This is a genomic window from Actinomadura xylanilytica, assembly GCF_030283145.1.
In the GTDB taxonomy this organism is placed as follows: domain Bacteria; phylum Actinomycetota; class Actinomycetes; order Streptosporangiales; family Streptosporangiaceae; genus Spirillospora; species Spirillospora xylanilytica.
Map to the genome: position 1 here is coordinate 1 of NZ_JASNWE010000006.1, position 57278 is coordinate 57278.

The 57278-nt window shown below is 72.9% G+C and carries 54 protein-coding genes (1 of these 54 running past the window's edge); 10 read left to right on the top strand and 44 right to left on the bottom strand.

The window, feature by feature from the left end:
* Positions 1-519: 519 nt before the first annotated feature.
* The 20 genes from tyrS to infC form a co-directional block, all read right to left on the bottom strand.
* Positions 520-1803, bottom strand: coding sequence for a tyrosine--tRNA ligase (gene tyrS, locus QP090_RS34205; RefSeq protein WP_285943856.1), 1284 nt, complete (start codon positions 1801-1803; stop codon positions 520-522).
* A 78-nt stretch (positions 1804-1881) separates the two neighbouring features.
* Positions 1882-2358, bottom strand: a complete 477-nt coding sequence (locus QP090_RS34210) for a hypothetical protein (RefSeq protein ID WP_285943857.1) — start codon at positions 2356-2358, stop codon at positions 1882-1884.
* Positions 2351-2986, bottom strand: coding sequence for a DNA-3-methyladenine glycosylase (locus tag QP090_RS34215; protein WP_285943858.1), 636 nt, complete (start codon positions 2984-2986; stop codon positions 2351-2353). Before QP090_RS34215 ends, QP090_RS34210 begins: the two co-directional genes overlap by 8 nt.
* Positions 2987-3111: 125 nt before the next feature.
* On the bottom strand, positions 3112-4530 hold the full coding sequence (argH, locus tag QP090_RS34220) for an argininosuccinate lyase (protein ID WP_285943860.1): 1419 nt from the start codon (positions 4528-4530) through the stop codon (positions 3112-3114).
* A 186-nt stretch (positions 4531-4716) separates the two neighbouring features.
* A complete protein-coding gene (locus QP090_RS34225; protein ID WP_285943862.1) occupies positions 4717-5919 on the bottom strand; it encodes an argininosuccinate synthase in 1203 nt (400 codons plus the stop codon).
* Positions 5920-5998: 79 nt separating this feature from the next.
* Positions 5999-6514: an arginine repressor gene (locus tag QP090_RS34230; protein ID WP_285943863.1), complete on the bottom strand. Its 516-nt coding sequence runs from the start codon at positions 6512-6514 to the stop codon at positions 5999-6001.
* Positions 6511-7428 (bottom strand): ornithine carbamoyltransferase, encoded by a 918-nt coding sequence (argF, locus tag QP090_RS34235; protein WP_285943864.1) that lies wholly within the window; start codon positions 7426-7428, stop codon positions 6511-6513. The genes QP090_RS34230 and argF overlap by 4 nt, the downstream gene beginning before the upstream one ends.
* 3 nt (positions 7429-7431) lie before the next feature.
* Complete coding sequence (locus QP090_RS34240; RefSeq protein ID WP_432763106.1) at positions 7432-8655, bottom strand: acetylornithine transaminase; 1224 nt, start codon at positions 8653-8655, stop codon at positions 7432-7434.
* Positions 8652-9578, bottom strand: a complete 927-nt coding sequence (gene argB / locus QP090_RS34245; protein WP_432763109.1) for an acetylglutamate kinase — start codon at positions 9576-9578, stop codon at positions 8652-8654. The genes QP090_RS34240 and argB overlap by 4 nt, the downstream gene beginning before the upstream one ends.
* A 20-nt stretch (positions 9579-9598) precedes the next feature.
* Complete coding sequence (gene argJ / locus QP090_RS34250) at positions 9599-10756, bottom strand: bifunctional glutamate N-acetyltransferase/amino-acid acetyltransferase ArgJ (RefSeq protein WP_285943867.1); 1158 nt, start codon at positions 10754-10756, stop codon at positions 9599-9601.
* Positions 10753-11781: an N-acetyl-gamma-glutamyl-phosphate reductase gene (gene argC, locus QP090_RS34255; RefSeq protein WP_285944060.1), complete on the bottom strand. Its 1029-nt coding sequence runs from the start codon at positions 11779-11781 to the stop codon at positions 10753-10755. Before argC ends, argJ begins: the two co-directional genes overlap by 4 nt.
* 207 nt (positions 11782-11988) lie before the next feature.
* Complete coding sequence (locus QP090_RS34260; protein ID WP_285943868.1) at positions 11989-13605, bottom strand: ABC-F family ATP-binding cassette domain-containing protein; 1617 nt, start codon at positions 13603-13605, stop codon at positions 11989-11991.
* Between the two features lie 397 nt (positions 13606-14002).
* Positions 14003-16495, bottom strand: a complete 2493-nt coding sequence (gene pheT, locus QP090_RS34265; RefSeq protein ID WP_285943870.1) for a phenylalanine--tRNA ligase subunit beta — start codon at positions 16493-16495, stop codon at positions 14003-14005.
* Positions 16495-17604 carry a phenylalanine--tRNA ligase subunit alpha gene (gene pheS / locus QP090_RS34270; protein WP_285943871.1) on the bottom strand — a complete coding sequence of 370 codons (1110 nt, stop codon included), beginning with the start codon at positions 17602-17604 and terminating at the stop codon, positions 16495-16497. Before pheS ends, pheT begins: the two co-directional genes overlap by 1 nt.
* 139 nt (positions 17605-17743) lie before the next feature.
* A complete protein-coding gene (locus QP090_RS34275; protein ID WP_432763107.1) occupies positions 17744-18853 on the bottom strand; it encodes a PAS domain-containing sensor histidine kinase in 1110 nt (369 codons plus the stop codon).
* Between the two features lie 273 nt (positions 18854-19126).
* Positions 19127-19639, bottom strand: a complete 513-nt coding sequence (locus QP090_RS34280) for an STAS domain-containing protein (RefSeq protein WP_285944061.1) — start codon at positions 19637-19639, stop codon at positions 19127-19129.
* A 300-nt stretch (positions 19640-19939) separates the two neighbouring features.
* On the bottom strand, positions 19940-20773 hold the full coding sequence (locus QP090_RS34285) for a TrmH family RNA methyltransferase (protein ID WP_285943874.1): 834 nt from the start codon (positions 20771-20773) through the stop codon (positions 19940-19942).
* Between the two features lie 34 nt (positions 20774-20807).
* Complete coding sequence (gene rplT / locus QP090_RS34290; protein WP_285943875.1) at positions 20808-21185, bottom strand: 50S ribosomal protein L20; 378 nt, start codon at positions 21183-21185, stop codon at positions 20808-20810.
* 70 nt (positions 21186-21255) lie between these two features.
* Positions 21256-21450, bottom strand: coding sequence for a 50S ribosomal protein L35 (gene rpmI / locus QP090_RS34295; protein ID WP_285943877.1), 195 nt, complete (start codon positions 21448-21450; stop codon positions 21256-21258).
* 190 nt (positions 21451-21640) lie between these two features.
* Positions 21641-22225, bottom strand: coding sequence for a translation initiation factor IF-3 (gene infC / locus QP090_RS34300; RefSeq protein WP_285944062.1), 585 nt, complete (start codon positions 22223-22225; stop codon positions 21641-21643).
* A gap of 418 nt (positions 22226-22643) precedes the next feature.
* Between infC and QP090_RS34305 the strand changes: the two genes are divergently transcribed.
* On the top strand, positions 22644-23207 hold the full coding sequence (locus QP090_RS34305) for an NUDIX domain-containing protein (RefSeq protein ID WP_285943878.1): 564 nt from the start codon (positions 22644-22646) through the stop codon (positions 23205-23207).
* 7 nt (positions 23208-23214) lie between these two features.
* On the top strand, positions 23215-24165 hold the full coding sequence (locus tag QP090_RS34310) for a carbohydrate kinase family protein (protein WP_285943879.1): 951 nt from the start codon (positions 23215-23217) through the stop codon (positions 24163-24165).
* Here the strand turns inward: QP090_RS34310 and QP090_RS34315 are convergent.
* The gene (locus QP090_RS34315) at positions 24141-24890 is read right to left on the bottom strand and encodes an HIT family protein (RefSeq protein ID WP_285943881.1); all 750 of its coding nucleotides are present in this window, start codon (positions 24888-24890) and stop codon (positions 24141-24143) included. The two genes, QP090_RS34310 and QP090_RS34315, sit on opposite strands and share 25 nt — an antisense overlap.
* Before the next feature lie 122 nt (positions 24891-25012).
* On the opposite strand from QP090_RS34315, the gene QP090_RS34320 reads away from it, so the two are divergent.
* Positions 25013-26368: a prenyltransferase/squalene oxidase repeat-containing protein gene (locus QP090_RS34320; RefSeq protein WP_285943882.1), complete on the top strand. Its 1356-nt coding sequence runs from the start codon at positions 25013-25015 to the stop codon at positions 26366-26368.
* A 78-nt stretch (positions 26369-26446) separates the two neighbouring features.
* On the opposite strand, the gene QP090_RS34325 is transcribed toward QP090_RS34320, so the two are convergent.
* The 7 genes from QP090_RS34325 to QP090_RS34355 all read right to left on the bottom strand — a co-directional run bounded on the left by QP090_RS34325 (position 26447) and on the right by QP090_RS34355 (position 33990).
* Positions 26447-27268 (bottom strand): shikimate dehydrogenase, encoded by an 822-nt coding sequence (locus QP090_RS34325; RefSeq protein WP_285943884.1) that lies wholly within the window; start codon positions 27266-27268, stop codon positions 26447-26449.
* Complete coding sequence (gene mltG / locus QP090_RS34330) at positions 27268-28338, bottom strand: endolytic transglycosylase MltG (protein ID WP_285943885.1); 1071 nt, start codon at positions 28336-28338, stop codon at positions 27268-27270. Before mltG ends, QP090_RS34325 begins: the two co-directional genes overlap by 1 nt.
* An 83-nt stretch (positions 28339-28421) precedes the next feature.
* Positions 28422-28880 carry a Holliday junction resolvase RuvX gene (gene ruvX / locus QP090_RS34335; protein WP_285943887.1) on the bottom strand — a complete coding sequence of 153 codons (459 nt, stop codon included), beginning with the start codon at positions 28878-28880 and terminating at the stop codon, positions 28422-28424.
* 91 nt (positions 28881-28971) lie between these two features.
* Complete coding sequence (gene alaS / locus QP090_RS34340; protein WP_285943888.1) at positions 28972-31641, bottom strand: alanine--tRNA ligase; 2670 nt, start codon at positions 31639-31641, stop codon at positions 28972-28974.
* A 2-nt stretch (positions 31642-31643) separates the two neighbouring features.
* Positions 31644-31964, bottom strand: a complete 321-nt coding sequence (locus QP090_RS34345) for a DUF6167 family protein (RefSeq protein WP_285943889.1) — start codon at positions 31962-31964, stop codon at positions 31644-31646.
* Between the two features lie 100 nt (positions 31965-32064).
* Complete coding sequence (locus QP090_RS34350) at positions 32065-32484, bottom strand: DUF948 domain-containing protein (protein ID WP_285943890.1); 420 nt, start codon at positions 32482-32484, stop codon at positions 32065-32067.
* Positions 32485-32700: 216 nt separating this feature from the next.
* On the bottom strand, positions 32701-33990 hold the full coding sequence (locus tag QP090_RS34355; RefSeq protein ID WP_285944063.1) for a replication-associated recombination protein A: 1290 nt from the start codon (positions 33988-33990) through the stop codon (positions 32701-32703).
* Between the two features lie 291 nt (positions 33991-34281).
* On the opposite strand from QP090_RS34355, the gene QP090_RS34360 reads away from it, so the two are divergent.
* The 4 genes from QP090_RS34360 to QP090_RS34375 all read left to right on the top strand — a co-directional run bounded on the left by QP090_RS34360 (position 34282) and on the right by QP090_RS34375 (position 36774).
* Positions 34282-34734, top strand: a complete 453-nt coding sequence (locus QP090_RS34360) for a hypothetical protein (RefSeq protein WP_285943891.1) — start codon at positions 34282-34284, stop codon at positions 34732-34734.
* 102 nt (positions 34735-34836) lie between these two features.
* Positions 34837-35442 (top strand): thioredoxin-like domain-containing protein, encoded by a 606-nt coding sequence (locus QP090_RS34365; protein WP_285943893.1) that lies wholly within the window; start codon positions 34837-34839, stop codon positions 35440-35442.
* A complete protein-coding gene (locus QP090_RS34370) occupies positions 35439-36164 on the top strand; it encodes a DUF305 domain-containing protein (protein ID WP_285943894.1) in 726 nt (241 codons plus the stop codon). The genes QP090_RS34365 and QP090_RS34370 overlap by 4 nt, the downstream gene beginning before the upstream one ends.
* A gap of 46 nt (positions 36165-36210) precedes the next feature.
* Positions 36211-36774: a TIGR03086 family metal-binding protein gene (locus QP090_RS34375; protein ID WP_285943895.1), complete on the top strand. Its 564-nt coding sequence runs from the start codon at positions 36211-36213 to the stop codon at positions 36772-36774.
* A 43-nt stretch (positions 36775-36817) separates the two neighbouring features.
* Here QP090_RS34375 and QP090_RS34380 read toward each other — a convergent pair whose 3' ends face one another.
* Together QP090_RS34380 and QP090_RS34385 are read right to left on the bottom strand one after the other, a co-directional pair.
* On the bottom strand, positions 36818-38053 hold the full coding sequence (locus tag QP090_RS34380; RefSeq protein ID WP_285943897.1) for a DUF349 domain-containing protein: 1236 nt from the start codon (positions 38051-38053) through the stop codon (positions 36818-36820).
* A 73-nt stretch (positions 38054-38126) separates the two neighbouring features.
* Positions 38127-38927 (bottom strand): peptidylprolyl isomerase, encoded by an 801-nt coding sequence (locus QP090_RS34385; RefSeq protein WP_285943898.1) that lies wholly within the window; start codon positions 38925-38927, stop codon positions 38127-38129.
* A 289-nt stretch (positions 38928-39216) separates the two neighbouring features.
* Here QP090_RS34385 and QP090_RS34390 point away from each other — a divergent pair, with 289 nt between their 5' ends.
* The 3 genes from QP090_RS34390 to aspS are packed head-to-tail and all read left to right on the top strand — an operon-like array spanning position 39217 to position 42998.
* Entirely contained in the window at positions 39217-39945 is a 729-nt protein-coding gene (locus QP090_RS34390) for an MBL fold metallo-hydrolase (RefSeq protein ID WP_285943899.1), read from the top strand.
* 12 nt (positions 39946-39957) lie between these two features.
* A complete protein-coding gene (gene hisS / locus QP090_RS34395; protein WP_285943900.1) occupies positions 39958-41241 on the top strand; it encodes a histidine--tRNA ligase in 1284 nt (427 codons plus the stop codon).
* Entirely contained in the window at positions 41238-42998 is a 1761-nt protein-coding gene (aspS, locus tag QP090_RS34400; RefSeq protein WP_285943901.1) for an aspartate--tRNA ligase, read from the top strand. Before hisS ends, aspS begins: the two co-directional genes overlap by 4 nt.
* A 67-nt stretch (positions 42999-43065) precedes the next feature.
* Here the strand turns inward: aspS and QP090_RS34405 are convergent, their stop codons facing one another.
* The 14 genes from QP090_RS34405 to QP090_RS34470 all read right to left on the bottom strand — a co-directional run.
* Positions 43066-45240 carry a RelA/SpoT family protein gene (locus QP090_RS34405; RefSeq protein WP_285944064.1) on the bottom strand — a complete coding sequence of 725 codons (2175 nt, stop codon included), beginning with the start codon at positions 45238-45240 and terminating at the stop codon, positions 43066-43068.
* A 552-nt stretch (positions 45241-45792) separates the two neighbouring features.
* On the bottom strand, positions 45793-46317 hold the full coding sequence (locus QP090_RS34410) for an adenine phosphoribosyltransferase (RefSeq protein WP_285943903.1): 525 nt from the start codon (positions 46315-46317) through the stop codon (positions 45793-45795).
* A 108-nt stretch (positions 46318-46425) separates the two neighbouring features.
* Entirely contained in the window at positions 46426-47622 is a 1197-nt protein-coding gene (secF, locus tag QP090_RS34415; RefSeq protein ID WP_285943905.1) for a protein translocase subunit SecF, read from the bottom strand.
* Positions 47623-47624: 2 nt separating this feature from the next.
* Positions 47625-49430 carry a protein translocase subunit SecD gene (secD, locus tag QP090_RS34420; RefSeq protein WP_349666532.1) on the bottom strand — a complete coding sequence of 602 codons (1806 nt, stop codon included), beginning with the start codon at positions 49428-49430 and terminating at the stop codon, positions 47625-47627.
* A 42-nt stretch (positions 49431-49472) separates the two neighbouring features.
* Positions 49473-50027, bottom strand: a complete 555-nt coding sequence (yajC, locus tag QP090_RS34425) for a preprotein translocase subunit YajC (RefSeq protein ID WP_285943906.1) — start codon at positions 50025-50027, stop codon at positions 49473-49475.
* A 178-nt stretch (positions 50028-50205) separates the two neighbouring features.
* On the bottom strand, positions 50206-51273 hold the full coding sequence (gene ruvB / locus QP090_RS34430; RefSeq protein WP_285943908.1) for a Holliday junction branch migration DNA helicase RuvB: 1068 nt from the start codon (positions 51271-51273) through the stop codon (positions 50206-50208).
* A complete protein-coding gene (ruvA, locus tag QP090_RS34435) occupies positions 51270-51872 on the bottom strand; it encodes a Holliday junction branch migration protein RuvA (RefSeq protein WP_285943909.1) in 603 nt (200 codons plus the stop codon). Before ruvA ends, ruvB begins: the two co-directional genes overlap by 4 nt.
* On the bottom strand, positions 51869-52426 hold the full coding sequence (gene ruvC / locus QP090_RS34440; protein ID WP_285943910.1) for a crossover junction endodeoxyribonuclease RuvC: 558 nt from the start codon (positions 52424-52426) through the stop codon (positions 51869-51871). Before ruvC ends, ruvA begins: the two co-directional genes overlap by 4 nt.
* 113 nt (positions 52427-52539) lie before the next feature.
* Positions 52540-53700 carry a GNAT family N-acetyltransferase gene (locus QP090_RS34445; RefSeq protein ID WP_285943912.1) on the bottom strand — a complete coding sequence of 387 codons (1161 nt, stop codon included), beginning with the start codon at positions 53698-53700 and terminating at the stop codon, positions 52540-52542.
* A gap of 91 nt (positions 53701-53791) precedes the next feature.
* Positions 53792-54547: a YebC/PmpR family DNA-binding transcriptional regulator gene (locus QP090_RS34450; protein ID WP_285943913.1), complete on the bottom strand. Its 756-nt coding sequence runs from the start codon at positions 54545-54547 to the stop codon at positions 53792-53794.
* 3 nt (positions 54548-54550) lie between these two features.
* The gene (gene pdxT / locus QP090_RS34455; protein WP_285943915.1) at positions 54551-55171 is read right to left on the bottom strand and encodes a pyridoxal 5'-phosphate synthase glutaminase subunit PdxT; all 621 of its coding nucleotides are present in this window, start codon (positions 55169-55171) and stop codon (positions 54551-54553) included.
* Between the two features lie 178 nt (positions 55172-55349).
* On the bottom strand, positions 55350-55964 hold the full coding sequence (locus tag QP090_RS34460; RefSeq protein WP_285943916.1) for a DUF6928 family protein: 615 nt from the start codon (positions 55962-55964) through the stop codon (positions 55350-55352).
* 188 nt (positions 55965-56152) lie between these two features.
* Positions 56153-57094, bottom strand: coding sequence for a pyridoxal 5'-phosphate synthase lyase subunit PdxS (gene pdxS / locus QP090_RS34465; RefSeq protein ID WP_285943917.1), 942 nt, complete (start codon positions 57092-57094; stop codon positions 56153-56155).
* 159 nt (positions 57095-57253) lie between these two features.
* On the bottom strand, positions 57254-57278 hold the final stretch of the coding sequence (locus QP090_RS34470) for a DUF3048 domain-containing protein (protein ID WP_285943919.1). 1013 nt of this gene lie beyond the right edge of the window; 25 of the gene's 1038 nt are visible here — the last part of the coding sequence; its start codon lies beyond the right edge, outside the window — the gene reads right to left on this strand; its stop codon occupies positions 57254-57256.

Below are 57278 nucleotides of genomic sequence, written 5' to 3' on the forward strand. Positions count from 1 at the left end.
GACAGTGGCACGGGGTGGTCCAGCCAACTAATGACCGAACCGATTAAGGCACTGGCTTTTAACACGCTGTTGAGTTCTCAAGAAACGGACACCCACCGCGCTCCACCCACTCTCGCGGGCCTCGCTCCGGGGCAACCCTTAAACTCTATCCGATCCACCCGGTTTGTCAAACTTTCGGGTAGTTCGCCCCTCCTTGTTCCCTTTGGGCATGAAACATCCATGCCCTACAGGTTCGTGGAGGTTCCCCCGAGACAGGCCGTCTTAAACGTCGTCCTGGTCTCTCGTGGGGCAGGTAGAACACTAAGCCGGTCTCGCGGCACCGTCAAATCGGCGCCCATACCCCCCGAAAAGCCCGCCCCACCAGGGGTTCTCGGGGTTCGAAGCACCCTCTGGAGCCGCCGGCGGACCCTCCCCGTGACCGCACTGTGACATGGATCCCCCGAAGTTCTCCCGGAACGAGGGCGAGCGCCCGTCCGGACATCCGGACGGGCGCTCGCCCTCGCGCTGTTCCGCGTCCCGTCAGGAGGCCGGAACGGTGACCTCCACACCGCCCACGTTGCGCTTGCCCCGCCGCAGCACAAGGAAGCGGCCGTGGAGCAGGTCGGCGGCGGCCGGCGTCGCGTCCTCCGACTCGACCTTCGCGTTGTTCAGGTAGGCCCCGCCCTGAGCGACCGTCCTGCGCGCCTCGGACTTGCTCTTGCAGAGGCCGGACGCCGCGAGCAGGTCGACCACCGGCGGCAGCTCCCCCGGCGGTACCTCCGTGCGGGGCACCTCCGCCAGGGCCGACCTCAGCGTCCGCTCGTCCAGCTCCTCCAGGGCCCCCTGCCCGAACAGCGCACGCGAGGCCGCGACGACGCGCGCGGTCTCGTCCGCGCCGTGCACGAGGGTGGTCATCTCCTCCGCGAGCGCCCGCTGGGGGGCGCGGGCGGCGGGACGGTCGGCGCCCTGCTTGACCAGGTCTTCGATCTCCTCCCTCGGGCGGAAGCTGAAGACCTTCAGGAGCTTGTCCACGTCGCGGTCGTCGGCGTTGAACCAGAACTGGTAGAACGCGTACGGCGAGGTGAGGTCGGGGTCGAGCCAGTACGTCTCGCCGCCGGCGGTCTTCCCGAACTTGGAGCCGTCGGCCTTGGTCAGCAGCGGGGTGGTCAGCGCGTGCGCGCTCTCCCCTTCGGCGCGCCGGATCAGGTCGGCGCCGGCGGTGAGGTTGCCCCACTGGTCGCTGCCCCCGGTCTGCAACCGGCATCCGTACCGCCGGAACAGCTCGAGGTAGTCCATCGACTGGAGCAGCGCGTAGCTGAACTCGGTGTAGCTCATGCCGGTGGTGTCGAGGCGCTTCTTGACGGTCTCGCGCGCCAGCATGCGGTTCACCGGGAAGTGCTTGCCGATGTCGCGCAGGAACTCGATGGCGCTCATCCGGCCGGTCCAGTCGAGGTTGCTGACCATCAGCGCGCCCGTCGGGCCGTCACCGAAGTCCAGGTACCTGGACACCTGGCCGCGGATCCGCTCGACCCAGCCGGCGACGGTCTCCTCGGAGTTCAGCACCCGCTCGGCGCTCTTGCCGCTCGGGTCGCCGATGAGGCCGGTGGCGCCGCCGACCAGCCCGATCGGACGGTGCCCGGCGTGCTGGAACCGCCGCAGGGTGAGGATCTGGATGAGGTTGCCGAGGTGCAGCGAGGGCGCCGTCGGATCGAACCCGCAGTACAGCGTGACCGGCCCGGCGGCGAGCAGCGCCCGCAGCTCGTCCAGGTCGGTGGACTGCGCGATCATGTCGCGCCACGCGAGTTCGTCCAGGATGTCGGTCACGTTCTCCCTCGTCTCCGACGTGCCAAAAGGTACGCCCCATCAGGGTGCCCGATGGGGTGTGCATCACGCTAACGATATTCAGCGCCCGTTGAGGAAGTAGCGCGCGGGTACGAACACCTCGTGTCCCGAGGTGAAGCGCACCCGGACCCCGTCGCTGCCCCAGGCCGCTTCCCTCACCACGGGACGGTCGGTGCCGGTGAAGTCCAATCGGACATGGTGGCCGTACGACAGGGCGATGTCCCGTCCCGTGTACAGCTCGTACTTGCGGTGCCGCCCGAGGATCCAGCTCCGGGTGCGGACCACGCCCACGAAGTGGGCCGACCGGTCGGAGTAGGCCACGGACGCCGGCTGCCCGGACCGTTCGAGGACCTCCCGCCGCTCCAGCCGCCCGTCCAGGACGGCCAGGACGATCAAGAGGAGGAGCAGCGGCGCGATGATCCGCCACGTCCGCCTCCTGGGCCTCGCCGAGCCGGCGGACCGCGGTGGACCGCCCGCCCACGCGGGACCGGGCGCGCCTCCAGGACCGGGATCGGGATCGGCGGCGGATTCAGCCATCCGCGGCGGCCTTCCTCCGTCTGCGCGGGACGTGCGCACGGTAGGGCGAGACGCTCTGATCGCCGTCGATCCAGAAACGCCACGGCGTCTCTTTGGCGCCGTTCACGCCCGTGCGCGGCCCAGACCTGATCAGCGCGGGGTCCACCGGTTCTCCGGCGAGGACGCGCAGAGGACCGTCGTCCGTGCAGACGTCCAGGCCGTTCTGGCCGCGCGCGATGCCGAGGGCCTGGCACAGCCGGGCGGGGCCGCGGGCCAGGTCCCGCACGGTCGAGCGGGGCCGCCGCTCCCGGGCGGTCTCCCAGCCGCTGATCACCTCGCCCGCGCGCAGCAGGACGGCCGACGCCGTGCCCTCCGGCCCGCACACCAAGTTGACGCAGAAGTGCATGCCGTAGGTGAAGTAGACGTAGGCGTGGCCGGCCTCCCCGAACATCACCTCGTTGCGCGGGGTGCGGCTGCGGTAGGCGTGCGAGGCGGGGTCGAGCGGCCCCGCGTACGCCTCCACCTCGGTGAGCCGGACGGCGACCGGGCCACCGCCGGCGCGGTGCGTCAGAACCCGGCCCAGCAGTGCGGGGGCGATCTCTTCAACCGGCCGGTCGAAGAACGCCCTCGGCAGTGACGTCTCGCTCACTATCGCCTCACATGCTCACGTGTCCGGGTCTGGGCCGGGCCTTGCAGCCGGGGCCGGGGCCGCGTGGTGCCGGGCCCACGGCAAGGGGTGGACGGGCGGAGGCGCCGCCCGTCCACCGGCCGGGGTCAGCCCTCAGAGCCGGACGCCCACGCGGCGTGCTCGTTGGCCAGGGAGCGCAGCGCGGCGATCTGCTCGCCCACCCGCTCGGGGGCGGTGCCGCCGTACGCCTTGCGGGACGCCAGCGCGCCCTGGACGTTCAGCACCTCGCGCACGTCCGGGGTGAGGTGCGGGGAGACCTTGGCCAGCTCCTCGTCGGTCAGGTCGCCGAAGTCCTTGTCGTTGACCTGGCACCAGACGACCAGGTGGCCGACCACCTCGTGCGCGTCGCGGAAGGCCACGCCGCGCCGGACGAGCAGCTCGGCAAGGTCGGTGGCGAGCGCGAAGCCCGCGGGGGCCAGCGACTCCAGCCGCTCGGTGTTGACCCGCATGGTCGCGACCAGCCCGGACAGCGCGGGCAGCACCAGGAGCAGCGTCTCGACCGCGTCGAAGGCGCCCTCCTTGTCCTCCTGGAGGTCGCGGTTGTAGGTGAGCGGCAGGCCCTTGAGCGTGGTCAGCAGGGCGACCAGGTGCCCGATGAGCCGGCCGGCCTTGCCGCGGGCGAGCTCGGCGACGTCCGGGTTCTTCTTCTGCGGCATGATCGACGACCCGGTGGCGTAGGTGTCGTCCATCTCGATCCAGCGGAACTCCTGCGAGGCCCAGAGGCAGATCTCCTCGCCGAGCCGGGACAGGTGCACGCCGGTCATCGCCGCGGCGAACAGGAACTCGGCGACGAAGTCGCGGTCGGCGACGGCGTCCATCGAGTTGGGCGCGGCGGCGTCGAAGCCGAGCTCGGCGGCGGTCGCCTGCGGGTCCAGCGGCAGCGAGGACCCGGCGAGCGCGCCGGAGCCGAGCGGCGAGATCGCGGCGCGCTTGTCCCAGTCGCGCAGCCGGTCGATGTCGCGGGTCAGCGGCTGGACGTGCGCGAGCAGCTGGTGCGAGAACAGCACCGGCTGGGCGTGCTGGAGGTGGGTCATGCCGGGCGCGGCGACGCCGAGGTTGTGCTCGGCCTGCGCGATCAGCGCGGTCTCCAGCTCGACCAGCCGCGACACGACCTGGCGGGCGTGGTCGCGCAGGTACAGGCGCAGGTCGGTGGCGACCTGGTCGTTGCGGCTGCGGCCGGCGCGCAGCTTGCCTCCGAGCGCGCCGAGGCGCTCCAGCAGGCCGCGCTCGAGCGCGGTGTGCACGTCCTCGTCGGCGACGGTGGGCCGGAACTCGCCGGACTTGCACGCCTCCTCCAGGTCGTCGAGGGCGCCGAGCATGCGCTCGAGCTCCTCGGCCGTGAGCAGCCCGGCCCGGTTGAGCACCCGGGCGTGCGCGCGCGAGCCGAGCAGGTCGTACGGGGCGAGCCGCCAGTCGAACTGGACGCTCACCGAGAGCCGCGCGAGCGCGTCCGACGGGCCGCCCTCGAACCGGCCGCCCCACAGACGCGTCGGTGCCTTGGTCACGGAAATCCTCTTCTTCCCACCGCTGTGCGTGCGTTCGATCGATCGCCTCGGGGGCGCCGGCCGCGTCTCGCGCGGCCCGCGCCCGCCTCAGCGTACGGGCAAGGGGCCCGGTCCTTCAGCGTATGGCCACGTCGGCGCGCTGCGGTGCGTTGGAGCGCGCAGGCCGGACGGGCCGGTCCGGGCGGGTCAGGCGTTCTGGCCCCGGTCGCGCATGGCGGCGATCTTGCTGGGCAGGCTCCACAGCTCGACGAAGCCCTTGGCCAGGCTCTGGTCGAAGGTGTCGCCGGTGTCGTAGGTCGCCAGGTCGTAGCTGTAGAGCGAGGCGTCGCTGCGCCGGCCGGTGACCACCGCGCGCCCGCCGTGCAGGGTCATCCGGACGTCGCCGGACACGTGCCGCTGCGCGTCGGCGATGAACGCGTCGAGGGAGTCCTTGAGCGGCGAGAACCACAGGCCGTCGTAGACCAGCTCGCCCCACCGCTGGTCGACCGAGCGCTTGAACCGGGCCAGGTCCCGCTCGACGGTGACGTTCTCCAGCTCCATGTGCGCGGCGATCAGCGCGACGGCGGCGGGCGCCTCGTACACCTCGCGGCTCTTGATGCCGACCAGCCGGTCCTCGACCATGTCGATCCGGCCGACGCCCTGGGCGCCGGCGCGCCGGTTGAGCTCGGCGATGACCTGGTACGGGGTGAGGGCGCGGCCGTCCAGCGCGACGGGGACGCCGGCGCGGAAGGTGATGACGACCTCGTCGGCCTCGCGCGGCTCGGCGGGGTCGGCGGTGTAGTCGTAGACGTCCTCGATGGGCCCGTTCCAGATGTCCTCCAGGAACCCGGTCTCGACCGCGCGGCCCCACAGGTTCTGGTCGATGGAGTAGGGCGACTTGGCCGACACGTCGATCGGCAGGCCCTTCTCCTCGGCGAACGCGATGGCCTTGTCGCGGGTCCAGGCGTAGTCGCGGGCCGGGGCGATGACCTTCAGGTCGGGGTGCAGGGCCGACAGCCCGGCCTCGAACCGGACCTGGTCGTTGCCCTTACCGGTGCAGCCGTGCGAGACGGCGGTGCCGCCGAACTCCTTGGCGGCGGAGACCAGGTGCTTGACGATCAGCGGCCGGGACAGCGAGGACAGCAGCGGGTAGCGGTCCATGTAGAGGGCGTTGGCCTGGAGGGCCGGGACGCAGAAGTCGGCGGCGAACTCCTCCTTGGCGTCCACCACGACGGCCTCGGCGGCGCCGCAGTCGAGGGCCCGCTTGCGGATGGCGTCGAGGTCCTCGCCGTCCTGGCCGACGTCGACGGCCACCGCGATGATCTCTCCGCCGGTCTGCTCGGCGAGGAACGGGATGGCGACGGAGGTGTCCAGGCCGCCCGAGTATGCGAGAACGACGCGCTCGCTCATGCTGTGATCTCCTGTTTGAAGTGGTGCGCTGCGGTTGGGTGGATCGTGCGGGGTGCTGCGGGGCGGGGGCGCGCGGCCCCTAGCTTCGTCGTTCGCGCCCCGCGGCGAGCTTGAGCAGGGCCTGGGCCAGGTCCTGGCCGCCGGCCGGGTCGCGGGAGATGACCAGGATGGAGTCGTCGCCGGCGACCGTGCCGAGGACGGCGGGCAGCTCGGCGTGGTCGATGGCCGAGGCCAGGTACTGCGCGGCCCCGGGCGGGGTCCGCACCATGACCAGGTTGGCCGACGCCTCGGCGGAGACCAGCAGCTCGGCGGCCAGGCGGGTGAGCCGGCCGGCGAAGGTCTCCCCGGCGCCGGTGCGGGTGCGCCTGATCCGCTCGCCGCCCTCCCCCGGCACGGCGTAGATCAGGCTGCCGTCGTCGGCGCGGAGCTTCACCGCGCCGATCTCCACCAGGTCGCGCGAGAGCGTGGCCTGGGTGACCTCGACGCCGGCGTCGGCGAGGAGCTTGGCGAGCTCGCCCTGGGAGTGGACGGGGTGCCGGGTCAGCAGCTCGATCACCCGGGCGTGCCGGGCGGCCTTGGTCATCAGGGTCGTCATCCGGCGCGCTCCAGCAGCCAGATCAGCAGCGCCTTCTGGGCGTGCAGCCGATTCTCGGCCTCGTCCCAGACCAGGCTGCGCGGGCCGTCCAGGACGGACGCGGCGATCTCCTTGCCCCGGTAGGCGGGCAGGCAGTGCAGCACGACGGCGCCGGGGCCCGCGAGCGCGAGGAGCGCGTCGTCGATGGCGTACGGCTCGTACAGCGCGGTGTCCTTGCCCTCCTGCCCCATCGACACCCAGGTGTCGGTGGCGAGGACGTCGGCGCCGGCCGCGGCCTCCTTCGCGTCGGAGGTGACGGCGACCGAGCCGCCGGTCGCCGCGGCGAGCTCGGTGGCGCGGGCGGCGATCGCCGGGTCGGGCGGCTGTGCGACGGGGGCGGCGATCCGCACGTGCATCCCGGCGGTGGCGCAGCCGAGCAGGTAGGAGTGCGCCATGTTGTTGGCGCCGTCGCCGAAGTAGGCGAGGGTGCGGCCGGCGAGGCCGCCCTTGGCCTCCCGCACCGTTTGCAGGTCGGCGAGGATCTGGCAGGGGTGGAACTCGTCGGTGAGGGCGTTCACGACGGGCACCGCGGTGCCGGCGGCCATCTCCTCGATGCGCTCCTGGCCGCCGGTGCGCCACACGATCGCGGCGACCTGCCGCTCCAGCACCCGGGCGGTGTCGGCGATGCTCTCGCCGCGGCCGAGCTGGCTGCTGCCGGCGTCCATGACCAGGGCGTTCCCGCCGAGCTCGGCGATGCCGGCGGCGAAGGACAGCCGGGTGCGGGTGGAGGGCTTGTCGAACAGCACCGCGACCGACCGGGGGCCGTCCAGCGGGCGGCGGGCGAACCGGTCGCGCTTGACGGCGGCGGCGAGGTCGAGGATCTCGGCCTGCTCGGCGGGGGTGAGGTCGTCGTCGCGGAGGAAGTGCCGGACCATCGTTCAGCCCTCCTTGGGGGCGTCGGCGGAGGCGGCGTCCAGGATCGCCGGGAAGGCGTCCACGAACGAGCGGGCCTCGGCGGCGGTGAGCACGAGCGGCGGTGCGATCCGGATCGCGTCCGGCTGGACGGCGTTGACCAGGAAGCCGGCGGCGCGGGACGCGGCCTCGACGGCGGGGGCGGCGGGCGCGGTCAGCACCGCGGCCCGCCACAGGCCGCGGCCTCGGACGCCCGCCAGCAGCGGGTGGTCGATCGCGGCCAGGCCCGCGGCGAGGGCGTCGCCGACCTCGGTGACGTGGTCGAGCAGGCCGCCGTCCTCGATGGCGTCGATCACGGCGAGGGCGGCGGCGGCGCTGACCGGGTTGCCGCCGAAGGTGCTGCCGTGGTCGCCCTTGGCGAAGATCTCGCCGTGCGGGCCGAACGCGATGCACGCGCCGACGGGCATGCCGCCGCCGAGCCCCTTGGCCAGCGTCAGCACGTCGGGCCGGGCGTTCTCGTGCTGGAAGGCGAACCAGGCCCCGGTGCGGCCGATGGCCGACTGGATCTCGTCGGCGACGAACAGGGCGCCGGTCGCGTCGCAGATGTCCCGTACGGCGGTGAAGTACCCGTGCGGCGGGGGAACGACGCCGGCCTCGCCCTGCGTCGGTTCCAAAAAGACCGCGGCGCAGTCCCCGGTCACCGCGGCCTTGAGCGCGTCGGCGTCACCGTAGGGGACGAACCGGACGTCGAGCGCGTACGGGCCGAACGGCTCGCGGATGGACCGCTTGCCGGTGAGGGACAGCGCGCCCATCGACCGTCCGTGGAAGCCGTTCTCGGCCGCGACGAAGTAGGAGCGGCCGTGCGTCCGGCCGTACTTGAGGGCCAGCTTGAGCGCGCACTCATTGGCCTCGGTGCCGCTGTTGGCGAGGAAGACCCGGCCGTCGCCGCCGAGCAGCTCGCGCAGCTTCTCGGCGAGCAGCACCTCGGGCTCGTTCACGAACAGGTTGGAGGTGTGCGCCAGCCGCGCGGCCTGTGCCGCGACCGCCTCGGCCAGGGCCGGGTGGCCGTGGCCGAGCGAGGTGACCGCGATGCCCGCGATCAGGTCGAGGTACTCGCGGCCGTCGTGGTCGCGGACGCGGCAGCCCGCGCCGGACGCGAGCGCGAGCGGCGGGACGCCGTAGTTGGGCATGAACGCGGCCTCGTATCGCTTCCTGAGGTCGGCGCCGCTCACGCCGTTCTCCCCGTTCACGCGAGGTCTCCCGTCAGCTCGTCATCGGCGGGCGAGCCCAGGGGGCTGGGCAGCACCATCGTTCCGATCCCCTCCTCGGTGAAGATCTCCAGCAGCAGCGAGTGCAGCACCCGCCCGTCCAGCACGTGCGCCTGCGGGACCCCGCCGCGCACCGCCTGGAGGCAGGCGTCCATCTTCGGCACCATGCCCGCCGACAGCTCGGGCAGCAGCACGGCCAGCTCGTCGGTGGTGAGGCTGTCGATGACGTCGTCGCTGCCCGGCCAGTCGGCGTACAGGCCCTCGACGTCGGTGAGCACGACCAGCTTGGCGGCGTCGAGCGCGACCGCGAGCGCGGCGGCGGCGGTGTCGGCGTTGACGTTGTAGACCTCGCCGTCGTCGCCGCGCGCGATGCTGGACACGACCGGGATCCGGCCGTCGGCCAGCAGCGCCCGGACCGCGCCGACCTCGATCTCGACGATCTCGCCGACCTGGCCGATGTCGACCCGCTCGCCGTCCACCACGGCGTGCTTGCGCTCGGCGGTGAACAGGTTGGCGTCCTCGCCGGACATGCCGAGCGCGAACGCGCCGTGCCGGTTGATCAGCCCGACCACGTCCCGCTGCACCTGCCCGGTCAGCACCATCCGGACGACCTCCATGGCCTCCGGGGTGGTGACCCGCAGCCCGGCGGTGAAGGTCGAGTCGATGCCGTTGGCGGCGAGCGCCGCGTTGATCTGCGGGCCGCCGCCGTGCACGATGACCGGCCGCAGCCCCGCGTAGCGCAGGAACACCACGTCCTCGGCGAACGAGTGCCGCAGCGTCTCGTCGGTCATCGCGTGCCCGCCGTACTTGATCACCACGGTGGCGCCGCGGAACCGCTCCAGCCACGGCAGCGCGCTGATCAGCGTCACCGCCTTGGCGGTCGCGCCCTCGCGCCGCTTGCGCATCCGCGCGCCCGACACCACGCTCATGATGAGTACGCCGAGTTCTCGTGGACGTACTCGGCGGTGAGGTCGGTGGTCCAGACGGTCGCGCTGTGCGAGCCGGCCGCCAGGTCGACGGTGATCGTCACGTCGCGGGGGCGCAGGTCGACCTTGCCGCGGTCGTCGCCGACCGAGCCGTTGCGGCAGACCCAGACGCCGTTGATCGCGACGTTGAGCCGGTCGGGCTCGAAGACCGCCGCGGTGGTGCCGACGGCCGACAGCACCCGGCCCCAGTTGGGGTCCTCGCCGTGGATGGCGCACTTGAGCAGGTTGTTGCGGGCGATGGAGCGGCCCACGGTGACCGCGTCGTCGTCGCTGGCGGCGCCGACCACCTCGATCGCGATGGCCTTGGACGCGCCCTCGGCGTCGACGAGGAGCTGCCGGGTCAGGTCGGCGCAGACCTCGGTGAGCAGCGCGGTGAACTCGGCCTCCGCCGGGGTGACGGCGGCGGCGCCGGACGCCATCAGCAGCACGGTGTCGTTGGTGGACATGCAGCCGTCGGCGTCGAGCCGGTCGAGGGTGGCGGAGGTGGCCGCGCGCAGCGCCCGGTCCAGCGCGGCGGCGTCCAGGTCGGCGTCGGTGGTGAGCACGCACAGCATGGTGGCCAGGGACGGCGCGAGCATCCCGGCGCCCTTGGCCATGCCGCCGATCATGTAGCCGCCGGGGCCCTGCCGGAACGAGATCTTGGCGACGGTGTCGGTGGTGCGGATCGCGTCGGCGGCGGCCAGGCCGCCGTCGCCGCGGGACAGCTCGGCGGCGGCCCGGTCGACGCCGGGCAGCAGCGCGTCCATGTCGAGCCGCAGGCCGATCAGGCCGGTGGAGCAGACCGCGATCTCGCCGGACGAGTCGTCCAGCAGGGCGGCGGTCCGCTCGGCGGTGGCGTGGGCGTCCTGGAAGCCGGGCGCGCCGGTGCAGGCGTTGGCGCCACCGGCGTTGAGCACCACGGCGCGCACCAGGCCGCCCTTGAGGACCTGCTCCGACCAGAGCACGGGGGCGGCCTTCACCCGGTTGCGGGTGAAGACGCCGGCCGCCGCGCGGGACGGTCCGTCGTTGACGACCAGGGCCACGTCGCGGGCCCCGCTGTCCTTGAGGCCGGCGACGACGCCGGCGGCGCGGAATCCCTGGGGGGCGGTGACGCTCAAGGGGACACTCCGATCGTGGTGAGCCCGAGTTCTTCGGGCAGGCCGAGGGCGAGGTTGGCGCTCTGCACGGCGCCGCCGCCGGTGCCCTTGGTGAGGTTGTCGATGGCGGCGACCACGACGACGCGGCCGGCGGCCTCGTCGAGGGCAACCTGGATCAGGGCGGTGTTGGCGCCGAGCGTCATCGAGGTGGCGGGCCAGGTGCCCTCGGGGAGCAGCTCGGCGAACGGCTCGTCCGCGAAGGCGCTCCCGTAGGCCGCGCGGAGCGTCGCGGCGGTGACTCCGGGCCTCGCCTTGGCGGTGCAGGTGGCCAGGATGCCCCGGCTCATCGGCGCGAGCGTCGGGGTGAACGAGACGGTGACCGGCTCGCCCGCGATCCGGCCGAGGTTCTGGATCATCTCGGGGGTGTGCCGGTGCGTGCCGCCGACGCCGTAGGCGCTGACCGAGCCCATGACCTCGCTGCCCAGCAGGTGCGGCTTGAGCGCCCGGCCCGCGCCGGACGCGCCGGACGCGGCGACCACGACGACGTCGGGCTCGGCGAGCCCGGCGGCGAACGCGGGGAACAGCGCGAGGGTCACCGCGGTCGGGTAGCAGCCGGGGACGGCGATGCGGCGGGTGGCGCGGAGCACCTCGCGCTGGCCGGGCAGCTCGGGCAGCCCGTACGGCCAGGTGCCCGCGTGGGGCGTGCCGTAGAACCTGGTCCAGTCGGCGGGGTCGTCCAGCCGGAAGTCGGCGCCGCAGTCGACCACGAGCACGTCGTCGCCGAGCTGCTCGGCGAGAGGCCCGGACCGGCCGTGCGGCAGGGCGAGGAAGACCACGTCGTGGCCCGCGAGGGTCTGCGGGGTGGTCTCCTCCAGCACCCGGCCGGCCAGGGATCGCAGGTGCGGCTGGTGGGCACCCAGCTCGGTGCCCGCGTTGGAGCCCGCGGTGAGCGCGCCGATCTCGAGTTCGGGGTGCCCCGCCAGGATGCGCAGCACCTCGCCGCCCGCGTAACCGCTGGCGCCGGCGACCGCCGTCCGGATTCCCATGTCCACCCTGCCCTTCTGGAAGCGACCAGCAAGATTATGCACGAGTATGGATGAGTATTCAACGCGACGGCCCGCGTCTCTCACTCCGTGAGACTGCTCAGCCCCCTGGTCAAGCGCGTCCTCACCTGGCCGGGCGGCGGAGAGCGTCCCTCGGCCCGTGCGCGCCCCCGGCCCGTGCGAGCGCGCACGGGCCGGGGACGGCCGGGGTCACAGCGGGTCCGACTCCGCCAGCCCGGTCTCCCGGTCCAGCCGGAGCCAGCGGGTGATCCCGATGGTCCGCAGGAACGGCACGTCGTGGCTGACCACGATCAACGCGCCCCGGTAGGCGTCCAGGGCCTGGGCGAGCTGCCGCGCGCTGGCCATGTCGAGGTTGTTGGTCGGCTCGTCCAGCAGCAGCAGCCGCGGCGCGGGCTCGGCCAGCAGCAGCGACGCCAGCACCGCCCGGAACCGTTCGCCGCCCGACAGCGAGCCCGCGAGCCGGTCGGCGCGGGCGCCCCGGAACAGGAACCGCGCCAGCCCCGCCCGCACCGCGCTGACCGGCGCGGACGGCGCGAACGCGCGCACGTTGCCGACGACGCTCAGGTCGTCGTCCAGGACGTCCAGCCGCTGCGGCAGGTACCGGGCGCCCTCCACCCCGATCTTGACCGACACGCCCTCCGGCGTCCGCTCCCCCGCCAGCGCGCGCAGGAGCGTGGTCTTGCCGGACCCGTTCGGCCCGGTCAGTGCGATCCGCTCGGGGCCTCGCACGATCAGCTCCGACAGGGTCGCCGGGACGGGCTCGGGCGCGGTGAGCCCGGTCACGGTCAGCACCGTCCGGCCCGCCGGGACCTCGGTCGACGGCAGCGCGACCTTGATCTCGGCGTCGTCGCGGACCGCCCCCTCGGCGTCGGTGAGCCGGTCGCGCGCGTCGGCGAGCCGGTCCTCGTGCATGATGCGGTGCTTGCCCGCCGAGACCTGGGCCTGCCGCTTGCGCAGCCCCATCACGATCTTCGGCTCGCGCTTCTGCTCGTTCATCTTCTTGCCGTAGCGGGCCCGCCGGGCCAGCTTGATCTGCGCCTCCTCCAGCTCGCGTTTCTGCTTGCGCAGGTCGGTCTCGGCGGCGCGGACGGTCCGTTCGGCGGCCTCCCGCTCGACCTCCAGTAGCTCCTCGTAGCCTGAGAGGTTGCCGCCGAACGACCGGACCGCGCCGTCCCGCAGGTCGGCGATCTCGTCGACCAGGTCGAGCAGCTCGCGGTCATGGCTGACCACGACCAGCACGCCCGGCCAGGCCGCGACCGCCTCGTGCAGGCGCCGGCGCGCGTCCAGGTCCAGGTTGTTGGTCGGCTCGTCCAGCAGCAGCACGCCGGGGCGGGCCAGGAACAGCGCGGCCAGCCCGACCATCACCGTCTCGCCGCCGGACAGGGTGCCCACCGTCCGGTCCAGGCCGAGACGGTCGAGCCCGAGCCGGTCGAGCTCGGCGCGGGCCCGCTCCTCCACGTCCCAGTCGTCGCCCACCGCGGTGAAGTTCGCCTCGGTGGCCTCGCCGCGCTCGATGGCGTGCAGCGCGGCGCGGGCCGCGCCGATGCCGAGCAGGTCGGCGACAGTGCGGGCGGTGCCGAGCGGGAGGTTCTGCGGCAGGTAGCCGATCTCCCCCGCGACGCTGATCGTCCCGGATCCGGGCGCGAGCTCGCCGGCGACCAGCTTTAGCAGGGTGGACTTGCCGGAACCGTTCACGCCGATCAGCCCGGTGCGGCCGGTGCCGAACGAGGCGTCGAGCCCGTCGAGCACGACCGTCCCGTCCGACCAGGCGAACGAGACGTCCGAGCACACGATCGCGAATGACATCAGGGCCTCCATGGCACATCGGAATTCAGCGGATGCTTGGAGACACCGCGGAAACGCGCGACGCGCCGAAGAAGCCCAGGGAAAGACGAGGGCCGACGGGACGAGGGGTCCACTGAGGTCACGTGCGCGAGCCGGAAACGGCTACAGCGCGGCGTCTCGACCTCAGTTCCTCAATGGACTCCCCTACCGGACGGCGATAAGACCCGCTCATCCTACCCGACCGAAGCGGCCCGGCTCCAGGACCATCTGGAGCCGGGCCGCCACAAGACCTTCCGGAGGGGCCAGGTGCTGTCTCAAACAGCCCCAGCCGTCCCCCGAGCGCGATGTCGCGCTCGCCCAAGCTCGGTCGACGTCCGAGCCGCCAGGCGAGGACGTCGGGCCGGGCCTGGAGACACGACTAGGTCCCGCGGACCGTCGCGCCGGTACGGTCGGCGGCCACCGTCACGGCCGCGGCGCGCGCGGCGGACGCCTCGTCCGCGGTGAGCGTCCGGTCCGGCGCCCGGAACCGCAGCGTGTAGGCCAGGGACTTGCGCCCCTCTCCCGCCTGCTCGCCGGTATAGAGGTCGAACAGCCGGATCGACTCCAGCAGCGCGCCGGCCCCCTCCCGCAGCGCGGACTCGACGTCGGCCGCCGGGACGCCCGCATCGACGATCAGCGCCACGTCCTGGGTGGCGACCGGGTAGGTCGGGACCCGCGCGGAACGGGGCGTCCGCGGCTCGCCGAGGCGGGCGAGCTCCAGCTCCATCGCGCAGCTGCGCGCGGGCAGCCCGTACGCCTTGATCGTCCGCGGGTGGAGCTCGCCGGCATGGCCGACCAGGGCCTCGCCCGCGTACAGCGCGGCACACCGGCCCGGATGCCACGGCTCGTGCCGGTCGGCCCGGACGGTCAGCTCGACGCCGACCTCGCGGGCCACCACGCGGGCGGCCTCGATCGCGTCGGCCCAGCCGCCCGGCCGCCCGTCGCCCCACCAGCCGGACCGGGCGCGCTCGCCGGCCAGCACCACGCCGACCCGCAGCGGCTGGTCGGGCAGCGCCGCGTCCACCGAGGCGATCTCCTCGGCCGTCGGGCCGCGGTCGACCGGCAGGCGCGGCGCCCGCTCGGGCGCCCCCTCCTTGGGCCGGAACACCAGGCCGAGCTCGTACAGGCCCACGTCGCCGAAGCCCCGGCCGGTGTTGCGGGCCAGCGCCCGCAGCAGGCCGGGCAGCAGCGTGGTGCGCAGCAGCGGCTCGTCCTCCGACAGCGGGTTGGCCAGGCGCAGCGCCACGCGGCGGGCGTCGCCGGCGGGGAGCTGGAGGGCATCCCAGTCGCGCTCGGACGCGAACGGGAAGGCCGGCGTCTCCACGTACCCCGCCCCGGCCAGCGCGCGGCCCACCCGGCGGCGCAGCCGCTGCTGGCCGGTGAGGCCCCGGCCCGCGACCGGACGCGGCGCCCGCGCCGGGATGTTCTCGTAGCCCTCCAGCCGGATGACCTCTTCGGCCAGGTCGTTCGGGTCGGTGAGGTCGGGCCGCCACGACGGCGGCGTCACCGTCAGCACGTCGCCGCCCGCCACCGTGCAGCCCACCTGCTCCAGGCGGCGCACGACGGTGTCGCGCCCGTAGGTCACGCCCGCGACCCGGCCCGGATGCCCGGCGGGCATCTCGACCGTGACCGGCGCGACCGGCGCCTGCGCGTGGGATGCCCCCGGGACGATCTCGGCACCGCCCAGCTCGGCCAGCAGCGACGCGGCGCGGTAGGAGGCGTACAGCGGCAGCTCGCGGTCGACGCCGCGCTCGAAGCGGTAGGACGCCTCGCTGTGCAGCCGGTGCCGCCGCGCCATCCGCGCGATGCCGATGTCGTCGAAGTGCGCGGCCTCGATCACCATGGCGGACGAGGCGCCGTCGATCTCGGTGGCCAGCCCGCCCATCGTCCCGGCCATCGAGATCGGCCCGGACGCGTCGGTGATCAGGATGTCCTCGGGGTCCAGCGCCCGCTCGACGTGGTCGAGGGTCTCCAGGCTCTCGCCCGCCACCGCGCGGCGCACCTCGATCGGGCCGGTGAGCTTGCCGTGGTCGAAGGCGTGCAGCGGCTGCCCGAGCTCGAGCATCAGGTAGTTGGTGACGTCGACGGCCAGCGACACCGGCCGCATCCCGGCGCGGAACAGCCGCACCGCCATCCACATCGGGGTCGGCGCGTCCGGGTCGAAGCCGCGCACCTCGCGCAGCACGATCCGGTCGCAGCCGGACGGGTCGGCGATGCGCACCGGGTGGGCCTCGCCGTCCCCGGCGGGCAGGTCCACCCCGGCCGGATCGGTGAACGGCACGCCGTAGGCGATCGCGGCCTCGCGGGCGATGCCGCGGATCGACAGGCAGTAGCCCCGGTCGGGGGTGATCGCGATGTCGAGGACGTCGTCGCGCAGGCCGAACAGCCCGATGACGTCCGTCCCGGGCGCGGTACCCGGCGGCAGCACCAGGATGCCGTCGTGGTCGTCGCCGATGCCGAGCTCGCGGACCGAGCAGATCATGCCCTCGGACACGTGCCCGTAGGTCTTGCGGGCGGCGATCCGGAACGGCTCGCCGGGACGGTCCCCAGGCAGCGCGCCGCCCGGCAGGATCACCACGACGTCGTCGCCGGCCGCGAAGTTGGTGGCGCCGCAGACGATGTTCTGCGGCTCGCCGGTGCCGTTGGCCTGCCCGACGTCCACCTGGCAGTAGCGGATCGGCTTCTTGAAGCCGGCCAGCTCCTCGACGGCCAGGACGGTGCCGGTCACGATCGGGCCGGCCAGGTCGGCGCCGGCCTGCTCGACGGTCTCGACCTCGAGGCCGGCGTCGATCAGCTTGGCGGCCAGCTCGCGGCCGGTGACGCCGGAGGGGAGCTCGACGTGCTCCCGCAGCCAGGAAAGCGGGGCCCGCATCAGATCTCCATCCCGAACGGGAGGGTGAACCGGACGTCGCCCTCCACCATGTCGTGCATGTCCTCGACGCCGTGCCGGAACATCAGCGTCCGCTCCACGCCCAGGCCGAACGCCCAGCCGCTGTAGCGGTCCGGGTCGATCCCGCAGGCGACCAGCACCCGCGGGTTGACCATGCCGCAGCCGCCCAGTTCGATCCAGCCCTCCGAGCCGCAGGTGCGGCACGGCGGCGCGCCCCGCTCCACCGAGGCGCCCCGGCACACGAAGCACTGCATGTCGACCTCGGCCGACGGCTCGGTGAACGGGAAGTAGGACGGGCGCATCCGCACCCGCAGCCCCTCGCCGAACATGCCGGCCACGAACGCGTCGATGCCGCCGCGCAGGTCGGCCATGGTCAGGCCCTCGTCGACCGCCAGGCCCTCGAGCTGGTGGAACACCGGGCTGTGCGTGGCGTCGAGCTCGTCGGTGCGGTAGGTGCGGCCGGGCGCCACCACGTACACCGGCAGGGGCCGCGACAGCAGCGACCTGATCTGCACCGGCGAGGTGTGGGTGCGCAGGACCAGCCCGGTGTCCTCCGACTCCACGAAGAACGTGTCCTGCATGGTGCGGGCCGGGTGGTCGGGCTTGAAGTTGAGGGCGTCGAAGTTGAACCACTCGGCCTCGACCTCGGGCCCCTCGGCGACCTCGAAGCCCATCGAGACGAAGACGTCGGCCATCCGCTCCTGGACCGTGGTCAGCGGGTGCCGGGCGCCGCGCGGGTCGCGGTCCCAGGGCAGGGTGACGTCGACGGCCTCGTCGGCGAGGACGCGCTGGTCGCGTTCCTCCTCCAGTTCGGCCTGGCGGGCCTTGAGCGCCTGCGCGACGGCGCCGCGGGCGGCGCCGATGCGCTTGCCCGCCTCGGCGCGGCCCTGCGGCGGCAGGGCCCCGATCTCGCGGTTGGCCAGGGCCAGCGGGGAACGGTCGCCGGCGTGCGCCAGGCGGACCTGCTTGAGCGCGTCGAGGTCGGCCGCGGCCGCGATGGCCTCCAGGGCCTCGGCACGGGCCCGATCCAGCGCTTCGGGCTGCAACGCGGACACCTCGACAGGGTCGTAGGACTTGTTGGGTGCAGACATGGTGGTGTGATGACTCCGGTCGGCGTGGGACGCCCGCAGTCTAGTGGGCGGGCGGGAAGGATCCGGAAAAGCGTGCGCAGGTCGCGCCGCCCGCGCGGGGCCCGTGACGCCGGGATCGGAACGCGGTGCGAGCGCGCGATCAGGTGGCGTAGTCGGGGGCCCCGGCGGGCACGGTAAATCGGAACTCGGCGCCGCCGCCGGGGGCGCGCCGCACGGTGATGGTGCCCCCGTGCGCCTCGACCAGGCCCTTGACGATGTAGAGCCCGAGCCCGGTGCCGCCGCGGCGGTTGCCGCCGGGACCGCGCCAGAACTGCCGGAAGATGCGCTGGGCGGCCTCGGGCGGAATGCCCTCGCCCTCGTCGCGCACCGACACGGCGGCCCCCTCCTTATGCGCGTCCGGCTCCACCATGATGGTGACAGTACCAGCGCCGTGCCGCACGGCGTTTTCGACCAGGTTGCCGAGGATCTGGTCGACCTTGTCGGGGTCGAGCCACATCTCCGGCAGGACGCCGCGGGCCTCGAACCGGAACCGGTCCTCGGCGTCGCCCGCCGCCACCCGTCCGGCCAGGACCTTGCGGATCTCGCCGGGCAGGTCGACCACCTGCCGGTGCATCTCCAGCCGGCCCGCCTCGATCCGCGAGACGTCGAGCAGCTCGGTGATCAGGCGGGTGACCCGGTCGGCGTCGGCGTTGACCGTCTCCAGCATCACCCGCTTCTGGTCGTCGTTGAAGCGGTGCCATTTGGCCAGCAGCGTCGCGGTGAAGCCCTTCACGCTGGTCAGCGGGGAGCGCAGCTCGTGGGCGACGGTGGACACCAGGTCGGCGCGGTCGCGCTCCAGCCGGGCCCGGTGCAGGGCGTCGCGCAGGGAGATCGTGAACCGTTCCACCCGGCCGCCCCGGCCGCGCCGGTAGCCCGCCGTCACCAGCAGCTCGGTGCCGCCGGGCAGGTACAGCGGCCGCTCGGGGTGGCGGGTGCGGGTGCCGAGCCCGTCGTAGGGGGCCAGGCATTTCCACCAGTCGCGGCCCTCGGCGTCGTGCAGCGGCAGGACGTCGCGGAAGTCGCGGCCGAGGGCGGCGCCGGAGGCGATGCCGGTCATCCGCGAGGCCGCCGCGTTGAACACCACGACGCGGGCGTCCCGGTCGGCCACCAGCAGGCCGTCGGGAAGATCGTCCAGGGTCGGCGCGCCGCAGGGCAGGGCGTCCGCCGCGTCCTCCGGCGGAACGTCCACATCGCCTCCAGCAGCGGGCATGGGTCGGGCCAGGTGCGGGGAGTCCTCTCCGCCCACAACGGCCTCCAGAACACCGGTGAGAACGCGGCCTGTCGAAAGGAGACTCTATCCGGAGACGGGGACCTAACGGGACCCGGAGAAGCCCCTACGGACAGGCATTGTGGCCGTCACGGGCACTCTGCCGCCCCTCCCGCACCACCCCGCGCACCGGCGACCGAAACGGGCACCGGCACGGGCGGCCGGCACAGGTGCCGGTACGAGTGGCGGCACGGACACCGGCACGGGCGGCGGGCGTCAGCAGCGCGGGGCCGCGGACGACCCGGCCTCGGCGATCGCGCCGGCGATGTCGTCGTACAGGGTGAACAGCCGGTACAGCCCGGTGATGCGCAGCAGCCGAACCTGGGCGGGCCGCACCCGGGCGAGTCTGATCTCTCCCCCGGCCCCGGAGATCTGGTTGTGCGCGGCGACCAGGGCGCCGAGCCCGGTGGCGTCGCAGAACGGGACCCCGGCGAAGTCGACGACCAGGCGGCGGAAGCCCGCCTCGTGCAGCTCGACCAGGTGGACGCGGAGCGTGTCGGCGGTGTGCAGGTCGATCTCGCCGGTCACTGCGGCGACGACGGTCTCACCGTGCACCTGCGCGACCGAGACGTCCAGACCGGCCACCGGGCCCTGCTCACGCGGCCCCCCGGCCGCGGGGCCGTCCAGCGCGGTGCCCGGCCCGCCGGCGGGCCGGGCACCCGCCCGGCACCTGACCTCGGGTCCGCGCCTGCCGGGACGCCTGGCCGCCGCCCTGCCCTCGTCGATCATCACGTTTGCCCCCACTCTGCACGGCCCCATCGCCGCCCTCGTCATCACCGTAGGCACCCGGGTGCGACGCGTGGATCCATCGCCGGGTTGGTTCCCGCTCCTACCTGGGAATGAGTCGCCGCCGGACGCGAGCCCCCCGCCCACCGTCCAGCGATAGTTCATCCTCCCAGGTCAAGGGAGGAGAAAAGCCGCACGACGCGACCGCTTGCGGCCAGCCGAACGCACAGAATCGCCCTTACCAAGACGAACCCTCACACCCTCACAACGTCGTCGCGGGCCCTCCACGGCCCGCGCGCGCCCTCACGGCGCCGGGCGCGGGTCCCCATTGCGTTGCGCGCGGGCCGAGGCGTAGAGGCAGACGGCCGCGGCCGTCGCCAGATTGAGGCTCTCGGCCCGACCGTAGATCGGCACCCGCACGACCTCGTCGACATGCTGGAGGATCTCGTCGGGCAGTCCCCACGCCTCGTTGCCGAACACCCAGGCGGTGGGGCCCGCGAGCAGGCCGTCGTCGATGCCGTCGTCGAGGGTCCGGTCGCCCGCGCCGTCGGCGGCGAGCACCTTCAGCCCGGCCGCCTTGAGCTCGGGGATCAGGTCGCCGAACCGGGGCCCGACGACGACGGGGAGGTGGAACAGGCTGCCCGCCGACGCGCGGACGCACTTGCCGTTGTACGGGTCGACCGACGCGTCGGTGAAGACGACCGCCTCCGACCCGGCGGCATCGGCGGTGCGCAGGACCGTTCCGGCGTTGCCGGGGTCGCGGACGTGGGCGAGCACGGTCACCAGCCTGGGGCCGGAGTCCAGCGCGCCGCCCAGCGGGACGTCGACGAACTGGCAGACCGCGAGCAGCCCCTGGGGCGTGACGGTCTGCGCCAGCTCGGCCATGACCTCGCCGCTGACCCGCAGCACCGGGACGCCCGCCTTCTCGGCGGCCGTCACCAGCTCGGGATGGCGGGCCTCGGCCTCGGCGGTGGTGAACAGCTCGGCGAGGCCGCCGGGGATCTCCAGCGCCTCCCGCACCGCCTGCGGGCCTTCGGCGAGGAAGCGCCGTTCGCGGCGCCGGAACGCACGTTTGGCGAGCCGGCGAGCGGCCTTCACCCGTGGTGATCGGAGGGAGGTCAGCTCGCGGCCCGCCATGACGTTCGTGATCGCCTGTCTGCCGGGAACCGGTTCAGGCCGCCTCGCTGCCCTCGGCGGGCAGCGCGTTCTTGGCCACCGTCACCAGGGCGGTGAACGCGGCGGCGTCGTTGACGGCCAGTTCGGCGAGCATGCGGCGGTCGACCTCGATCTCGGCCGCCTTCAGGCCCTGGATGAACCGGTTGTAGGTGATGCCGTTGGCGCGGGCCGCAGCGTTGATCCGCTGGATCCACAGGCGGCGGAACTGGCCCTTGCGGTCCTTGCGGTCCCGGAAGGCGTAGGTCATGGAGTGGAGCTGCTGCTCCTTGGCCTTGCGGTACAGGCGCGACCGCTGGCCGCGGTAGCCGCTCGACCGCTCCAGGACGACCCGACGCTTCTTGGCGGCGTTGACCGCCCGCTTCACGCGTGCCACGTTTCGAACTCCTTCGTGGGGGCCGGGGCCGTGCTGACCTCGGCCGGTCGTACGGGTTTCTGGTCGTGGGCTACTTGCGCAGCAGCTTCTTGATGTTCTTGGCGTCGGCGTCGGCCACCACGGCCGGGCCGTCCAGGCGGCGGGTCCGCTTGGTCGGCTTGTGCTCGAGCAGGTGGTTGCGGTTGGCGCGGCGGCGCATCACCTTGCCGGTGCCGGTCAGCTTGAAGCGCTTCTTGGCACCGCTGTGGGTCTTGGTCTTCGGCATGGCGCCGTCGTCTCCCTCACTCCCGGCCCCCGCGCACTGGCACGGGGGCGCGCCTGATCGGGCGCATCCCACGGAACTCCGTGTGACGCGCCTGGTCAGGCTTCAATGTACGTGCGTCACGACCTCGCGAGAACGCGAGACCACGTGGGGACCGCCGCTGGGCGGCCCCGGTACGACCCGGCCGGGGCCGTCAGACGGAGTCGGCCTCCGCCTCATGGTCACGGGTGGCCCGCTCGGCCTTGGCCTCGGCCTTGGCCTCGGCCTTCTTCTTGTGCGGACCGAGCACCATGATCATGTTTCGGCCGTCCTGCTTGGCCCGCGACTCGACGAAGCCGAGGTCCTCGACGTCGTCGGCCAGCCGCTGCAACAGCCGGAAACCGAGCTCGGGACGGGACTGCTCACGACCGCGGAACATGATCGTGACCTTCACCTTGTCCCCCGCCTTGAGGAACCGCACCACGTGACCCTTCTTGGTCGCGTAGTCGTGCGGGTCGATCTTCGGGCGGAGCTTGATCTCCTTGATGACCGTGTGCGCCTGGTTCTTCCGCGCCTCACGCGCCTTCATCGCGGACTCGTACTTGAACTTGCCGTAGTCCATGAGCTTGGCGACGGGCGGGCGCGCGGTGGGCGCCACCTCGACCAGGTCGAGGTCCGACTCACGCGCGAGTTCAAGGGCCTTGGCGATGGGCACGATGCCCACCTGTTCGCCGTTCGGGCCGACGAGCCGGACCTCGGGCACGCGAATGCGGTCGTTGATACGCGGTTCGGCGCTGATGGGACCTCCTTGGGGCCGTTACTCAAGTTCCAGGACCGGTCGTACCCCAGGGCCTTCACGCAAAAAGCCCCGCACGACTCGCATGCGGGGCCACCTTCGGTCTTCCCGCCGACAGTGCCGACGGGAACTACGGCGTCGCGGGCGTGTACCGCCCGTTCGCCGGACCGAAACCCACCGGCTTGACGGCCGGTCAGGTGGGAGATGGCCTCCGCTTGAGCGCCCGGTACGGTCGATCACGATGTCGTCATCGTCCGCACAGGGCCGGTCGAGTTCCAAGGCTATCACTTGCCAGGCCCTGTCGCGCCGCCCCTCCGGGGCACCGATCCACCACTTCACAACCACGGGGGACGGGCGTCCATTCCCCAGGCCCAGGACGGCGCCCTTCTGGGCCCTGGCGGAATTCGTGTGGCTTGTTACCGTGGAGCGACGACGGCCCACCGGGGTCGGCTCCACGGAGGGGTTCTCCGCGATGCCCTCGGTCAACACAGCCACGGCCGGCCCGTCCGGCGCCGCCCGGATGATCAGGCTGGAGTTCGCGCAGAAGGCGTTCATCCTCGACGCGGACCGGCTGCTGCTGGTCCGCAAGGCGGCGTCCGATCCGTTCCACCCGGGGCGGTGGGAGGTGCCGGGCGGGCGGCTGGAGGTCGCCGCCGACCTCGACCTCGACGACCACATCCGGCGCGAGGTGTGGGAAGAGGTCGGCATCAAGGTCGACCCGGGCCCGCCGTTCCACCTGTGGCAGTGGTTCATGCCCGATCTCGGTCCCCCCGCAGGGGAGCGGGGCGGGCAGGTGCGGGTGGTCGCCGCGGCGCGGCACTGCCGGCCCGCGAGCCTGGACGTGAGCCTGGAGCACCAGACCGACGGCGACCATCTCGCCGACTGCGCCTGGGTGCCGCTGGGCGATCTCGGCGGGTTCGAGCTGATCCCGAGCCTGCGCCCGGTGATGCGCGTGTTCCTCCGGCTGCATCCGCCGGCGGGCTGAGGCGATCATGGACATCGCGGCGGCGTCCGCGCGCCCCCCGGTCCAGTGGCCCGGCCTGGACGGCGTCGCCGAGCGGCGCTTCACGATGGTCGTCGTGGGCGACGTGCGGATCGAGGTCAGGGCGGAGCTGCCCGCCGTCCGCTTCGCGGAGCTGACCGCCGACCGGCTCGCCTACGCGCCCGCGCGGGCGATCGTGGCGGGCACCGCGGTCAACCTGGCGCGGCGGGCGGCCGGCTACTTCGGCCACGTCGCCGTCCTGGGCCGGGTCGGGGACGACGATTTCACCCCGGTGATCCGGCGGGAGCTGAGGCGGCTGGGCGTCCGCGACCTGCTCCGCGTCGAGCACGGCGCCGCTAACGGGGTGGCGGTGATGCTCCGTGACCGCGCGGCCGGCGGCGAACCGGGCGTCCGGCTGCTCATCGCGGAGGAGGACGCCCCCGACCGGCGGCTGTCGGCGTCCGACGTGCGGCACGTCTCCGCCGCGATCGGGCACGCGGACGTGCTGTGCGTCGACGGGTACGCCCTGCTGTCCCCCGTCTCCCGGGCGGCCCTGCGGGAGGCGGCGGCGATCGCCCGCCAGGCCGGCGCGCAGGTGGTCTTCGACGTGGTCCCGCACGACATCGACGCGCGGCTGCCGGTCGCGGAGGTCCTGCCGATGCTCTCGCTGGCCGACGTCGTCATCTCCGAGGCGCCCACACTGGCCAGGCTGCTCGGCCAGGTACCTCCGGTAGGGGCGGACGCTGTACGGGAACTGCTCCCCTCACTGGATCGGCTCGTTCCGGGACGTCCGCTGTGGCTGCTGCGCTTCGGTGAGAGCTCGCTGGAGTGTGCACTGGCCCACCAGCGGGACGGGCTGCTCCTGGAATACCCGACCGGATACGGCGACGGGGTGGAACGCGCTGGGTTCGGTGACCGGCTCGCTGTGGCCGAGCTCTACTGGTGGCTGTCGGTCCGCTGATCCTCCCTGAGGGCCGAGCGGAGCGCATCCAGCGTTCGCTGGAAGGACCGCTTGCTCTCGGGTAGTCCGAACGTCTCTTGCCAGCGCCAAGCCCTAACGGAACCGTCCTTGTGCGCCACTGAGCCGTCTAGGAGCGCGGTCGCCGCCGCCCAGCGAAGAAACTGGCTCGGCACACCCTCTCCCGGGTGGAGCGTGACCGTCTCGCCCTCCTCCAGCAGAAGGTACGAGCGGCCCTCCCGGACCCGGTCGCGTACGGAGTCGTGGTCAGCGGGGACACCGTGCGGCCCGCTGCGTTCCACCACGGCCCGTACACCCGGGCTGCCCGGCAGGAAGTGCCAGTGCGCGTGGTCGATGCACGCCCCGCCGCCCTGGGGGCTCGCCGGACCGTGCTCGAACATCACCAGCTCGCCGGTCCCGTACGCCTCGCGGTAGATGCGGGCGATCCGGCCGCGCCACACGCAGGCGCGCGCCCACATCCGGCCGCCGAACGTCCCGGCGCTCGGGTGGTGCGCCTCTGTGACCAGCAGCAGGTGCCCGTCCGCCAAGGGGGCCAGGTCGGGCATGAGGAAGAAGTCGGCGTCCGCCGCGAGGACGGCCGCACCGCCCGGCAGGCCCGCCATGTCGTTGAACCGGAACCGCAGCGGCGGGCACAGCACGCAGTCCGCGGCGGGGCCGTCCCGTTCGGATGGCTCGGTCAACGCGTCCTCCAGCACCACGGGCCGCACGAGCGCTCATCACCCAGCGTGCCCGCTCCCCGGCCCCGATGCTCCGGGCGGGCGGGCACAGCCCCGGAACCCGCAGGGTACAAAGCCTGGCCGAACGGGAACAAAGGACATAGAGGCACACTGTGAACCCACCGCTCCCCCGGCCCCCGGCCCCCGCACCTCGCAACGCACCCGCCCGCCGCCCCGCACCAGGGCCGCCCCCCGCGATCGACCTCGCCGTGCTCGACCGCCGGCTGAACGAGTCGCTCGACGCCCTGCGCGACGCCTACTCGCCCGCCCCCGACGCCGGCGGCGGCTGGTACCACGAGCTGACCAGGCCGGAGCCGGGGGCGACCGCCACCGCGATCGGGCTGCTGGCCTTCGTCGAGACCGCCCGGCCGTTCGAGCACTTCGACGAGGGCCTGGCGTTCCTGGCGTCCCGCCAGGCCGCCTCCGCCGACCCGCTCGGGGACGGCGGCTGGGCCACCCGGACCAGCCTCGGCCTGCCGGTCGTGGAGGCCACCGCCTGGATCGCCCGCTTCCTCGCCCGCGCCCGCTGCGACCTGCGCGAGGACGCCCCCGATCTCAGGCGGGCCTACCGGTGGCTGCTGCGCAACCAGAACCCCGACGGCGGCTGGGGGTCCCTGCTCGGCTGCCCGTCCCGGGTCTGGCTGACCTGCCTGGCGCTGCGCGCCCTCACCCAGCTCAACCCCTACGACGAGGCCGTGGAGCGGGGCGTGGAGTGGCTGACGGCGGGCCGGACCGCGAGCCGTCCCGCGTGGGGTCCCACCCCGACGTCCGGGCCGACCGTCACGCACACCGCGTTCGCGCTGGTCACGCTGGCCGAGGCGCGTCCCGCGCTGTGCACCGAGCGGCTGCTGGACGCCTACGACTGGCTGCTGGCGAACCTGGACCCTGAGGACGACCACACCTGGATCGAGACCTACGACGTCTCCCCGCACGGCACGGCGTCCAGCCCCGTCTGGCGACTGGCCCTCTGGCACTACGGGCTGCCCCTGGCCCTGTCGGCGCTGCTGCGGGACCCGCGCGGCCCGCACGGGCCGACGGTCGCCCGCGCGTTCCGGACGCTGGCCCGCGCCGAGATCACCGCCCCGCGCCGCACCGGCTACCCCGGCAGCGGGCGCACCTCGCTCTGGAAGCTGTGGTGGCGGCTGGAGATCCTGATCGACCTCACCCGCGTCCCGCTGGCCGGCACCGGCGACGTCCTGCACTGGCTACCGGACGCGACGGTGGTGCAGCGCGCGCACGCGCGGGACCGGCCGCTGGCCGCGCTGCTCCCCCACCGCCGGCGCCTCGAACCGGTACGGCTGGTGCGGCGGCACTGGTCGGCGGTGCTGCTCACCCTGATCGGCGCGGGCAGCCTCACGGGAGTCGCTTCCGGGACGTGGGGCTGGCGCGACTTCTGGCTGAGCGTGATCCTGCCGATGATGCTCGCGGCGGCGGACGAGTCGTTGAAGCGGCGCCGCACCCCGCGCTGACGTCGCGTCGAGCGCGGGGCGGGGACGGGAGCCGGGAACGGGAGGCGGGGGCGCGAGGCGGGAACGGGAGGCGGGGCGTCAGGCCCGCCGGGCGAGTTCCGCTTCCCCGGCGGCGCGCATCGCCTCGACCGGGACGTCCTCGCGTCCGGTCATCAGCGTCACCTGCCGCACCGCCTGGTGCAGCAGCATCTCGAAGCCGCCGACGACCGTGCCGCCCGCGCCGCCGACCGCCGCGGCGAGCGCCGTCGGCCACGGCGCGTACACCACGTCGAACAGCGCGGCGCCCGACGCGGCGACCGGCTCGGCGAACGCGTCGCCCGACCGTCCCGGCAGGGTGGAGACCACCAAGCCGGCGGGAAGCAGCTCGGGCAGCCGGTCGAGGGCGGCGACCCGCACCGTCAGCCCGAACCGCTCGCCCACCTCCGCCGCCCCGGCCGCCCGCTCCGGGCTGCGCGCGGCCAGCACCGCCTCGTCCAGCCCGAGGCCCGCCAGCGCGGCCAGCACCGACGCCGCGGTCGCGCCGCCGCCGAGCACCACCGCGCGGCCCGGATCGCCGAGCCCCGCGCCGGTCAGCGCGGTCACGACGCCGTGCACGTCGGTGTTGTCGCCGAACCGGCGCCCGTCCCGCAGCACGATCGTGTTGGCCCCGCCGACCTTCACCGCCAGCTCCGACACCTCGTCGACCAGCTTCAGCGCGGTCCGTTTGAGCGGCATCGTCAGCGACAGCCCCGCCCACGCCGGGCCGAGCCCGTCGAGCAGGCCCGCCAGGCCGTCCTCACCGCACTCGATCGCCTCGTAGGACCAGTCGTCCAGGCCCATCGCCGCGTACGCCGCCCGGTGCAGCACCGGCGACAGCGAGTGCCCGATCGGCGAGCCGAGGACCGCCGCCCTGTGTCCCATCAGTTCCCCGGATTCTGCTGCTGCCACCTGTTGAACTGCTTCTTCAGCCTCAGGAACTCCTGGTAGTCCGCGGTGAACTCGGTCCGCTTGTTCGTCGGGTCGACCGCGATGAAGTACAGCCACGTCCCGTTCTTCGGCGACGCCGCGGCCTCGATCGAATCCGCCCCGGGACTGGAGATCGGCCCGGGGGGCAGGCCCTTGTGCAGATAGGTGTTGTAGGGCGAGGGGTACTGGGTGTCGTGGTTCCGTACGTTCAGCGTGCGCTTCTTCAGCGCGTAAAGGACCGAGGAGTCGAACTGTAGGGGGATGCCCTGTTCCATCCGGTTGCGGATCACCCTGGAGATCTTGGCCAGGTCTCCCGGCTTGCCGCCCTCGGACTGGATCAGGCTGGCCATGGTGATCAGCTCCGCCGGCCGCATGTTCCCCTGCTTCGCCTTGCCCTCCAGGTCGATCTTCTCGGCCTCCTGGTTGAACCGGTCGACCATCTGCTTGAGGATCTCCCGCGCGCTCCCGTTCGGGTTCAGGTCGTACCGCCCCGGGAACAGGTACCCCTCCAGGCCCTTGGCGTACGCCGGCAGCCCCAGCCCCTGCGGCTTGGCCTCCGCCGCCTGGAAGTTCCTCAGCGGAATACCGGTCTTCTTCGACAGCTTGTCGAAGATCTCGCTCGTCCGGAGGCCCTCGAAGATCGTGATCTGGTTGTCCGCCCGCGACTTGGTGTCCAGCAGCAGCGCCATCGCCGACGACGACGACATCTTCAGCCGCATCCGGTAGAAGCCCGGCTGGATGCTGCCGGCCTTGGTCTCCTTGCCGTACACCTTGATGAAGGCCCGGCTGCTCTTGACCACGTCGTGCTGCTCCAGCGCGGCGGCGATGACGTACCCGCCGTCGCCGTCCTTGATCTGCACCGTGACGTTCCCGCCGCCCCCACCGGAGTAGTCCGGCGGATGCATCCGGCTGTCGAGCCACGCGACCCCGAGCACGCCGCCGGTGCCGAAGATCGCCACGATGAAGGCCATCGCGAACAGCGCCGCGGCCCGCCCGTTCCGGCGCCGCCGCTGCCTCTTCCGCACCCGGCGCCGGTCACGCCGGACGGGCCGTTCGCCCCGCGAACGGCCACCGCCACCGGACGGATCTGAGAAAAGGTCCAAATCGCTCATGCGCTTCCCCGGACGATCTCGCCTGGGGGGCGTCCAGTCAAACGTTCCCCGTCCAGGGCCGCCTGAAGCAGCACCGCCGCCGCCGCCTGGTCGACGACCTTGCGCCGGGCCTGCCCGTGCACACCGCCCGCGCGCAGGCCGCTCTCGGCCGTGACGGTGGTGAGCCGCTCGTCGTACAGCCGGACGGTCCCGGTGGCGAGCCGGCCCGCCAGCATGCCCGCGAACCTGCGTGCCGACGCCGCCGCCGGGCCCTCACGCCCCGACAGCGACGTCGGCAGCCCGACTACGACCTCGACCGCCTCATGCTCCGAGACCAGCTCGGCCAGCCGGTCGAGGTCGCCCTTCCCACTCCGCACCGTCTCGAGCGGGGAGGCGAGGATCCCACCGGGATCGCTCCGCGCCACGCCGATGCGCACGCTCCCCACGTCCACCCCGAGCCGAACGCCCTGTCTCATGGCTTCGCTCCGCTCAGCGACTCGAGGCGCCGTGTCCGCAATTCCGGGCGCCATGCTGGGTCTTTCGCGGGCCCCATGGTCCGCACGTCGGTCACACGGCCCCTACGGCTCGTTCCACGGCGGCCAGGGCGTCGCCCAGCGCACCGGCGTTGGCGCCGCCGCCCTGGGCCAGGTCGTCCTTGCCGCCACCGCCGCCGCCCAGCGCCTTGGCGGCCAGGCCGACCAGCGCGCCGGCCTTGAGGCCGCGCTCGCGGGCGCCCTCGGTGACGGCGACGACCACGACCGGACGGTCCTTGGGCACGCCGACGACCATCACGACGGCGGGACGCGCGGCCAGCCGGCCGCGGACGTCCACGGCGAGCTTGCGCAGGTCGTCGGCGCCGGTGCCGGCGGGGGCCTGGTGGCCCACGTAGGCGACCCCGCCGATGTCCCGGGCGCCGTCCGCCAGCGAGCCGGCGATCGCCAGGACCTGCTGGGAACGGAGCTTGTCGAGCTCCTTCTCGGCGTCGCGGAGCCGGGTGACCACCCCGGAGATCCGCTCGGGGAGCTCGTCCTTGCGGGTCTTCATCTGCTCGGCGAGCTGTGCGACCAGCACGCTCTCGCGGGCCAGGAAGCGGAAGGCGTCGATGCCGACCAGGGCCTCGACACGGCGGACGCCGGCGCCGATGGACGCCTCGCCGAGCACCTTGATCAGGCCGAGCTGCCCGGAGCGGGCCACGTGGGTGCCGCCGCACAGCTCGCGGGAGTAGTCGCCGACCTCGACGACCCGCACCCGGTCGCCGTACTTCTCGCCGAACAGGGCGAGCGCGCCCATCGAGCGGGCCTCGTCGATGGAGGTGTGGAACGCGCGCACGTCCATGTCGTTGATCAGGACGTCGTTGACCTCGTCCTCCACGTCGCGCAGCACGCTGACCGGCACGGCGCCCGAGGCGGTGAAGTCGAACCGGAACCGGCCGGGCGAGTTCTCCGAGCCGGCCTGCGCGGCGGACTCGCCGAGGGCGCGGCGGAACCCGGCGTGCACCATGTGGGTCGCGGTGTGCGAGCGGGAGATCGCCCGGCGCCGCGACACGTCGATCTCGGCGTAGGCGGTGTCGCCGGTCTGCGCCTCGCCGCTGCGGACCCGGCCGCGGTGCACGACCAGGCCGGCGAGCGGGGTCTGCACATCGTCGATCTCGACGACGGCGCCGTTGCCGAGCCGGATGACGCCGTGGTCGGCGAGCTGGCCGCCGCCCTCGGCGTAGAACGGGGTACGGTCCAGGACGACCTCGACCTCGGCGCCCTCGCCGGCGGCGCGCACGTTGCCGCCGTTGACCAGCAGCCCGACCAGGCGGGCCTCGCCGATCACGTTGTCGTAGCCGATGAAGTCGACGCTGCCGCCCGAGCGGGTGAGCAGGTCGTCCAGGACCGACACGTCGAGGTTGCCGGTCTTCTTGTCGCGTGCGTCCTTCTTGGCGCGGTCGCGCTGCTCGGCCATGAGCCGGCGGAAGCCGGCCTCGTCGACCTGGAGGCCCTGCTCGGAGGCCATCTCCAGGGTCAGCTCGATCGGGAAGCCGTAGGTGTCGTGCAGCTTGAACGCCTGCTCGCCGGCGAGCGCGGGGCTGCCGGACCGCCGGGTCTCGGCCACCGCGGTGTCGAAGATCGTGGTGCCGGTGCGCAGCGTCTGGAGGAAGGAGTCCTCCTCGGCGTCGATCACCGTGTGGATGCCGGCGGCGGTGCGGACCAGCTCGGGGTACTGCTCTCCCATGGCCGCGACCGCGACGGCGGTGAGCTCGTGCATGAGCCCGGCGGAGTCGCCGCCGAGCAGCCGCAGGTTGCGGATGGAGCGGCGCAGGATGCGGCGCAGCACGTAACCGCGGCCCTCGTTGCCGGGACGGATGCCGTCGGCGACCATCATCGTGCCGCTGCGCACGTGGTCGGCGATGACCCGCAGCGACACGTCGGCGCGGTGGTCGCGGCCGTACCCGGCGCCGGTCAGCTCGGCCGCCCGGTCGAGGACCTTCCAGAGCGTGTCGGTCTCGTAGATGTTGTCGACCCCCTGGAGGATCGCCGCCATCCGCTCCAGGCCCATGCCGGTGTCGATGTTCTTGGACGGCAGGTCGCCGAGGATCGGGAAGTCGTCCTTGCCGCTGCCGGGTCCGCGCTCGAACTGCATAAAGACCAGGTTCCACACCTCGAGGTAGCGGTCCTCGTCGGCGACGGGGCCGCCCTCGCGGCCGTACTCGGGGCCCCGGTCGTAGTAGATCTCCGAGCAGGGTCCGCACGGGCCGGGCACGCCCATCGACCAGAAGTTGTCCTCCATGCCGCGGCGCTGGATCCGGTCCAGCGGGACCCCGACCTTGTCGTGCCAGATGCCGCGGGCCTCGTCGTCATCCTGGAAGACGGTGACCCACAGCTTCTCCTCGGGGAAACCGAAGCCGCCCTCGCCCTCCGGCCGGGTCAGCAGGTCCCAGGCGAACGGGATCGCCTGCTCCTTGAAGTAGTCCCCGATGGAGAAGTTCCCCAGCATCTGGAAGAACGTGGCGTGCCGGGTGGTCTTCCCGACCTCCTCGATGTCCGGCGTCCGGACGCACTTCTGGGCGCTGGTCATCCGCTGCGACGGCGGCGTGCGCTGGCCGAGGAAGTACGGCTTGAACGGGACCATGCCGGCGTTGACCAGCAACAGGGTCGGGTCCTCGGCGATCAGGCTGGCCGAGGGCACCACGGCGTGCCCGCGCTCTTCGTAGAACTTGAGGAAGCGGCGCGCCACCTCTGCCGACTCCATGATCAGTGGCCATCCTTGTCGTCGTCGATGATCGTGTAACGCGCTTTGAGGACCCGGCGGCGCCGGGGACCCTCGAGTTCGGGCGGAGCCTGGTCGATCTCGATCGCCTCGCGCAACTCCGCCTCGCGGGCCTGCATCTCGGTGCGCACGTCAGAGGCGAAGTACCGGAGCCGCCGCCCGGCGCCCTGCCCGGCGCCGACCGCGCGGACCGCGACGCCCTCCGGGGACCAGGTGCGCGCGAACCGCTCCACCTTGCGCTTGACCCGGTGGGTCGCGTAGACGCCGGCGCCGGCGCCCACCGAGAGCCAGAACAGCCGTTTCATCGCGCACCGCCCCGTCTCGCGGCGCGGTGCCGCGGGAGCGTGTCCGCGCGGTGCCGGGGGTGTGCGCCCTCGCGGCGCCGCGGGTAGGCGTCGGCGCGGGTCATTTGCGGACCTTGCCGGACGGGCGGGCGGGCAGCTGCGGGCGGTCGCCGCCGTGCTCGCGGCCGGCGCCGTCGCGGTTACCGAGGGCCTTGCGGACCCCGTAGGAGAAGGCCGCGGCCTTGACCAGCGGGCCGCCGACCACGGAGGTCATGACGGTGGTGACCGCCGAGACGTTCTGGGTGACGCCGGCGACCTGCTTGGTGATCACGTCGGTGCGGCCGAGCTGCTCGTTGGCGCGCCGGACGGTGCGGGTCATGTCCTCCATGAGGGGCCCGGCCTGGTCGCCGAACTCGGAGACGACCTTTCCGGCCTCGCGGAGCAGGCGGGCGAGTTTGAGCAGGGTGAAAGCGAGGAAGGACACGAGGACCGCCCAGAACACGGCCACGATGAGGCCGGCCAGCTGTCCACCAGTAAGCATCAGGGCCTCCGTTCGCTGTGTTTCGGCTCAGGGCCGGGCCCGGCCTGACAGACCATACCGTGGGCACCGGTCCCGGCCGTGCGGAGCGGAAGGCCCCGTCCGGCCCGGCCGCGCCGCTGCGGCGGCGGGGGCCCGGCACCCCAGGTTGTCCCGGCAGGCTACCGGGCGGCGGCGCCGGATGGCGGGATCATGGCCCCGGAATGATCATCGGCGCGGTCAGCCGCCCTGCCCCCCGCCGCGGCCCCGGCCACCGCCGGCGGAACCGCGCAGCACCGAGCGGATGCGCGCCAGGACCTCGGTGAAGCGGCCCTCGGCGCCGTGCTTGGTCGGACGGTAATACTCGCGCCCGTGCACCGGGTCGGGCGCGTACTGCTGCGCGACCACCCCGCCCGGATGATCATGGGCGTACTTGTAGCCCTGGCCGTGCCCGACCTTCGCCGCGCCCTTGTAATGCGCGTAGCGCAGGTGCATGGGGACCGATCCGACCAGGCCCTTGCGGACGTCGCCGAGCGCCCCGTCCACCGCCGTGATCACCGCGTTGGACTTGGGCGCCAGGGAGAGGTGGATCACCGCCTGGGCCAGGTTGATGCGGGCCTCGGGCAGGCCGACGAACTCGACCGCCTGCGCCGCGGCGACCGCGGTCTGGAGCGCGGTCGGGTCGGCCATCCCGACGTCCTCGCTCGCGTGCACGATCAGCCGCCGGGCGATGAAGCGGGGGTCCTCGCCCGCCTCGATCATGCGGGCCAGGTAGTGCAGCGCGGCGTCGACGTCGCTGCCGCGGATGCTCTTGACGAACGCGCTGATCACGTCGTAGTGCTGGTCGCCCTCGCGGTCGTAGCGGACCGCGGCCCGGTCGACCGCGCGCTCCAGCACGTCGGCGTCGATCGGCCGCCCGTCCTCGACCACCAGCGCGGCGGCCTCCAGGTAGGTGAGGGTGCGGCGGGCGTCGCCGCCGGCCAGCCGGATCAGGTGGTCCTCGGCGGCCGGGTCGAGCTCGACCGCGCCGTCCAGCCCCCGCTCGTCGGCGAGCGCCCGCCGGACCACCTCGCGCAGCGCGTCGTCGCCGAGCGGCTCGAGCGTGAGCAGCAGCGACCGGGACAGCAGCGGGCTGATCACCGAGAAGAACGGATTCTCGGTGGTGGCGCCGATGAACGACACCCAGCGGTTCTCCACGGCCGGCAGCAGCGCGTCCTGCTGGGCCTTGTTGAAGCGGTGCACCTCGTCGACGAACAGGACGGTCTGCCGGCCGGTCATGCCGAGCTCGCGGCGGGCCAGCTCGATCTCGGCGCGGACCCGCTTGACCCCGTCGCTGACCGCGGAGACCTCGACGAAGCGGCGCTGGGTGGCGTGGCTCACGACGGTGGCGAGGGTGGTCTTGCCGGTGCCGGGCGGACCCCACAGCACCAGCGACATCGGGACGTCCCGGTCGACGAGCTGCCGGATCGGCGTGCCGGGGCCGAGCAGGTGCGCCTGCCCGACCACCTCGTCCAGGCCGCGCGGGCGCATCCGGACGGCGAGCGGCTGCTCCGCCCCGCCGCGTCCGCCGGACGACCCGGCCGCGGGCACGCTCCCGGCGAAGGCGGAGGGGGCGGTCGCCTCCCCCGCCGGATCGTCGAAGAGGCCCTCCGGCTGGCCCGGTTCCACCCTGCTGGTCACTTGCCGAGACTATCCCGCCCCGCGGACATCCCGGGCAGAGCGCCGCCGTCCCGGCGGGCGCGCGGTGCGGCGGCCGTCCCGGGAACCCCGCGCGGGGCTGCGGCGTTGGTATCGCGCGAAGGTGAAAACAGGAGCGTGACGGTGGCCGGTACGGCTTTGCGGCGGCGGCACGGGCAGGCGGGCCTGCTCGTGGCGCTCCTCGTCGTGGCCGGGCTGGTCTTCAGCTACGGGCTGGGCCACGCGCCGCCGATGCGGGTGTGCACCGAGCACTACGTCACCGTGCCGTCCGGCGTCGCCGAGGCGCTGTCGCACCATGGCGACGAGGCGGGCCCGGCGGCGGTCGCCGCTCCGGACGGCGGCCCGGCCGCGATCCGGGGGGCCTGGGCGGCCCCGTCCGACTCACCGCTGTCCGGCCCGCTGTACGCCTGCCTCTCGATGGCCGTCCTGCTCACCCTCATGGTGCTCGCGCTGGCCGCCGCCCCGCGCCGCTCGGGCCTGCGGTTCCCGGCGCGGCGCGGCCGGGCCCCCGCCCCCCGGACGGGCGGAGCACCGCCGCTTCCTTCGCTGAGCTCCCTTCAGGTGCTGCGGCTGTGACGGACGGGCCGTGAGGCCCGCGGATGGCGCCATGCCCACGGCGGCACGGCGGCTCCGCACGTCCCGTCTTCGCGAGTACAGCAGCCTTGAGAGGTTCGTCCCGTGTCCAAGAACGCCCGGAACCGCGCGCAGCGCAACGTCCTGACCCAGCGCCAGGTGCCCTGGGGCGGCATCGCCTTCTTCGCCGTGATCGGCGTGGTGGCGATCGTCGCGATCTCCTACGCCTTCATGCAGAGCAGACCGTCGTCGGCCTCCGGCTCCGGCGGCGCGATCGCCGGGCTGGTCCAGAAGGACGGCCTCAGCCGCGACCACACCTCCGACCCGGTCAAGTACGACACCAGCCCGCCGATGGGCGGCGCCCACGACCCGATGTGGCAGAACTGCGACGCCCACGTCTACGACCGGCAGCTCCGCAACGAGAACGCGGTGCACTCGCTGGAGCACGGCGCCGTATGGATCTCCTACCGGCCCGACCTGCCCGCCGACCAGGTCAAGCTCCTCCAGGACAAGGTCAGCGCGACCGACTACACCCTGATGAGCCCCTACCCGGGGTTGGACGCCCCCCTCGCCCTCACCGCGTGGGGCAAGCAGGTCAAGGTGCAGAACGCCGACGACGGGCGGATCGACGCGTTCCTCCGCGCCTTCGTGAAGGGCCCGCAGACCCAGGAGCCCGGCGCGGCCTGCGACGGGGCCAAGGACACCCCGTGACCTCGGCGAACGAGCCCGCCGAGTCCGCCTCCGCCCCCGCCGCCGCCACTCCGGCGCGGGGGCGGGGGCGGGGGCGGCGGGCGACCGTCGTCCTCGCCGTGGCCGTCGTCCTGATCGCGGCCGTCCTGACCGGCCTGGCGACGCTGCGTTCGGAGCGGCCCGGGACCGACGGGCCCGAGGCCGGGTTCGCGCGCGACATGAGCGCCCACCACGCCCAGGCGGTACGGATGTCGTTCATCGTCCGGGACCGTACCGGGGACGCGGCCGTACGGCTACTGGCCTACGACATCATCAACACCCAGTCGGCACAGATCGGCATGATGACGGCCTGGCTGGACGAGTGGGACCTCCCGAAGAGCGACCCGGCCGGGCCCATGCGCTGGATGTCCGGCCACGGCGGCCACGGCGGGGCGTCCCGGGCGGCACCCCCGACCGTGTCCCCGGCGCTCCAGGCGGGGGCCGGCGCGGCCAGGATGCCGGGGATGGCGACGCGCGAGCAGCTGGGCGAGCTGGAGCACGCCTCGGGCCGTGCCGCCGAGATCCTCTTCCTGCGGCTGATGGTCGCCCACCACCGCGCCGGCGTCGCCATGGCCGAGGCGGTCCTGGACCGCACCGGGCACGCGCGGGTGCGGGCGCTGGCGCGCAGCATGGTGAACGGGCAGCAGGCCGAGATCGATCTGATGAACCGGATGCTGAGGGAGCGCGGGTCGGAGGCCGTCTGAGCCGTTGTGCTTGACAGCGAACGCCGATCGCGGGTCACTGACCACCATGGCTCAGACACTCACCGGCTACCACCGGGCACTGGATCTCTTCGAGGGCGTGGTCGGCGGGGTCGCCCGCGACGGCTGGGAGGCGCCGTCACCGTGCGCGGGATGGACCGCGCGGGACGTCGCCGGGCACGTCACCGGCGGTCAGCGCATGATCCAGGCGCTGGCCGCCGGGGCACCCCCGCCGGACCTGTGGGCCGCCCCCGCCGCGTTCAGCCCCGGGGACGCGCTGATGGCCTGGCGCACCGCCCGCAAGGAGTGCGCCGCGGCGCTCACCCCGGAGGCGCTGGCCCGCCCGATCCCCTTCGCCGGGCTCGGCGAACTGCCGCTGGGCGACTTCTTGGAGGGCTACATCCTGGAGCCGCTGGTGCACGCCTGGGACCTGGCACGGGCCACCGGGCAGCCGGCCCGGCTCGACCCCGACCTGGTGCACCACGCGTTCGCGACCGCCCAGGTGCTCGCCGCCACGCTGCGCGAGACCGGGAGGCTCGGCCCGGCCCGGCCGGCCCCGCGCGGCGCCGACGAGCAGACCAGGCTGCTGAGCTTCCTCGGCCGCGCCGTCTGAGCCGGAGGCCGAGCGGACCCAGGGGCCGCGGGGGGACGGGCGGTCAGGAGAACTCGGCCAGGGTGCGCTCGGCCTCTTCGAGCCAGGCACGGCGGGCCGCCAGCGCCTCCTCGGCGTCCTTGGCGTCCTTGGCGCGGCCGGCGTCGCGGGCCTTGCCGAGCCGCTTCTCCAGCTGCTCGATGGTGGTGCGCAGCTGGGTCACCGTGGCCTCGGCGCGGGCGCGGGCCTCGGGGTTGGTGCGCCGCCACTCCGACTCCTCGGCGGAGCGGATCGTCTCCTCGATCTTGCGGAGCCGCCCCTCCAGCCGGTCGCGCTGGTCGCGCGGCACCATCCCGGCCGCCTCCCAGCGCTCCTGGAGGGTGCGCAGCGCCTGCCGCGCCTGCCGGACGTCGCGGACGGGCAGCAGCCGCTCGGCCTCGGCGAGGATCCGCTCCTTCTCCTCGGCGTTCACCTGGAACTCGGCGTCACGCTCGGCGAAGACCGCGGTGCGGGCGGCGAAGAAGGTGTCCTGGGCGCCCTTGAAGCGGGCCCACAGGTCCTCCTCGGCGTCCCGCCCGGCGCGGCCGGCCGCCTTCCAGCGGCGCATCAGCTCGCGGTAGGCGGCCGCCGTGTCGCCCCAGTCGGTGGAGCCGGTCATCGTCTCGGCCTCGGCGACCAGCCGCTCCTTCTCGCGGCGGGCCTCCTCGCGCTGGTCGTCCAGGGTCGCGAAGTAGACCTTGCGGCGCTTGGTGAAGGCGTTGCGGGCCGAGGACAGCCGCTTCCACAGCGCCGTCTCGGTGGGCCGGTCGATGCGCTCGGCGGCCTTCCACTCCTCGACCAGCAGCCGGAGCCGCTCACCGCCGTTCTTCCAGTGCGTCTCCTCGACCGCGATGCGCTCGGCCTCGGCGACGATGCGCTCCTTGGTCTCGCGCGCCTCGTGCCGGGCGTGCTCGCGCTGCGCCTTGACCTCCTCGCGGCGCCGGCCGACCTGCTCGGTGAGGCCGTCGAGCCGCCGCGCCAGCGCCTCGAGGTCGCCCACGGCGTGCGCGTCGGTCACGGCCTCGCGCAGCCGCTGGACGCTCTGCTGGGCCTGGGCCGGTTGCAGGTCGGTGGTGCGGACCCGCTGCTCCAGGAGGCCGATCTCGGTGGCCAGCGAGTCGTACTTGCGCTTGAAGTAGGCCAGCGCCTCCTCGGGGGCCCCTGCCTGCCAGGACCCCACGACGCGTTCGCCGTCCGACGTCCTGACATAGACGGTGCCGTCCTCGTCAACCCGGCCCCAGGGATCGGTCGCGCTGGACACCCTTGCCTCCTGAATCGCAGGTCCGATCGTGCTCACACTCACCGGACCCTCCACACCTTAGTATCCCGTTCGCCTATTTCCCGGCGATCGTGACGTCCTGGATCGTGACCTTCTTCTTCGGCTCGCCGGTGCCGTCCTGTCCCGCCTTCTCGACGCCGGCCTTGGCGACCTTCTCCAGCTCGTCCAGACCCGAGGTGATCTCGCCGAACACCGTGTAGTCGGGTGACAGCTGCGAATCGCCGTACACCAGGAAGAACTGGCTGCCGTTGGTGTCGGCGCCGGAATTGGCCATGGCGAGCGTGCCCTTGGTGTACTTGGCGCCCTCGGTGTTCTCGTTGGCGAACTGGTAGCCGGGACCGCCGGAGCCGCTGCCCGTGGGGTCGCCGCACTGGAGCATCTTCAGCCCCTCGCTCGCCGACAACCGGTGGCAGTGACTCTTCTTCCAGAAGCCCTTGTCGGCCAGGAAGGCGAAGGAGTTCACCGCGCACGGCGCCTTCTTGGCGTCCAGCTTCAGCCCGATGTCGCCCTGGCTGGTCTTGATCTCGGCCTTGACCGTGCCGGTGCGGGCCGGCTTGACCGGCGGCGTGCCGAGGTCCTTGGGCGCCCCCTCGCTCTGTGCCGGGGTGTAGGCGCACTCCCCGGGCTTGACCTTGGCCTGCGGCGACGCGGTGGGCGCCGCGGCGTCGGCCTTGGACGGGTCGTCCTTGCCGAGCATCACCGCGATCCCGGCGGCGCCGCCGGCGATCACCGCCACCGCCACCACCGCGCCGATGACGCGGATCCGGCGGGCGCGGGCGGCCTCGGCCAGCCGGCGCTGCTCCTGACGCTCGTAGCGCTGCCGCGCGAGCTGCTTCTTGCGGTCCTTCCCCGCCACGTGCCTGCCCCTCCGCTGTGATCAGGTGAACGTGCAGCGCATAGTAGCGGTACCGGCGGCCGGACGCGCCGCCCGTCCGGTGCCCGCTACGCCGCGCCGACACGGCGATCTGCTATCTCGTTCGCGATGGCCACGGCCGCGCCGGTACCCTCGGAGCCACCGCGCGCGCCCGGAGCCCGTCCTCGGGCCGCGGAGCATGAGGAACACGGCTCCGCGGAAACGTTCAGGAAAGACACAGGGACGCCCGCTCACACGGCCCGGCCGAAACGGCCCAAAAGGAAGGACGATCGTGCTCGTCGCAGGGTTCCCAGCTGGATCGTTCGCCGCGAACTGCTATGTCGTGGCGCCCGCCGCGGGCGAGGAGTGCGTGATCGTCGACCCCGGCGAGGACGCCCAGGGCGGCATCGACGATCTCCTGCGCGAGCACCGGCTCAAGCCGGTGGCGGTCCTGCTCACCCACGGCCACATCGACCACGTCTGGTCGGTCGCCCCGGTGTGCGGCGCCAAGGACGTCCCCGCCTACATCCATCCGGACGACCGCGACCTGCTCACCGACCCGGCCAAGGGCCTGTCGCTGAACGCGGGGCAGCAGTTCTTCGGCGGGCTGACGCTGACCGAGCCCGACGACGTCAAGGAGCTGGCCGACGGCGACGCGCTCGAGCTGGCCGGGCTGAGCTTCACCGTGGGCCACGCCCCGGGCCATACGCCCGGGTCGGTGACCTTCCGGACGCCTCCGGCGGGCGACGTCCCCGACGTGGTGTTCACCGGCGACCTGCTGTTCGCCGGGTCGATCGGGCGCACCGACCTGCCGGGCGGCTCGTACGAGGAGATCCTCGCGAGCCTGTCGCGGGTGTGCCTCAGCCTGCCCGACGAGGCCGCCGTGCTGCCCGGCCACGGGCCGCAGACCACCATCGGCCGTGAGCGCGCGACCAATCCGTTCCTTAAGGACCTCCCGCGGGGGGACTCCCCAGGAAACCCGGATCTGGTGCCCTCCGACGGTCCTGACAAGGGATTCTGAGCCTAAAAGATCATGAGTTCGAGCTTCCAGGCCCCCAAGGGGGTCAGTGAATACGTTCCTCCGCGCGCCGACCTGTTCTACGCCATCCGCGAGGCGTTCGCCGAGCAGGCCAGGCTGGCCGGCTACGGCTACCTCGAACTGGCGGTGTTCGAGGACACCAACCTGTTCAAGCGCGGCGTGGGCGAGTCCACCGACGTGGTCAGCAAGGAGATGTACACCTTTGAGGACCGCGGCGGCCGGTCGCTGACGCTGCGTCCCGAGTTCACCGCGACGGTGCTGCGGTCGGTGCTGGAGAACAACCTGCACAAGGAGGGCGCGCTGCCGGTCAAGGTGTGGACCACCGGCCCCGCGTTCCGCGCCGAGCGGCCGCAGAAGGGCCGCTACCGGCAGTTCTACCAGCTCGACCTGGAGGCGATCGGCAGCGAGGACCCGCAGGTCGACGCCGAGACGATCGCGATCGCGTCCAACTGGTACCGCTCGCTCGGCCTGACCGGGGTGCGGCTGCTGCTCAACTCCCTCGGCTGCAAGGAGTGCCGTCCCGCCTACCGGGCCCTGCTCCAGGAGTTCCTGCGCGGGCTCGACCTCGACGAGGCCACCCGCGAGCGCATCGAGATCAACCCGCTGCGGGTCCTGGACGACAAGCGGCCCCAGGTGCGCGAGCGGCTCGCCGGGGCCCCGCTGATGGCCGACCACCTGTGCGCCGCCTGCAAGGCGCACCACGACCGGGTCCGCGAGCTGCTCGGCGACCTCGGCATCGGGTGGGAGGACACCCCCACCCTGGTCCGCGGGCTCGACTACTACACCCGCACCACCTACGAGTTCGACCACCCCCTGCTCGGCGCCCAGTCGGGCATCGGCGGCGGCGGTCGGTACGACGGCCTGTCGGAGGACATCGGCGGCCCCGCGCTGCCCGGCATCGGCTTCGGGCTCGGCCTCGACCGGACGATCCTGGCGCTGGAGGCCGAGTCCGGCACCCCGCAGGGCGCGGCGTTCGCCGTCAAGCCGCGCTGCCAGGTGTTCGGCGTCGCGCTCGGCCAGGACGCCGAGCGGCGGCTGTTCGGCCTGGTCGCCGAGCTGCGCGGCGCCGGTGTGGCCGCCGACATGGCCTACGGGGGCAAGAAGCTCAAGGGCGCCATGAAGGACGCCGACCGGTCCGGGGCCGCGTACGCGGTGATCCTCGGCGAGCGAGATATCGCCGCCGGCACCGCCCAGGTCAAGGACCTGGCCGGCGGCGACCAGGCGGCCGTGCCGCTCACCGAGCTCACTTCGACGCTGACGGAAAGGCTTTCACGATGATCCGCTCGCACGAGGCGGGAACCCTCCGCCCGGAGCACGCCGGGCAGCAGGTGACGCTGGCCGGCTGGGTCGGCCGGCGCCGCGACCACGGCGGGGTCACCTTCATCGACCTGCGCGACGCCTCCGGCACCGCGCAGGTCGTCTTCCGCGAGGACGAGGCCGCCCACGACCTGCGCGCGGAGTACTGCGTCAAGGTCGTCGGCGAGGTCCGGATCCGTCCCGCGGGCAACGAGAACCCCGAGCTGCCGACCGGCGCCATCGAGGTCGCCGCGACCGACATCGAGGTGCTCTCCGAGGCCGCCCCGCTGCCGTTCCCGATCGAGGGCGACGTCAACGTCAACGAGGAGGTCCGGCTCAAGTACCGCTACCTCGACATCCGCCGCGAGTCGGTCGCCCGCACCGTGCGGATCCGCTCCGAGGCCGCGTTCCTCGTGCACGACGTGCTGCGCGAGCGCGGCTTCGTCAGCGTCGAGACGCCCACGCTGACCCGCTCCACCCCTGAGGGCGCCCGCGACTTCCTGGTCCCGGTCCGGCTCAAGCCCGGCCACTGGTACGCGCTGCCCCAGTCGCCGCAGCTGTTCAAGCAGCTCCTCATGGTCGGCGGCCTGGAGCGCTACTACCAGATCGCCCGCTGCTACCGGGACGAGGACTTCCGCGCCGACCGGCAGCCCGAGTTCACCCAGATCGACATCGAGATGTCGTTCGCCGACCAGGACGACGTCCTCCAGGTCGGCGAGGACCTGGTCGCGCGGCTCTGGAAGGAGATCGCCGGCCACGAGATCCCCCGGCCGATCCCGCACATCACCTACGCCGAGGCGATGGCCCGGTACGGCTCCGACAAGCCCGACCTGCGGTTCGGCAACGAGCTGACCGACCTCACCGAGTACTTCGCCGGCACCTCCTTCCGCGTCTTCCAGGCCCCCTACGTCGGCGCGGTCGTGATGCCCGGCGGCGCCGCGCAGACCCGCAAGGAGCTGGACGCCTGGCAGGACTGGGCCAAGGCCCGCGGCGCCCGCGGCCTCGCCTACGTGCTGCTCCAGCCGGACGGCTCCCTCGGCGGCCCGGTCGCCAAGAACCTGTCCGACACCGAGAAGGCCGGCCTGGCCGCCGCGACCGGCGCCGCGCCCGGCGACGCGATCTTCTTCGGCGCGGGCAAGCGGCACGCCACCCAGGAGCTGCTCGGCGCGGCCCGACTGGAGATCGGCCGCCGCCGCGGCCTGATCGACGAGTCCGCGTGGGCGTTCACCTGGGTGGTGGACGCCCCGGTCTTCGAGCCGGTCGAGGACGACAAGGGCGAGCAGATCGGCTGGACCTCGGTGCACCACCCGTTCACCGCGCCCAAGCCCGAGTACGCCGCCACCTTCCAGGACGACCCGGGCTCGGCCCTCGCCGACGCCTACGACCTGGTCTGCAACGGCAACGAGATCGGCGGCGGCTCGATCCGCATCCACCGCGCCGAGATGCAGCAGCGGGTGTTCGAGGTGCTCGGCATGTCCAAGCAGGAGGCCGAGTCGAAGTTCGGCTTCCTGCTGGAGGCGTTCAAGTTCGGCCCGCCCCCGCACGGCGGCATCGCGTTCGGCTGGGACCGCACCGTCATGCTCCTGGCCGGGCAGGACTCGATCCGCGATGTGATCGCCTTCCCGAAGGCGGCGTCCGGCTACGACCCGCTGACCGCCGCGCCCACCCCCATCACCCCGCAGCAGCGCAAGGAGGCGGGCATCGACGTGATCCCCGAGGACGCCCCCGCCGAAGCCTGACCCGCAGGACCGCAGAGGCCCGCCGCACCCGCGGCGGGCCTCTCGCCGTTCCGGCCCGGGCGGCGCGTCAGCGGGTGGCGCCGCTGGTGACGCGGTAGACGTCGTAGACGCCGTCGATGGACCGGACGGCCTTGAGGACGTGGCCGAGGTGCTTGGGGTCGCCCATCTCGAAGGTGAAGCGGCTGACGGCGACGCGGTCGCGGGTGGTGGTGACCGAGGCCGACAGGATGTTGACGTGCTGGTCCGACAGCAGCCGGGTGACGTCCGACAGCAGCCGGGGCCGGTCGAGCGCCTCGACCTGGATCGCGACCAGGAAGACCGAGTCCTCGCCGGGCGACCACTTGACGTCGATCAGCCGGTCGGGCTCGGTCTTCAGGCTGGCGACGTTCGCGCAGTCGTTGCGGTGCACCGAGACCCCGTGGCCGCGGGTGACGAAGCCGACGATGTCGTCGCCCGGGACCGGGGTGCAGCAGCGCGACAGCCGGACCCAGACGTCGGAGTCGCCCGCCACGACCACGCCGGGGTCGCCCGCGGGGGTCTTGCGCTTGCGCCGGGTGGGCAGCGCGATCTCGGCCAGGTCCTCCTCGGCGCTCTCGACACCGCCGAGCGCGTCGACGAGCCGCTGCACGACGTGCTGCGCCGAGACGTGGCTCTCGCCGACGGCGGCGTACAGGGACGAGACGTCGGGGTAGCGCATGTCGCGGGCGAGGGCGAGCAGCGCCTCGCCCGACATCATCCGCTGGAGCGGCATGTTCTGCTTGCGCATCGCGCGGGCGATGGAGTCCTTGCCGGTCTCGATCGCGGTGTCGCGGCGCTCTTTGGAGAACCAGTGCTTGATCTTGTTGCGGGCGCGGGCGCTCTTGACGAAGTTGAGCCAGTCCTGGCTCGGCCCGGCGTCCTGCGACTTGGAGGTGAAGACCTCGACGGCGTCGCCGTTGTCGAGCGCGGATTCCAGCGGCACCAGCCGGCCGTTGACGCGGGCGCCGATGCACCGGTGGCCGACCTCGGTGTGGATCGCGTACGCGAAGTCGACCGGGGTGGCGCCCTGCGGCAGCGCGATCACGTCGCCCTTGGGGGTGAAGACGAAGACCTCCGAGACCGACAGGTCGAAGCGCAGCGACTCCAGGAACTCGGCGGGGTCGGCGGTCTCCTTCTGCCAGTCGAGCAGCTGGCGCAGCCACTGCATGTCGCCCGCCTTGCGGCCGGCGACCGTCTCCTCCTTGTACTTCCAGTGCGCGGCGACGCCGTACTCGGCGCGGCGGTGCATCCCCCACGTGCGGATCTGGAGCTCGACCGGCTTGCCCTCGGGCCCGATCACCGTGGTGTGCAGCGACTGGTACATGTTGAACTTCGGCATCGCGATGTAGTCCTTGAACCGGCCGGGGACCGGGTTCCATCGCGCGTGGATCGAGCCGAGGGCCGCGTAGCAGTCGCGGACGCTGTCGACCAGGACCCGGATGCCGACCAGGTCGTAGATGTCGTCGAAGCTGACGTCCTGGGCGATCATCTTCTGGTAGATCGAGTAGTAGTGCTTGGGCCGTCCGGTCACCGTCGCCTTGATCCGGGCGTCCCGCAGGTCGCCCGAGACGTTCTCGATGACCTCCTGGAGGAAGATGTCGCGCCGCGGCGCGCGCTCGGAGACCAGCCGGGCGATCTCGTCGAAGCGCTTGGGGTAGAGGGTGGCGAAGGCCAGGTCCTCCAGCTCCCACTTGAGGGTGTTCATCCCGAGGCGATGGGCCAGCGGCGCGAACACCTCCAGCGTCTCGCGGGCCTTCTTCTCCTGCTTGTGCCGCGGCATGTAGCGCAGCGTGCGCATGTTGTGCAGCCGGTCGCCGAGTTTGATCACCAGGACCCGGATGTCGCGGGACATGGCCACGACCATCTTGCGGACCGTCTCGGCCTCGGCGGCCTCGCCGTACTTGACCTTGTCGAGCTTGGTCACCCCGTCGACCAGGGCGGCGATCTCGTCGCCGAAGTCGGCGCGCAGCTCGTCGAGGGTGTACGGGGTGTCCTCGACGGTGTCGTGCAGCAGCGCCGCGCACAGCGTCTCGGTGTTCATGCCCAGCTCGGCGAGGATCGTGGAGACCGCGAGCGGATGGGTGATGTAGGGGTCGCCGCTCTTGCGCTTCTGCTCGCGGTGGTAGTGCGCCGCGACGTCGTAGGCGCGCTCGATGAGCCGCAGATCCGCCTTCGGATGGGTGTTGCGGACCGTCTTGATGAGTGGTTCAAGTACCGGGTTCATAGTGGGGCCCCGCTGGGCGCCCAGCCTGGCGAGCCTGCGTCGCACCCGGGCGGCGGACGGCGGAATCGTGGCCGGCGTCGGTCTGGAGGTGATGGACGGCGTGGCCGCGGAGGCGGGCTCCGTGGCCGGTTCCGGAAAGGGGTCCGCGGACCCCCCGGTGGAGGCGGAGCGGGCGGCGCGGCTCCCGGGCTCGCGCTCTCCCTGGTCAGATGCTCCGGTCTGGGCGCGGTCCCGGGCGGGCCCGTCGCCGCGCGAGGGAGGCGCCGCGGGCGCCGGGGCCGTCTCGGCGGCTCCCGACGTGCCGGGTCCGGTCGCGACCGGACCCGGGCGGGCCGCCGTCGCGCCCGCCTCGCCGGGCCCGGTCGCGGCGGTCTCCCGTCCGGCGCCGGGCTCGGGGCCCGCCACGGCGTCGCTCAGCGCGCCGGTCGATACCACCTCACCTGGCACCCAGCCTCCTTAGACCCAGTGGGCGCACTGCCTGCCCGCCCCGCGGGAAGCGCCCGTCCCCACCGGACCGTGATGTCGCCCAGTGTATCCGGCGCCCTTTTCGTGCTAGACCGTAACCAGGGAATGGACGTCCAGATCCCCTAGTTTGTCGCGGCCGTGCAGGAATGACAGCTCCATCAGCACCGACAGCCCGGCGACCTCTCCACCGGCCCGGCGGACCAGCTCGGCCGCCGCCCTGGCCGTCCCCCCGGTGGCCAGCACGTCGTCGACGATCAACACCCGTTCACCGGGGCCGAACGCGTCGGTGTGCATCTGGATCGTCTCGGTCCCGTATTCGAGATCATAGGTCTGCTCGTGCGTCCGCGCCGGCAGCTTTCCCTTTTTGCGCACCGGGACGAAGCCCGCGCCGAAATGGTAGGCGACCGGGGCGGCGAGGATGAATCCGCGCGCCTCGATCCCGACGATCTTGTCGATGGTGCCGCGGCCGTGGTGGTTGACGATCGCGTCGACCACCCCCGCGAAGGCCACGTGGTCGGCCAGCAGCGGCGTGATGTCCTTGAAGACCACGCCCGGCTTGGGGTAGTCGTCGATGTCGCGGATCCGGCCCCGGATCAGCTTGTCGAGGTCCATGGGGCACGCTCCCTGCTCATGCGCCGGCCGTGCCGGTGCCCGCCACCGGAGGGATGGCGGGCACCGGCACGGCCGGAAACGCTGGTTTCGGTTCTCGGAAAACGGGTGCTACTTGCCGCCGCCCCGGCGCTGCTGCCGGGAGCCGCGCCGCGGCTGGTGCCGCGGTCCCTGCTGGACGACCTTGCGGACGGTGACCGAGGCCCGCACGTCGTCGGCGGACGGATCGTCCCCGGAGGCGCCGTCCTCGGGGGCGTCGTCGTCGCCATCGCCGTCGTCGCCGTCGCCGTCGGCCTCGTCCGCGGGTTCGGCGGCGCCCGCCGCCCTGGCGGTCTTGGCCTTGCGCTTGGCGCTCTGCTCGCGGCGGGCGATGTTCTCGCGCAGCTGCCGGTACTTCGGCTCGCGCTCCTTGAGCTGGACCAGCAGCGGGGTGGCCACGCAGATCGAGGAGTAGGTGCCGACGATCATGCCGACGAACAGCGCGAGCGACAGGTCCTTCAGCGTGCCGGCGCCGAACAGCGAGGTCCCGATGAACAGGATCGCCGCCACCGGCAGGATCGCCACCAGCGAGGTGTTGAGCGAGCGGACCAGGGTGTTGTTGATCGCCTCGTTCGCCGCCTGGCTGTAGGTGACCTTGGAGGTCGGCCCGAGCGGCTTGGTGACCTCCTTGATCATGTCGAACACCACGACGGCGTCGTACAGCGAGTAGCCGAGGATGGTCAGGAATCCCAGCAGGGTGGCCGGGGTGACCTCGAAGCCGGACCAGGCGTAGATGCCGGCGGTGATGACCAGGTCGTGCACCAGCGCCACCACTGCGGCCAGCGCCATCCGCCATTCGAAGGCCACCGACAGGTAGGCGATGATCAAGATCATGAAGACGGCCAGCGCCTGCCAGGCCTTCTTCTGGATCTCACCACCCCACGAGGCTCCGACCACCTGGGTGCTGACCTTGTCGGGCTGGACGCTCAGGTCCTTGGCGACGTTGTCCTTGACCTTGGTGACCTGCGCCGAGTCGAGGCTCTCGGTGGTGACCCGCCAGTCCTCGCCGGCCTTCTGCACGATGGCCTGGTGCGCGCCGCCGCCGGTGACGGCGCCGCGGACCTGCTCGATGGACGACGTCGGGGCCTTGAAGGTGAAGACCGAGCCGCCCTTGAACTCCACGCCGAAGTTGAGCCCCTGCACGAGCAGGCCGGTGATGGACAGCAGGAGCAGCAGCCCCGAGATCGTGTACCACAGCTTCGGCTTGCCGACGATGTTGGCACTGACCTCGCCCCGGTAGATCCGGGCGACGGATCCGCGAAATCCCATGGTCAGGCCTCCTGACGCGTCGACGGACGGGTGGCCGCGTCGGGCTCGGGCCTACGGTGCAGCTTGCGCGGATCCAGCCCCGACATCGGGTGCCCCTTGCCGAAGAAGTCGGTCCTGGACAGCAGCGCGACCATCGGCTTGGTGAAGAAGAACACCACGACCACGTCGATCAGCGTGGTGAGCCCCATCGCGAACGCGAAGCCCGCGACGCCGCCGACGGCGAGGAAGAACAGCACCAGCGCGGCCAGGAAGGTCACCGCGTCGGCGACCAGGATGGTGCGGCGGGCGCGCTTCCACGCGTTCTCGATCGAGGGCCGCAGCCGGCGGCCCGCCCGCAGCTCGTCGCGCAGCCGCTCGAAGTAGACGATGAACGAGTCGGCGGTGATGCCGATGGAGACGATCAGGCCGATGATGTGCGGCAGCGACAGCCGGAAGCCCATGTTCTCGCCGAGGATCACCACCATCAGATAGGTGATGCCGGCGGCGACCAGCAGGCTGGAGACCGCCACCAGGCCGAGGCCCCGGTAGTAGGCCAGGCAGTAGAGCAACACCAGGATCAGACCGATGCCGCCGGCGATCAGCCCGCCCCTGAGCTGGTCGGAGCCGAGCGTGGAGGACACCTCGTCGATCGAGCTCTGGGTGAACTCCAGCGGCAGCGCGCCGTACTTCAGCACGTTGGCGAGGTCGGTGGCGTACTGCTGGGTGAAGCTGTCGGGCGGCCCGTCGATGCTGGCGGTGCCGCCGGTGATCGCACCGCGGTTGATGCTGGGCGCGGAGACGACCTGCCCGTCGAGCACGATCGCGACCTGCGCCTGCGGAGAGCTCGGGTTCTGCTGGTAGGCCTGGTAGGCCTGGGTGGTGACCTCGCCGAACTGCTTGCCGCCCTTGCCGTCGAACTTCAGCGCAACCGACCAGCTGGCCTGTCCCTGCTGCGCGTCCGGCGGCATCGCGTTGGCGCTGGAGACGTCCTCGCCCAGGACCCGGACCGGCCCGAGGATGTACTTGGCGACCTGACCGTTCTCGGCCTTCTGGTCACAGGAGGCGACCCACTTGCGATTGGGGTCGTTGGCCCCCGGCACCCGCTTGTCGGCCTGGGTGCAGTCGAGCTCCTCGAACTGCTTGATCACGGCCTTGTCGACGCCCGACAGGTCGGCGCCCTGCTGCGCCTCGGGCGGGAGCGTCGGCTGCGCGGTCGGCGCCGGCGAGGCCGGGGCCGAGGGCGGGGCGGACGATCCGGACGTGGGCGTCGGCGCGGTGAGCGCCTGGGAGAGCGCGCGGCCCCGCGGCGACGCTGTGGGCGTCCCCGGCACGGCCGACGACGACGGCTTGGCCGAGGGCGAGGTGCTCGGCTCGGGGCTCTTCTTGCCCTTGCCCTTGCCGGTCGGGCTCGCCGAGGGCGAGGCCGTCGGAGCCGTGGTGGGCTTGCCGTCGGCGACCGCGAAGACCTGACGGAACTGGAGCTTGGCCGTGGTCCCGATCAGCTGGACGACGCGGCTCTGCCCCTCGCCGGGCACGTTCACCACGATGTTGTTGCTGCCCTGCTTGGCGACCTCCGCATCGGCCACGCCCAGGCCGTTGACCCGCTGCGTCATGATCTTGACGGCCTGGTCCATCTGGCTGGACGGCGGCGACTTGCCGCTCGTGGTCTTGGCGGTCAGCGTGACGGTCGTCCCGCCGGCGAGGTCCAGGCCCAGCTTGGGCACCGGGCGGCCCTGGAGGAGCATCACGCCGATCAGGGCGGCGATGACCGCGAAGAGCGCGAGGAGTGTGCGCCCTGGCCTGGAAACGTTGCTACGAGGCGGAGCCACTGGTCGTCTTACTTCCCGTCTTGAGTCGTTGCCGGCCGGGCGTCAGGCCGAGGGCTTCTCCACTGCCTCGGCCTTGGCCTTCCCGTTGGACGGGACGTCGCCGGCCTCGCCGGACTCGTCCGCGCCGCCATCGGCAACGTCCTTCGCCGCGTCCTTCGAGCCCTTGGCCCCGGCGTCGGTCCCGGACTTGGACAGCCCGACCTCGTCGCCCTTCTTGGCCAGGTCGACCGAGTCGCCGGAGGCGGTGTCCTCGTCGCCGTCCTCGATCTCGTCGTCCTCGTCGAGCTCGGCGTCCTCGACCTCGTCCTTCAGGACCTGCATGACGGCCTGCTTGACGAAGCGGGCCTCGACGCCGGGGGCGATCTCGAGGGTCAGGCCGTCGTCGTCGACGGACACGACCGTGGCGTGCATGCCGCTGGTGGTCAGCACCCGCGCGCCCGGCTCCATGCGGTTCTGCATCTGGAGCTGCTCTTTCCGGCGCTTGCTCTGCGGCCGGATCAGCAGGAAGTAGAAGACCAGGGGCACGGCGAGCAGAAGCAGCAGGGAGGTGGCCCCGCTGCCGCCCGATTCGGCCGCGATAATCATGTTGCTGCCCATCACAGGGGCATCCTTCCGATGTGTTTTGCCCAGCCTGTGGCCAGATCGGCCTCGTCCGAGGTCCGCCGGCTGGAGACGGTGTGAACCAAGTCCCGGAGTCTAGAGAGTACGCCAGACCCCGGCAACGACGTGACGAGCGACGACGCCGGGAAGTTCCCAACCCGTTACCAGATGATCACTATTCACCCTGACCGGGGTCGTCGCCGACCTCGAAGAGGGTACCCGCCATCGGCGCGCCCGGCGGCGGGGTCAGGCCGAGGTGGGCCCACGCGGCCGGGGTCGCGATGCGGCCCCGCGGGGTGCGCGCCAGCAGGCCCTGCCGTACCAGGAACGGCTCGGCGACCACCTCGACGGTCTCGGGCTCCTCCCCCACCGACACCGCCAGCGTGGACAGCCCCACCGGCCCCCCGCCGAACTTGCGCATCAGGGACTCCAGGACGGCCCGGTCGAGCCGGTCGAGGCCGCGCTCGTCGACCTCGTACAGGTGCAGCGCGGCCTTCGCCAGGTCTTCGGAGACGGTGCCGTCGGAGCGGACCTCGGCGTAGTCGCGGACGCGGCGCAGCAGCCGGTTGGCGATGCGCGGGGTGCCGCGGGACCGTCCGGCCACCTCGGCCGACGCCGCGTCGGAGATCTCCACCTCCAGCAGCCGCGCGGACCGCCGGACGATCACCTCCAGCTCGGCCGGGTCGTAGAAGTCCATGTGCGCGACGAACCCGAACCGGTCGCGCAGCGGGCCGGGCAGCATCCCGGCCCGGGTGGTGGCGCCCACCAGGGTGAAGGGGGCGATGTCGAGCGGGATCGCGGTCGCCCCGGGGCCCTTGCCCACCACGACGTCGACCCGGAAGTCCTCCATCGCCATGTAGAGCATCTCCTCGGCGGGCCGGGCCAGCCGGTGGATCTCGTCGAGGAACAGCACCTCGCCCTCGGAGAGGGTGGACAGCACCGCGGCCAGGTCGCCGGCCCGCTCGATCGCGGGCCCGGAGGAGATCCGCAGCGGCTGCCCCAGCTCCGCCGCGATGATCATGGCGAGGGTGGTCTTGCCGAGCCCCGGGCCGCCCGACAGCAGCACGTGGTCGGGCGTCCGGCCGCGCCGCATCGCGCTGTGCAGCACCAGCGAGAGCTGCTCGCGGACGCGCTCCTGGCCGATGAAGTCGTCGAGCTTCTTGGGCCGCAGCGCGGCCTCGATCACCTGTTCCTCGGACCCGTCGGCGCTCGCCGACATGAGCCGCTCGTCGGGCTCGCTCACTTGCTGAGCTTCTTCAGCGCGGCCTTGAGCAGCGCGGCGACCGGCGGCGCCGCGCCGGCGCCGAGGTCGGCGGCGACCGCGTCGACGGCGGCGTCGGCGTCACGAACGGTCCAGCCGAGGTTGATCAGGCCGGCCTGGACCTGGTCGCGCCACGCGGCGGCGCGCACGGGGGCGCGCGCGCCCTCGGCGCCGCCGGCCGGGTCGCCAAGTCGGTCCTTCAACTCCAGGACGATGCGCTGGGCGCCCTTCTTCCCGATGCCGGGGACCTTGGTGAGCGCGGTCAGGTCCTCGGCGGCGACCGCGCGGCGCAGCCCGTCGGGGCTGTGCACGGCGAGCATCGCCAGGGCGAGGCGGGGGCCGACGCCGCTGGCGGTCTGGAGCAGCTCGAAGACCTGGCGCTCGTCGTCGTCCGCGAAGCCGAACAGGGTGAGGGAGTCCTCGCGGACGACCATCGAGGTCGGCACCCTGGCCTCCTCGCCGACCCGCAGGCCGGCAAGGGTGGCGGGGGTGCACTGCACCGCGAAGCCGACGCCGTGCACGTCGATCACGGCCCCGTCCGGTCCGGCGGCGGCCACCTGGCCGCTGACGAAGGCGATCACTGCCCGTATCCTCCTGTGCTCTTGGTGCGGGCGGCCAGGCGCGCCTGGTCGAGTCGGGACTGGGCACCGCCGCGCCAGACGTGGCAGATCGCCAGCGCCAGCGCGTCGGCGGCGTCGGCCGGCCTCGGCGGGGCGTCCAGCCTCAGCAGCCGGGTCACCATCATGGTCACCTGGGCCTTGTCGGCGCGGCCGTTGCCGGTCACCGCGGCCTTGGCCTCACTCGGGGTGTGCAGCGCGACCGGCAGGCCGCGTCGGGCCGCGGCCAGCATCGCGACGCCGGCGGCCTGCGCGGTGCCCATCACGGTGCGCACGTTGTTCTGTGCGAACACCCGTTCGACCGCGACGGCGTCCGGGCACAGCTCGTCCATCAGCGCCTCGATGCCCGTCTCGACGGCGAGCAGCCGCCGGGCGACCTCGTCGTCCGGGGCGGAGCGCACGACCTCGACGCGCACCAGCCGGAGCGGTTTGCCCGGGGCGCCGTCGACGACGCCGACCCCGCACCGGGTGAGCCCAGGGTCCACGCCCATCACCCGCACGGCCACTCCTTCGATCATCTGTTCGGCAGGCGACACGCTACCGGTCCCGGCCGACAACGTCGCGCCGACGGGCGCACCGCCCGGAAGTCGCGCGGCCGTTCCGGAGCGGGGCCGGGCGGGGCCGGCGCCGGTCAGAAGTAGTCGAGGGCGAACGGGGAGGCCGCGAAGACGCCGGACAGCACGTCCGCCTCGGCCGCGCCGCCCTCGATCAGGCCCGAGCGCAGCAGGGTGCCCCCGGGGACGCCGGCGTAGAGCGCGGCCAGGCCGCGGGCGCCGAGCCGCAGGGCGCCGGGGTCTTCGGCGGACCGTTCCAGCCGCCCCTCACCGTCCCGGACGGTCAGCCGCCAGGAACCGGCGTTGGCGGGAAGGTGCTCGTCCTCGACGCGGAGCGGGACGTCGGCGGTGATCCCCGGCGGGTAGCCGCGGGCCTCGATCGCGGCGGGCGCATCCACCACCCGGAGCATCCACTGCTTGCGGCGGACGTCCTCGACTGAGCGCTCGCGCAGGAGCCACAGCACGGGGTCCTGCGGCCCGATGCAGGCGCGGACGGTGCGGGCGGCCGAGGAGCCCGACCCGACGATCGCCCACAGGGCCCGGAGCGTCCGCTCGGAGCCCGCGACGAGGCGGTCGACCTTCAGCACGTTGTTGCCATCGGCCCAGTGGTAGGACAGGAATCCGTCCTCGGCGAGGTGGACGTAGTTCGACTCCTCCTCCAGGACCATGCGCCAATGCGCCGTTCCGAGGCCGACCGGGCCGGAGTCGAGGGCGGTCCGGTGCACGCGGTCGATGACGGCGGCCACCTCGGCGCCATCGTCGGCCGTGGGCCGCCGTACGGGGACCCGCGCGTCGGCCCGGACGGCGCGCAGCGCCTCGGCCGGCAGCTCGGTCCAGTGCTGCGCGCCCGCCTGCTCCCATCCGAACGAGCGGTAGAGGGGCGTGGTCAGGGGGAACAGCATCGAGAGCGCGTGTCCGAACTCGGCGCAGCGCCGCAGCGTGGCGGTCATCATCGCGCGGCCGACGCCGCGGCCCCGCTCCTCGGGGGCGACGGTCACGCCGCTGACTCCCGCCATCGACACCGACCGCCCGCGCCACCACTGCGTCATGTCGTACACCGACGCCGTGGCCACCACCCGGCCGCCGTCGAATCCGGCGAGGTACCGCCCGGCCTCCACGCCGGGCCCGGCGACGCGCAGCCGGTTCGCCCATGCCTCGTCCGATATGGCCCCGAAGGCCCTGGAGCGGATGTCACGGGTGCCGGCCATCTCCTCGGCACCGAGTGCGCGAATCTCCATGATCCAGACCGTACGCCATGGTGGGACGGGGTCCGGGAACCAGGGCGCCGCCGGCCCCGGAGGGCACGGCGGCGTCCGGGGACGGCGGGCGTCAGGCGTCGATCGCCGCGAGCACCTCGTCCGGCACGTCGAAGTTGGCGTAGACCTCCTGGACGTCGTCGGAGTCCTCGAGCGCGTCCAGGAGCCGGAACACCTTCCTGGCGCTGTCCTCGTCGAGCTGGACGGTGACGCTCGGCAGGAACTTGCTCTCGGCCGACTCGTAGTCGATGCCCTGCTCCTGGAGGGCGGTGCGGACCGCGACCAGGTCGCCCGCCTCGCTGACGACCTCGAAGTTGTCCTCGTCGTGCTCGTTGACCTCTTCGGCACCGGCGTCCAGCACCGCCATCATCACGTCGTCCTCGCTGGTGCCCTGCTTGGGCACGATGACGACGCCCTTGCGGTTGAACAGGTAGGACACCGATCCGGGGTCGGCGAGCGAGCCGCCGTTGCGGGTCAGCGCGACGCGCACCTCGGAGGCGGCCCGGTTGCGGTTGTCGGTGAGGCACTCGACCAGCACGGCGACGCCACCGGGGGCGTAGCCCTCGTAGGTGATGTTCTGCCAGTCGGCGCCGCCGGCCTCCTCACCGGCGCCGCGCTTGCGCGCACGCTCGATGTTGTCGTTGGGGACCGAGTTCTTCTTCGCCTTGTAGATGGCGTCGTACAGCGTCGGATTGGCGTCGGGGTCGCCGCCGCCGGTGCGCGCCGCGACCTCGACGTTCTTGATCAGCTTGGCGAAGAGCTTGCCCCGCTTGGCATCGAGGGCAGCCTTCTTGTGCTTGGTCGTCGCCCATTTGGAATGGCCGGACATCTGTCAATCCTCCTGCTCCGTCGCCCGGCGCACCAGATCGGCGAAGTAGTGGTGCACTCGGTAGTCGCCCGTCAGCTCCGGATGGAACGCGGTCGCCACGAGGCGGCCCTGCCGGACGGCGACGATCCTACCGGCGTTCCGGCCGCTCTCGGCGCGGCCGAGGACCTCCACGGCGGTGCCGACGGTCTCGACCCAGGGTGCGCGGATGAAAACGGCGTGGTACGGCGTGTCCCCCATGCCGGTCAGCAGGACGTCGGACTCGAAGGAGTCGACCTGCCGGCCGAACGCGTTGCGCCGCACGGTCATGTCGATGCCGCCGATGGTCTCCTGGCCCTCGATGCCGTCCCGGATCCGGTCCGCGAGCATGATCATGCCGGCGCACGAGCCGTACACCGGCAGGCCCGCCTCGACCCGCTTGCGCAGCGGGTCCAGCAGGTCGAAGGTGCGGGCCAGCTTCCACATGGTGGTGGACTCGCCACCGGGCAGCACCAGCCCGTCGACGCGTTCGAGCTCCTCGGGGCGGCGCACCGTCATGGTGCGCGCCCCGGCGGTCTCGAGCGCGCGCGTGTGCTCGAGCACGTCGCCTTGGAGGGCGAGGACACCGATCAGGGGAGCTGCGGTCACGTGGACACCTTCCGGGAGTGGGCCAGGGGCCTGACAAGCCTAGACGTCGGTTGCAACGCTCCAGGACCGGCACGCCTTCCCGCGCGGGCGCCCGAGACAGAGCTGCGGGGGCGGCGCTGCGGGGGCGGCGCTGCGGGAACGGAGTCCGGAGCGGAGGGGCCGGGTGCCCGAGGACGGGTCAGCCGTGCCTGAAGCGGCGCAGCGGGAGTTCGAGCGGCAGGAAGCCGTCGGCGCCCCGGTGCGCGATGCCCCGGCCGAACATGTGCGCCTCGGCGAGCGCCAGCCCGAACTCCTCGGGGTCGAACGGGAGGGGCACGTCGGCGGTGCCCTCGTCGATGGCCCGCCAGAACGGCCGCTCGACCGGCAGCCGGGCGCCCAGGTCGACCACCACGCCGTCGTCGGCGGTCACGAACACCTCGCGGCGCAGCTCGCCGGACTCGTACCAGCGGAACCAGCAGCCCGGCAGGACGCTGTGCAGGACGAGCACCCCGCAGCTCGCGCCCGGGAGCGCGCCCGCGGCGGTGTCGGCGATGCGGCGGGCGTCGTCGTCGAGGTGGAACAGCCGCCGGTCGCACAGCAGCAGCGCCCGGTCGAAGGCGCCGACGAACAGCTCGTCCTCGTAGGGCCAGAGCGCGAAGTCGAGGACGGTGTCGCCGGTCTCGGTGAGGGTCGCCGCCGGGTAAAGTCCGCGGGCCAGGGCCGTCGCGGCGGCCGGATCGGGTTCCAGTCCCGGCCGGAACACCTCACCGGGACCGCCCACACTCGCGCAGGCCAGCGCCACCGACCAAGCCATGCTCGTCCCCTCCCGCGGCGGGCGCCGCCCGGGAGCGCCCACGCTCCCACCGCCGCGCGGCCAGAGTAAACCCTGTCAGGGCGCGCTGTGGAGAGGCCCCCCAAAGTAACCGCCCGGTCACATGACCGGGCGGTTACCGCGCCGGCGGCCGTCACTTGGACGATCTCACCGGTGGGGACGGGCGGAGGTCACCAGCCGCGGCCGGCGAACTTCTGGTCTTCGCCGAGCGAGGCGACGTTGATGCCGACCATGGCCTCGCCGAGCCCGCGCGACACGTTGGCGATCACGTCGGGGTCGTCGTGGAAGGTGGTGGCCTTGACGATGGCCTCGGCGCGCTGGGCCGGGTTGCCGGCCTTGAAGATGCCCGAGCCGACGAAGACGCCCTCGGCGCCGAGCTGCATCATCATCGCGGCGTCGGCCGGGGTGGCGATGCCGCCCGCGGTGAACAGCACGACCGGCAGCTTGCCCGCCCGCGCGACCTCCTTGACCAGCTCGTAGGGGGCCTGGAGCTCCTTGGCGGCGACGAACAGCTCGTCCTCGGGCAGCGACTGGAGCCGCCGGATCTCACCGCGGATCTGCCGCATGTGCGTGGTGGCGTTGGAGACGTCGCCGGTGCCCGCCTCGCCCTTGGAGCGGATCATCGCCGCGCCCTCGGTGATGCGGCGCAGCGCCTCGCCGAGGTTGGTCGCCCCGCACACGAACGGCACGGTGAAGGCCCACTTGTCGATGTGGTTCTCGTAGTCGGCGGGGGTCAGCACCTCGGACTCGTCGATGTAGTCGACGCCGAGCGCCTGGATGACCTGGGCCTCGACGAAGTGGCCGATGCGCGCCTTGGCCATAACCGGGATCGAGACGGCCTCGATGATCCCGTCGATCATGTCGGGGTCGCTCATCCTGGAAATGCCGCCGTCGGCGCGGATGTCGGCGGGAACCCGCTCCAGCGCCATCACGGCGACCGCGCCGGCGTCCTCGGCGATCTTGGCCTGGTCGGGGGTGACGACGTCCATGATCACGCCACCCTTGAGCATCTCCGCCATTCCGCGCTTGACGCGGGCGGTCCCGGTCGCGGGAGCGCCGGACGCGGCAGGCTCTGCGGAATTCGGCTGGGCGGCGGGACTGGAAGTGGACACGGCATTCCTCACATGAAACGGACGACAAGTCGCCTTCCATGATATTGCCTGCTCGTCCCACTCCTCGACCCGGCAGACCGTCAGCGGCAGGTCCGGTGATCTTACGCAGCGACGGCCGGGTCCCCTGACGGCGGCCCCCGCCCGCGGGCGGCAGCGGGGTCAGGGGGTGTAGGGCTTGCCGTCG

Bases quoted from the DNA above. Each gene is read 5' to 3' on its own strand.
- QP090_RS34210 (WP_285943857.1), bottom strand. From the start codon at position 2,358: ATGGCTGAATCCGCCGCCGATCCCGATCCCGGTCCTGGAGGCGCGCCC.
- QP090_RS34225 (WP_285943862.1), bottom strand. From the start codon at position 5,919: ATGAGCGAGCGCGTCGTTCTCGCATACTCGGGCGGCCTGGACACCTCC.
- QP090_RS34230 (WP_285943863.1), bottom strand. From the start codon at position 6,514: ATGACGACCCTGATGACCAAGGCCGCCCGGCACGCCCGGGTGATCGAG.
- argF (WP_285943864.1), bottom strand. From the start codon at position 7,428: ATGGTCCGGCACTTCCTCCGCGACGACGACCTCACCCCCGCCGAGCAG.
- argB (WP_432763109.1), bottom strand. From the start codon at position 9,578: ATGCGCAAGCGGCGCGAGGGCGCGACCGCCAAGGCGGTGACGCTGATC.
- argC (WP_285944060.1), bottom strand. From the start codon at position 11,781: ATGGGAATCCGGACGGCGGTCGCCGGCGCCAGCGGTTACGCGGGCGGC.
- QP090_RS34260 (WP_285943868.1), bottom strand. From the start codon at position 13,605: ATGTCATTCGCGATCGTGTGCTCGGACGTCTCGTTCGCCTGGTCGGAC.
- pheT (WP_285943870.1), bottom strand. From the start codon at position 16,495: ATGCGGGCCCCGCTTTCCTGGCTGCGGGAGCACGTCGAGCTCCCCTCC.
- pheS (WP_285943871.1), bottom strand. From the start codon at position 17,604: ATGTCTGCACCCAACAAGTCCTACGACCCTGTCGAGGTGTCCGCGTTG.
- QP090_RS34275 (WP_432763107.1), bottom strand. From the start codon at position 18,853: ATGCCCGCTGCTGGAGGCGATGTGGACGTTCCGCCGGAGGACGCGGCG.
- QP090_RS34280 (WP_285944061.1), bottom strand. From the start codon at position 19,639: ATGATCGACGAGGGCAGGGCGGCGGCCAGGCGTCCCGGCAGGCGCGGA.
- QP090_RS34285 (WP_285943874.1), bottom strand. From the start codon at position 20,773: ATGGCGGGCCGCGAGCTGACCTCCCTCCGATCACCACGGGTGAAGGCC.
- rpmI (WP_285943877.1), bottom strand. From the start codon at position 21,450: ATGCCGAAGACCAAGACCCACAGCGGTGCCAAGAAGCGCTTCAAGCTG.
- QP090_RS34310 (WP_285943879.1), top strand. From the start codon at position 23,215: ATGGACATCGCGGCGGCGTCCGCGCGCCCCCCGGTCCAGTGGCCCGGC.
- QP090_RS34325 (WP_285943884.1), bottom strand. From the start codon at position 27,268: ATGGGACACAGGGCGGCGGTCCTCGGCTCGCCGATCGGGCACTCGCTG.
- ruvX (WP_285943887.1), bottom strand. From the start codon at position 28,880: ATGAGACAGGGCGTTCGGCTCGGGGTGGACGTGGGGAGCGTGCGCATC.
- alaS (WP_285943888.1), bottom strand. From the start codon at position 31,641: ATGGAGTCGGCAGAGGTGGCGCGCCGCTTCCTCAAGTTCTACGAAGAG.
- QP090_RS34345 (WP_285943889.1), bottom strand. From the start codon at position 31,964: ATGAAACGGCTGTTCTGGCTCTCGGTGGGCGCCGGCGCCGGCGTCTAC.
- QP090_RS34350 (WP_285943890.1), bottom strand. From the start codon at position 32,484: ATGCTTACTGGTGGACAGCTGGCCGGCCTCATCGTGGCCGTGTTCTGG.
- QP090_RS34355 (WP_285944063.1), bottom strand. From the start codon at position 33,990: ATGCGCCCGCGCGGCCTGGACGAGGTGGTCGGGCAGGCGCACCTGCTC.
- QP090_RS34375 (WP_285943895.1), top strand. From the start codon at position 36,211: ATGGCTCAGACACTCACCGGCTACCACCGGGCACTGGATCTCTTCGAG.
- hisS (WP_285943900.1), top strand. From the start codon at position 39,958: ATGAGTTCGAGCTTCCAGGCCCCCAAGGGGGTCAGTGAATACGTTCCT.
- aspS (WP_285943901.1), top strand. From the start codon at position 41,238: ATGATCCGCTCGCACGAGGCGGGAACCCTCCGCCCGGAGCACGCCGGG.
- QP090_RS34405 (WP_285944064.1), bottom strand. From the start codon at position 45,240: ATGAACCCGGTACTTGAACCACTCATCAAGACGGTCCGCAACACCCAT.
- QP090_RS34410 (WP_285943903.1), bottom strand. From the start codon at position 46,317: ATGGACCTCGACAAGCTGATCCGGGGCCGGATCCGCGACATCGACGAC.
- secF (WP_285943905.1), bottom strand. From the start codon at position 47,622: ATGGGATTTCGCGGATCCGTCGCCCGGATCTACCGGGGCGAGGTCAGT.
- yajC (WP_285943906.1), bottom strand. From the start codon at position 50,027: ATGGGCAGCAACATGATTATCGCGGCCGAATCGGGCGGCAGCGGGGCC.
- ruvC (WP_285943910.1), bottom strand. From the start codon at position 52,426: ATGATCGAAGGAGTGGCCGTGCGGGTGATGGGCGTGGACCCTGGGCTC.
- QP090_RS34445 (WP_285943912.1), bottom strand. From the start codon at position 53,700: ATGGAGATTCGCGCACTCGGTGCCGAGGAGATGGCCGGCACCCGTGAC.
- QP090_RS34450 (WP_285943913.1), bottom strand. From the start codon at position 54,547: ATGTCCGGCCATTCCAAATGGGCGACGACCAAGCACAAGAAGGCTGCC.
- QP090_RS34460 (WP_285943916.1), bottom strand. From the start codon at position 55,964: ATGGCTTGGTCGGTGGCGCTGGCCTGCGCGAGTGTGGGCGGTCCCGGT.